General features: G+C 65.8%; 60 protein-coding genes and 1 pseudogene. 12 read left to right on the top strand and 49 right to left on the bottom strand.

Going from position 1 to position 54164, the window contains the following annotated elements; all coding sequences use genetic code 11:
• The first annotated feature begins 183 nt into the window (after nt 1–183).
• Nucleotides 184–1671 (top strand): DUF2235 domain-containing protein, encoded by a 1488-nt coding sequence (locus ACOZHM_RS18120; RefSeq protein ID WP_421570699.1) that lies wholly within the window; start codon nt 184–186, stop codon nt 1669–1671.
• Between the two features lie 371 nt (nt 1672–2042).
• Here the strand turns inward: ACOZHM_RS18120 and ACOZHM_RS18115 are convergent, their stop codons facing one another.
• From ACOZHM_RS18115 to ACOZHM_RS18085, 7 genes are all read right to left on the bottom strand, one after another.
• Entirely contained in the window at nt 2043–2834 is a 792-nt protein-coding gene (locus ACOZHM_RS18115; RefSeq protein WP_421570733.1) for a ferritin-like domain-containing protein, read from the bottom strand.
• A gap of 73 nt (nt 2835–2907) precedes the next feature.
• Nucleotides 2908–4374 (bottom strand): amidophosphoribosyltransferase, encoded by a 1467-nt coding sequence (gene purF, locus ACOZHM_RS18110; RefSeq protein ID WP_421570698.1) that lies wholly within the window; start codon nt 4372–4374, stop codon nt 2908–2910.
• Nucleotides 4375–4403: 29 nt separating this feature from the next.
• Nucleotides 4404–5201 (bottom strand): CvpA family protein, encoded by a 798-nt coding sequence (locus ACOZHM_RS18105; protein ID WP_421570697.1) that lies wholly within the window; start codon nt 5199–5201, stop codon nt 4404–4406.
• Nucleotides 5202–5213: 12 nt separating this feature from the next.
• Nucleotides 5214–6242: an SPOR domain-containing protein gene (locus ACOZHM_RS18100; RefSeq protein WP_421570696.1), complete on the bottom strand. Its 1029-nt coding sequence runs from the start codon at nt 6240–6242 to the stop codon at nt 5214–5216.
• A gap of 101 nt (nt 6243–6343) precedes the next feature.
• Nucleotides 6344–7618 (bottom strand): bifunctional tetrahydrofolate synthase/dihydrofolate synthase, encoded by a 1275-nt coding sequence (folC, locus tag ACOZHM_RS18095; RefSeq protein WP_421570695.1) that lies wholly within the window; start codon nt 7616–7618, stop codon nt 6344–6346.
• Nucleotides 7619–7683: 65 nt separating this feature from the next.
• The gene (locus ACOZHM_RS18090) at nt 7684–8328 is read right to left on the bottom strand and encodes a histidine phosphatase family protein (RefSeq protein ID WP_421570694.1); all 645 of its coding nucleotides are present in this window, start codon (nt 8326–8328) and stop codon (nt 7684–7686) included.
• Between the two features lie 194 nt (nt 8329–8522).
• Nucleotides 8523–10688: a S46 family peptidase gene (locus ACOZHM_RS18085; protein ID WP_421570693.1), complete on the bottom strand. Its 2166-nt coding sequence runs from the start codon at nt 10686–10688 to the stop codon at nt 8523–8525.
• Nucleotides 10689–10881: 193 nt separating this feature from the next.
• Between ACOZHM_RS18085 and tdh the strand changes: the two genes are divergently transcribed.
• Nucleotides 10882–11904 carry an L-threonine 3-dehydrogenase gene (gene tdh, locus ACOZHM_RS18080; RefSeq protein WP_313348133.1) on the top strand — a complete coding sequence of 341 codons (1023 nt, stop codon included), beginning with the start codon at nt 10882–10884 and terminating at the stop codon, nt 11902–11904.
• Nucleotides 11905–11990: 86 nt separating this feature from the next.
• Here tdh and ACOZHM_RS18075 read toward each other — a convergent pair whose 3' ends face one another.
• Entirely contained in the window at nt 11991–12692 is a 702-nt protein-coding gene (locus ACOZHM_RS18075; protein WP_421570692.1) for a TorF family putative porin, read from the bottom strand.
• 192 nt (nt 12693–12884) lie between these two features.
• Here ACOZHM_RS18075 and kbl point away from each other — a divergent pair, with 192 nt between their 5' ends.
• Nucleotides 12885–14096, top strand: a complete 1212-nt coding sequence (gene kbl / locus ACOZHM_RS18070; protein ID WP_421570691.1) for a glycine C-acetyltransferase — start codon at nt 12885–12887, stop codon at nt 14094–14096.
• Nucleotides 14097–14184: 88 nt separating this feature from the next.
• Here the strand turns inward: kbl and ACOZHM_RS18065 are convergent, their stop codons facing one another.
• The 4 genes from ACOZHM_RS18065 to ACOZHM_RS18050 form a co-directional block, all read right to left on the bottom strand.
• On the bottom strand, nt 14185–14526 hold the full coding sequence (locus ACOZHM_RS18065) for a hypothetical protein (protein ID WP_421570690.1): 342 nt from the start codon (nt 14524–14526) through the stop codon (nt 14185–14187).
• 56 nt (nt 14527–14582) lie between these two features.
• Nucleotides 14583–15422, bottom strand: coding sequence for a pseudouridine synthase (locus ACOZHM_RS18060; RefSeq protein WP_421570689.1), 840 nt, complete (start codon nt 15420–15422; stop codon nt 14583–14585).
• A 19-nt stretch (nt 15423–15441) separates the two neighbouring features.
• Nucleotides 15442–15951, bottom strand: coding sequence for a hypothetical protein (locus ACOZHM_RS18055; protein ID WP_421570688.1), 510 nt, complete (start codon nt 15949–15951; stop codon nt 15442–15444).
• A gap of 170 nt (nt 15952–16121) precedes the next feature.
• Nucleotides 16122–17207 (bottom strand): OmpA family protein, encoded by a 1086-nt coding sequence (locus ACOZHM_RS18050; RefSeq protein ID WP_421570687.1) that lies wholly within the window; start codon nt 17205–17207, stop codon nt 16122–16124.
• A 370-nt stretch (nt 17208–17577) separates the two neighbouring features.
• Here ACOZHM_RS18050 and ACOZHM_RS18045 point away from each other — a divergent pair, with 370 nt between their 5' ends.
• The 5 genes from ACOZHM_RS18045 (at nt 17578) to ACOZHM_RS18025 (ending at nt 23050) form a co-directional block, all read left to right on the top strand.
• Nucleotides 17578–18600: a zinc-binding alcohol dehydrogenase family protein gene (locus ACOZHM_RS18045; protein ID WP_421570686.1), complete on the top strand. Its 1023-nt coding sequence runs from the start codon at nt 17578–17580 to the stop codon at nt 18598–18600.
• 130 nt (nt 18601–18730) lie between these two features.
• Complete coding sequence (locus ACOZHM_RS18040; protein ID WP_421570685.1) at nt 18731–19342, top strand: YczE/YyaS/YitT family protein; 612 nt, start codon at nt 18731–18733, stop codon at nt 19340–19342.
• Between the two features lie 61 nt (nt 19343–19403).
• Nucleotides 19404–21440 carry an FAD-dependent oxidoreductase gene (locus tag ACOZHM_RS18035; RefSeq protein ID WP_421570684.1) on the top strand — a complete coding sequence of 679 codons (2037 nt, stop codon included), beginning with the start codon at nt 19404–19406 and terminating at the stop codon, nt 21438–21440.
• A 453-nt stretch (nt 21441–21893) separates the two neighbouring features.
• Nucleotides 21894–22352, top strand: coding sequence for a cell wall hydrolase (locus tag ACOZHM_RS18030; protein ID WP_421570683.1), 459 nt, complete (start codon nt 21894–21896; stop codon nt 22350–22352).
• Nucleotides 22353–22438: 86 nt separating this feature from the next.
• A complete protein-coding gene (locus tag ACOZHM_RS18025; RefSeq protein WP_421570682.1) occupies nt 22439–23050 on the top strand; it encodes a glutathione S-transferase N-terminal domain-containing protein in 612 nt (203 codons plus the stop codon).
• Between the two features lie 114 nt (nt 23051–23164).
• On the opposite strand, the gene ACOZHM_RS18020 is transcribed toward ACOZHM_RS18025, so the two are convergent.
• The 4 genes from ACOZHM_RS18020 to ACOZHM_RS18005 form a co-directional block, all read right to left on the bottom strand.
• Nucleotides 23165–24226, bottom strand: a complete 1062-nt coding sequence (locus tag ACOZHM_RS18020; RefSeq protein WP_421570680.1) for a suppressor of fused domain protein — start codon at nt 24224–24226, stop codon at nt 23165–23167.
• A 67-nt stretch (nt 24227–24293) separates the two neighbouring features.
• Nucleotides 24294–24788 carry a hypothetical protein gene (locus ACOZHM_RS18015; protein ID WP_421570679.1) on the bottom strand — a complete coding sequence of 165 codons (495 nt, stop codon included), beginning with the start codon at nt 24786–24788 and terminating at the stop codon, nt 24294–24296.
• Between the two features lie 262 nt (nt 24789–25050).
• A complete protein-coding gene (gene prpE / locus ACOZHM_RS18010; RefSeq protein WP_421570678.1) occupies nt 25051–26928 on the bottom strand; it encodes a propionate--CoA ligase in 1878 nt (625 codons plus the stop codon).
• 89 nt (nt 26929–27017) lie between these two features.
• Nucleotides 27018–28082, bottom strand: a complete 1065-nt coding sequence (locus ACOZHM_RS18005; RefSeq protein WP_421570676.1) for an aldo/keto reductase — start codon at nt 28080–28082, stop codon at nt 27018–27020.
• Nucleotides 28083–28223: 141 nt separating this feature from the next.
• Between ACOZHM_RS18005 and ACOZHM_RS18000 the strand changes: the two genes are divergently transcribed.
• Entirely contained in the window at nt 28224–29105 is an 882-nt protein-coding gene (locus ACOZHM_RS18000) for an AraC family transcriptional regulator N-terminal domain-containing protein (RefSeq protein WP_421570675.1), read from the top strand.
• Nucleotides 29106–29163: 58 nt separating this feature from the next.
• Here the strand turns inward: ACOZHM_RS18000 and ACOZHM_RS17995 are convergent, their stop codons facing one another.
• Together ACOZHM_RS17995 and ACOZHM_RS17990 are read right to left on the bottom strand one after the other, a co-directional pair.
• Complete coding sequence (locus ACOZHM_RS17995) at nt 29164–30150, bottom strand: malate dehydrogenase (RefSeq protein WP_038690241.1); 987 nt, start codon at nt 30148–30150, stop codon at nt 29164–29166.
• A 114-nt stretch (nt 30151–30264) separates the two neighbouring features.
• Nucleotides 30265–30756: a peptidylprolyl isomerase gene (locus ACOZHM_RS17990; RefSeq protein ID WP_421570674.1), complete on the bottom strand. Its 492-nt coding sequence runs from the start codon at nt 30754–30756 to the stop codon at nt 30265–30267.
• A 259-nt stretch (nt 30757–31015) separates the two neighbouring features.
• On the opposite strand from ACOZHM_RS17990, the gene typA reads away from it, so the two are divergent.
• From typA to ACOZHM_RS17975, 3 genes are all read left to right on the top strand, one after another.
• On the top strand, nt 31016–32863 hold the full coding sequence (gene typA, locus ACOZHM_RS17985) for a translational GTPase TypA (protein WP_421570672.1): 1848 nt from the start codon (nt 31016–31018) through the stop codon (nt 32861–32863).
• Between the two features lie 12 nt (nt 32864–32875).
• Nucleotides 32876–33361, top strand: a complete 486-nt coding sequence (locus ACOZHM_RS17980; RefSeq protein ID WP_421570671.1) for a DUF2127 domain-containing protein — start codon at nt 32876–32878, stop codon at nt 33359–33361.
• Nucleotides 33362–33438: 77 nt separating this feature from the next.
• Entirely contained in the window at nt 33439–35025 is a 1587-nt protein-coding gene (locus tag ACOZHM_RS17975; protein WP_421570732.1) for an amidase, read from the top strand.
• 27 nt (nt 35026–35052) lie between these two features.
• Here the strand turns inward: ACOZHM_RS17975 and ACOZHM_RS17970 are convergent, their stop codons facing one another.
• The 31 genes and pseudogenes from ACOZHM_RS17970 to tuf form a co-directional block, all read right to left on the bottom strand.
• The gene (locus ACOZHM_RS17970; RefSeq protein WP_421570670.1) at nt 35053–36210 is read right to left on the bottom strand and encodes a mechanosensitive ion channel family protein; all 1158 of its coding nucleotides are present in this window, start codon (nt 36208–36210) and stop codon (nt 35053–35055) included.
• A 118-nt stretch (nt 36211–36328) separates the two neighbouring features.
• The gene (locus tag ACOZHM_RS17965; protein ID WP_421570669.1) at nt 36329–37702 is read right to left on the bottom strand and encodes a class II 3-deoxy-7-phosphoheptulonate synthase; all 1374 of its coding nucleotides are present in this window, start codon (nt 37700–37702) and stop codon (nt 36329–36331) included.
• A 33-nt stretch (nt 37703–37735) separates the two neighbouring features.
• The gene (locus ACOZHM_RS17960) at nt 37736–38248 is read right to left on the bottom strand and encodes a disulfide bond formation protein B (RefSeq protein ID WP_421570668.1); all 513 of its coding nucleotides are present in this window, start codon (nt 38246–38248) and stop codon (nt 37736–37738) included.
• Between the two features lie 1020 nt (nt 38249–39268).
• Complete coding sequence (gene rplQ / locus ACOZHM_RS17955) at nt 39269–39655, bottom strand: 50S ribosomal protein L17 (protein WP_123728453.1); 387 nt, start codon at nt 39653–39655, stop codon at nt 39269–39271.
• Nucleotides 39656–39853: 198 nt separating this feature from the next.
• Complete coding sequence (locus ACOZHM_RS17950) at nt 39854–40852, bottom strand: DNA-directed RNA polymerase subunit alpha (protein ID WP_421570667.1); 999 nt, start codon at nt 40850–40852, stop codon at nt 39854–39856.
• A gap of 55 nt (nt 40853–40907) precedes the next feature.
• On the bottom strand, nt 40908–41537 hold the full coding sequence (rpsD, locus tag ACOZHM_RS17945; RefSeq protein ID WP_421570666.1) for a 30S ribosomal protein S4: 630 nt from the start codon (nt 41535–41537) through the stop codon (nt 40908–40910).
• Between the two features lie 14 nt (nt 41538–41551).
• Nucleotides 41552–41941 carry a 30S ribosomal protein S11 gene (rpsK, locus tag ACOZHM_RS17940; protein WP_017355427.1) on the bottom strand — a complete coding sequence of 130 codons (390 nt, stop codon included), beginning with the start codon at nt 41939–41941 and terminating at the stop codon, nt 41552–41554.
• A 12-nt stretch (nt 41942–41953) separates the two neighbouring features.
• Nucleotides 41954–42310 (bottom strand): 30S ribosomal protein S13, encoded by a 357-nt coding sequence (rpsM, locus tag ACOZHM_RS17935; protein ID WP_017355426.1) that lies wholly within the window; start codon nt 42308–42310, stop codon nt 41954–41956.
• 362 nt (nt 42311–42672) lie between these two features.
• Nucleotides 42673–44028 (bottom strand): preprotein translocase subunit SecY, encoded by a 1356-nt coding sequence (gene secY, locus ACOZHM_RS17930; protein ID WP_421570665.1) that lies wholly within the window; start codon nt 44026–44028, stop codon nt 42673–42675.
• 3 nt (nt 44029–44031) lie between these two features.
• Nucleotides 44032–44475, bottom strand: coding sequence for a 50S ribosomal protein L15 (gene rplO / locus ACOZHM_RS17925; protein WP_313348113.1), 444 nt, complete (start codon nt 44473–44475; stop codon nt 44032–44034).
• Between the two features lie 4 nt (nt 44476–44479).
• Nucleotides 44480–44671, bottom strand: coding sequence for a 50S ribosomal protein L30 (gene rpmD / locus ACOZHM_RS17920; protein ID WP_421570664.1), 192 nt, complete (start codon nt 44669–44671; stop codon nt 44480–44482).
• Entirely contained in the window at nt 44664–45206 is a 543-nt protein-coding gene (rpsE, locus tag ACOZHM_RS17915; RefSeq protein ID WP_038690276.1) for a 30S ribosomal protein S5, read from the bottom strand. The genes rpmD and rpsE overlap by 8 nt, the downstream gene beginning before the upstream one ends.
• Before the next feature lie 158 nt (nt 45207–45364).
• The gene (gene rplR, locus ACOZHM_RS17910; RefSeq protein ID WP_019186158.1) at nt 45365–45718 is read right to left on the bottom strand and encodes a 50S ribosomal protein L18; all 354 of its coding nucleotides are present in this window, start codon (nt 45716–45718) and stop codon (nt 45365–45367) included.
• A gap of 56 nt (nt 45719–45774) precedes the next feature.
• Nucleotides 45775–46302 carry a 50S ribosomal protein L6 gene (rplF, locus tag ACOZHM_RS17905; protein ID WP_421570663.1) on the bottom strand — a complete coding sequence of 176 codons (528 nt, stop codon included), beginning with the start codon at nt 46300–46302 and terminating at the stop codon, nt 45775–45777.
• 18 nt (nt 46303–46320) lie between these two features.
• Nucleotides 46321–46719 (bottom strand): 30S ribosomal protein S8, encoded by a 399-nt coding sequence (gene rpsH / locus ACOZHM_RS17900; RefSeq protein WP_019186156.1) that lies wholly within the window; start codon nt 46717–46719, stop codon nt 46321–46323.
• A 219-nt stretch (nt 46720–46938) separates the two neighbouring features.
• Nucleotides 46939–47244, bottom strand: coding sequence for a 30S ribosomal protein S14 (gene rpsN / locus ACOZHM_RS17895; RefSeq protein ID WP_421570662.1), 306 nt, complete (start codon nt 47242–47244; stop codon nt 46939–46941).
• Nucleotides 47245–47262: 18 nt separating this feature from the next.
• Entirely contained in the window at nt 47263–47805 is a 543-nt protein-coding gene (rplE, locus tag ACOZHM_RS17890) for a 50S ribosomal protein L5 (protein WP_421570661.1), read from the bottom strand.
• A gap of 11 nt (nt 47806–47816) precedes the next feature.
• A complete protein-coding gene (gene rplX / locus ACOZHM_RS17885; RefSeq protein WP_017355416.1) occupies nt 47817–48134 on the bottom strand; it encodes a 50S ribosomal protein L24 in 318 nt (105 codons plus the stop codon).
• A gap of 16 nt (nt 48135–48150) precedes the next feature.
• The gene (rplN, locus tag ACOZHM_RS17880) at nt 48151–48519 is read right to left on the bottom strand and encodes a 50S ribosomal protein L14 (protein WP_038690286.1); all 369 of its coding nucleotides are present in this window, start codon (nt 48517–48519) and stop codon (nt 48151–48153) included.
• Nucleotides 48520–48532: 13 nt separating this feature from the next.
• Entirely contained in the window at nt 48533–48802 is a 270-nt protein-coding gene (rpsQ, locus tag ACOZHM_RS17875) for a 30S ribosomal protein S17 (RefSeq protein ID WP_421570660.1), read from the bottom strand.
• Between the two features lie 11 nt (nt 48803–48813).
• The gene (rpmC, locus tag ACOZHM_RS17870; RefSeq protein ID WP_214900310.1) at nt 48814–48999 is read right to left on the bottom strand and encodes a 50S ribosomal protein L29; all 186 of its coding nucleotides are present in this window, start codon (nt 48997–48999) and stop codon (nt 48814–48816) included.
• Entirely contained in the window at nt 48999–49412 is a 414-nt protein-coding gene (gene rplP / locus ACOZHM_RS17865) for a 50S ribosomal protein L16 (protein WP_017355412.1), read from the bottom strand. The genes rpmC and rplP overlap by 1 nt, the downstream gene beginning before the upstream one ends.
• A 5-nt stretch (nt 49413–49417) precedes the next feature.
• Nucleotides 49418–50152, bottom strand: coding sequence for a 30S ribosomal protein S3 (gene rpsC / locus ACOZHM_RS17860; protein ID WP_339446096.1), 735 nt, complete (start codon nt 50150–50152; stop codon nt 49418–49420).
• 17 nt (nt 50153–50169) lie between these two features.
• Nucleotides 50170–50505 (bottom strand): 50S ribosomal protein L22, encoded by a 336-nt coding sequence (gene rplV / locus ACOZHM_RS17855; protein WP_017355410.1) that lies wholly within the window; start codon nt 50503–50505, stop codon nt 50170–50172.
• 12 nt (nt 50506–50517) lie between these two features.
• Nucleotides 50518–50787: a 30S ribosomal protein S19 gene (rpsS, locus tag ACOZHM_RS17850; RefSeq protein ID WP_017355409.1), complete on the bottom strand. Its 270-nt coding sequence runs from the start codon at nt 50785–50787 to the stop codon at nt 50518–50520.
• Nucleotides 50788–50793: 6 nt separating this feature from the next.
• On the bottom strand, nt 50794–51621 hold the full coding sequence (gene rplB / locus ACOZHM_RS17845; RefSeq protein WP_421570659.1) for a 50S ribosomal protein L2: 828 nt from the start codon (nt 51619–51621) through the stop codon (nt 50794–50796).
• A gap of 10 nt (nt 51622–51631) precedes the next feature.
• A complete protein-coding gene (gene rplW / locus ACOZHM_RS17840) occupies nt 51632–51931 on the bottom strand; it encodes a 50S ribosomal protein L23 (RefSeq protein ID WP_313348127.1) in 300 nt (99 codons plus the stop codon).
• Nucleotides 51928–52533 (bottom strand): 50S ribosomal protein L4, encoded by a 606-nt coding sequence (gene rplD / locus ACOZHM_RS17835; protein WP_421570658.1) that lies wholly within the window; start codon nt 52531–52533, stop codon nt 51928–51930. Before rplD ends, rplW begins: the two co-directional genes overlap by 4 nt.
• Before the next feature lie 12 nt (nt 52534–52545).
• Entirely contained in the window at nt 52546–53196 is a 651-nt protein-coding gene (gene rplC / locus ACOZHM_RS17830) for a 50S ribosomal protein L3 (protein WP_332809131.1), read from the bottom strand.
• 11 nt (nt 53197–53207) lie between these two features.
• Entirely contained in the window at nt 53208–53519 is a 312-nt protein-coding gene (gene rpsJ, locus ACOZHM_RS17825; protein ID WP_010341589.1) for a 30S ribosomal protein S10, read from the bottom strand.
• A gap of 334 nt (nt 53520–53853) precedes the next feature.
• A pseudogene (gene tuf, locus ACOZHM_RS17820) lies at nt 53854–54164 on the bottom strand (elongation factor Tu); the annotation flags it as partial.

Genomic DNA, 54164 nt, shown 5'->3' with positions numbered 1-54164 from the left:
CGTGTTCGCGCTGCCGCCCCTCTCGGCAGGCCGAACCATCTGGCGCTAATTGATCGCGTGAATTCAATAGAGCCGGTCGATCAATTTGCGGAACTGTGACAGGCAGCCACAGCGGTTCAGCAACGTCGCGTCCGCGTTGATTTCGCGCTACCGTTGTTGCGCATCGACAGGGGAACCGAGGCCATGGCAGGGCAGCTCACTCCGACCACCACCGTGCCGGTCACGCTGCAGATCGGCCTGTTTTTCGATGGCACCCGCAACAACGCCGACAACCTGCTGCGTGCCTCGCGCCCGCCCGGCAGCACCACCCCCGCGCCGCGGCCGCCCGCGCCGGCCGTGCTGGCCGACGACGCCTCGCCCTACCAGAGCCGCCTCACCAGCAGCTACAGCAACGGCCTGACCAACATCGCGCGGCTGCACGCGCTCTACCCCGACCAGCGCCTTCAGCCAGCGTCCATGCCGGGCCTGCTGTCGCTGGCGATCTACATCGAAGGCGCCGGCACCCGTACCGGCGAGGACGACGACCTCATGGGCCTGGCGTTCGGCATCGGCCGCACCGGCGTGAAGGCCAAGGTCCGGCGCGCACTGGACGAACGCCTGCCGGAAGCCCTGCGTGCCTTGTCGCGACGGTTCCCGCAGCAGGTGCTGGCGCAGGTGCGGCTGGACCTGTTCGGCTTCTCACGCGGCGCCGCGTCCGCGCGCGATGCCGTCAACCGGCTCAACCGTCCCGATGGGCACGCCTGGCTGCAGGAACAGCTGCGCCGCACCGGCTGGCAACTGGCCACGCCACTGCCGCTGCGCCCGGTACGCATGATCGGCCTGTTCGACACCGTCGTGGCGATCAACCCACGCCAGCACGACGAACTGCCGCAGGTCGGCCTGGCAGCCGACTGCGCGGACAACGTCCTGCAACTGGTCGCGCGCGACGAACACCGCCACTTCTTCCCGCTCACCACCGTGGCGCCGCCCCATGAAGAGATCGCCCTGCCCGGCGTGCACGCCAACATCGGCGGCGGCTACGACCAGCGCATCGAGGGCCCCAAACTACTGACCCGTCCGCAGGGCCAGCGCATCCGCGAGCACGACGTGCCCGATACTGCCGCACCGCCGTTGGCACTGCTGCGCAGCACCCAGGTCTACGCGCGCGCACAGGCCGACTGCCGGCGCTGGCAGGCCGAGCTCGGACTGGGCGACGACACCATCTGGGTGGATGTGTGGCACCGCTGGCAGCAACTGCGCATCGCCGGCAGCGACAGCGTCCTGCCGCAGTGGGTGCTGTTCGCGCATGCGGCCGTAGTGCTCAAACGCGAGATCGACTGGCGCTACCAGCTGGTCGCGCTGCGACTGATGCACCAGCGCGCGGCGGCAGCGGGTGTGGTGTGGGCGCAGCAACCGGACGATGATCCGACGTTGGCGTTGCCGCCGGAACTCGCACCGATCGCCGCGCGCCTGCTGGCCGGGAAGCCGCTCGAGGCAGCGCAGGAATTGCTGTTGCGCCAGCGCTACCTGATGCAATCGGCGCATTGGAATTTCGATGCGTTGGGCGACACCGCGTTGTTGTATGCGGCCGATGATGCGACGCGTGAATTGCCGTATCGGCCGGGGCCGGGGTTGTTTTACATCAACCGGCCAACGGAAGACGGGAGGCGCGTGGTGTTGAGGAATGTTTAATGGCGTTTTGAATTTCGTGGACGCAGATTGTTTTCATGCGCCATCGCGTGGTTCACCGTTATCGGCAGTGGTGCTCCTCCGCATCCTGCGGCCGCACCACTTGTGCATCCATGCACGTCGTCGTTGGGATTCGACCCTACCGGGACGGGCCGCTTTTACCTTGGCCACCAACCACCTGTCGAAGGTGGGTCGGGGCGGGTTTGCGGGACCGCAGAAAACATGGATGTTTTCTACGAGCCTCCAAGGACGGATTCACGGCGTGTCCCGCAAACCCGCACCGTCCCGCCAACCCAGAAGATCGTGGGCCACCGGCTGTTCGCCCAAACGCATGAAGCCGGGCAAAGCCCGGCGCCAAGTCAACGTCGACGACCCTATGGCGACCGGCCGGGCGTGCGCCCCGCCTGCTCGATCAGATCCGCCAACTCATCCTGCTCGAATCCCGCCAGCAAGCGCGCCTCGAGATTGAACGGGCCGTACAAGAAACCGTTGGCGTATTCCTTCAACAACGCGATGAAACGCGCGCGCGGCTCGACGCCCGCACGCTCGCAATACCACCGGTACCAGCGCGTACCGGCAGCCACATGCGCGACCTCCTCGCGCAGAATGATCTCCAGCACATCGGCCGTCGCATGGTCGTTGACCGAGCGCAGCTTGAGGATCATCCCCGGCGTCACATCCAGTCCGCGCGCTTCCAGCACGCGCGGCACCAGCGCCATGCGCGACAGACCATCATGCGCCGTCTTCTCGCACATCTCCCACAACCCGTTGTGCGCCGCGAAATCGCCATAGGCATGGCCATGCGCCTGCAACCGTCCATTCAGCAGCTCGAAGTGCCGCGACTCGTCGTCCGCAACGCTGACCCAGTCCGCATGGAACGACCCCGGCAGCCCGCGGAAGCGGTATACCGCATCCCAGGCCAAGTCGATCGCATTGAGTTCGATATGCGCAATCGCGTGAATGAACGCCGCGCGTCCTTCCGCATTGCCCAGCCCACGCCGCGCCACATCGCGCGGGTGCACCAGCTGCAGTTGCGGCGGCCGGCCGGGCATGCGGATCGGCTCGGGCGGCGGCGCATCCGCGCGCGCCTTCAACTGCCCCGCACGGAACTGCGCCGCGTAGTGCTGCGTCAACGCCACCTTGCGCAGCGGGTCCGCTTCGGCCATGCACAGCTGCGCCGCGCGCAGCAGATCACCGGCCGCATCCTCCAGCGGCAGCTGCGCGCTCACCCGCCGTGCCTCAGGCGCGACGCTTGTGCTTGGCGTCATCCGAACGCAACTGCTGGATGCGCTCGAAATAGCCCGGCTCGATACCGGTCGGGTAGACACCGTTGAAGCACGACGAATCGAACGACTTCAGCTCCGGGTTGCCCTCGCGCACCGCCGCTTCCATGTCTTCGATGTCCTGGTAGATCAACCAGTCGCACCCCAGGTGCGCCTCGATCTCTTCCACGCTGCGGTTGTGCGCCACCAGTTCCTCGGCGGCCGGCATATCGATGCCGTAGATGTTCGGGTAACGCACCGGCGGCGCCGCGCTGGCCAGGTACACCTTGCGGGCGCCGGCGTCGCGCGCCATCTGCACGATCTGCTGGCTGGTCGTGCCGCGCACGATCGAATCGTCCACCAGCAGCACCACGCGGTTGCGGAACTCCAGGTGGATCGGATTGAGCTTGCGGCGCACCGACTTCACCCGCTCACCCTGCCCCGGCATGATGAACGTGCGGCCGATGTAGCGGTTCTTGATGAAGCCTTCGCGGTACTTCACCCCGAGCGTATTGGAGATCTCCAGCGCCGCGTCGCGCGACGTGTCCGGAATCGGAATGATCGTATCGATGTCATGGTCCGGACGCAGGCGCAGGATCTTCTCGCCCAGCTTGATGCCCATGCGCATGCGCGCCTTGTGCACCGACACATTGTCGATCATCGAGTCCGGGCGCGCGAAGTACACGTACTCGAAAATGCACGGGCTGTGCTCGGCCGGCTCCGCGCAGACTTCCGAGAACAGCTCGCCGCGCGCGGTGATGACCAGCGCCTCGCCCGGGCGCACATCGCGCACGCGCTGGAAGCCCAGCACGTCCAGCGCGGCGGACTCCGAGGCCACAATGTACTCATCGCCTTCGGCGTGGGCGCGCTTGCCCAGCACCAGCGGGCGGATGCCGTGCGGATCGCGGAAGGCGACCAGGCCCAGGCCCAGCACCACGCTGATGACCGCATAGCCGCCCTTGCAGCGGCGGTGCACGCCGGCCACCGCACGGATCGCCGCTTCCGGGGTCAGCTGGCGCTGCGCGTCCAGTTCGAAGGCGAACACGTTCAACAGCACTTCGCTGTCCGAATCGGTATTGACGTTGCGGCGGTCCTGTTCGAACACCTGCTGGCGCAGCGCCTCGGTATTGATCAGGTTGCCGTTGTGGGCGAGCGCGATGCCGTAAGGCGAATTGACGTAGAACGGCTGCGCCTCGTCCATGCCTTCCGAGCCAGCGGTCGGGTAGCGCACGTGGGCGATGCCGACGCGGCCTTCCAGCGTGGACATGGTCTTGGCGTCGAACACATCGCGCACCAGCCCGTTGGCCTTCTGCACGCGCAGACGGGTGCCGTCGGCGGTGGCGATGCCTGCCGCGTCCTGGCCGCGATGCTGGAGGACGGTCAGGCCGTCATACAACTGCCCGGCGACGTTCTGATTGCCGACGATTCCGACGATGCCACACATGGTGCGAATCTCCGCTGGGCTGGGCCCATCTACTGTGAAGGTGGCCGTGCCTGGCCGGGGGAACCGTTCCGTGCCGGAGCGGTGTCGTCCGGGCGCACGAGCGCCGGGTCGATGTTCTGGGGGGAGGCTGGCCGGGCGCCTGGAGCCCACACGTCGGCGGGGTCCACCGCCTGCTGCGGGGTCTCATCCAGCGGTCGCGGCCATCCGCGCCCACCCAGCAACTGGCCAAGGACGCCATTATCGCCTGTCCGGCCCGGCTTGCCCAACTCCGCCCCGGGCAGTTGCGCCATGTTCACCTCCGGCAGCGCCGTCGGCATGCCCGGCAGGCCCTGCATCTGCTTCAGGTCCGGCAGCTCGGGCAGCTCGGGCATGCGGGGCATCTTGGCCTGCATCCAGCCCACGCCGGGGTCCAGCAGCGCGCGCAGGTGCGAGTCGCGCCAGGTCGCCTCACGGGTCAGCGGGGTGTAGGACGCCAGCAGTAGCAGCGCGCAGCCGATCAGGGCGCCACGCGCCAGGCCCAGGCCGCCGCCCATCACCCGGTCGGCGCTGTTCATGCTGGTCGAGCGCACCGCCTGGCGGATCACCAGGCCGATCGCCCAGACCGACACCATCACCAGCAGGAACACGGTGAGGTAGCCGGCGAAGTAATGCCCCGTGCCGGGTGCGGCCGGTGCCGACCACCAGGCGGCGGCGCTGCGCCCGAACATCAGCGCGGCCCAGCCCCCCAGCAGCCACGAGAAGGTGCTGATGACGATGCTGACGAAGCCGCGCATCACCCCGAGCAGGGTCGAGATGCCGATCACCGCCAGCAGCACGAAATCAATCATGCGAAGGCCGCATCAGGGATGCGGCCGGACCATGCCGGCCACGCCGACCTTGGACGCAACCTGTGCCTTGAGGTTCTCCGCCTCGGCTCGATTGGCGACCGGGCCGACGCGCACGCGGTTGAGCGTGCCCTTGTCGGTGCGTACCTGCTCCACGAAGGCGCTGAAGCCGGCGGCGCGGACCTTGTCGCGCAGGGCATTGGCCTCGGCGGCCTGGCCGAAGGCGCCCAGCTGGACGGCGAAGCCCACGCTGCTGGCGGCCGGCGTGGCCGGCACGTCCACCGGCTTGGCGGCGGCCTGTTCGGGTTTGGCCGGGGCCGGCTTGGGCTCCGGCTTGGGGGCTTCGGGCTTCGGTGCCGGCTTGGCCGCCGCGACCGGTTCGGGCGGCAGCGCTTCGGTCTTGACCGTGGCGGCCGCCGGCGCGGCGGCAGCACTGGAGGCTGCGGGTGCCGGCGTGGGGGTCGGGGCGGGCGTCGGGGCGGCAGCCACGGCGGCGCTGTCGGCGCGCGCGTCCAGGGTCACCACTTCGGCCTTCACGTCGTTGCGTACCTTCACCGCCTCCAGGCGGGCGGCTTCGGCCTGCGCGCGGTCGGCATAGGGCCCCACACGCACACGCCAGGCCTGGCGGCCATTGATGGTGGCCGGCTCGCTGAAGCCCGGCAGCTGGGCCTTCTTCAGGAACGCAATCACTGCATTGGCATCGGCCTGGCTGGCATAGGCGCCAAAGCTCACGGCGTAGTTGCCGGCGGCGACGGCCGGCGAGGTATCCGCAGCGGCAGGTTCGGCCGGCGCGGCCGCGTCCTGCTGCGGCGGCTGGGTGCTGGACACGCCGCTCTGCAGGCCGGTGGCGGCACCGGTCGGGGCGACCAGCGGCAGCTCACGGGTCTGGAACTGGCCATCGGCCGGAGCATCCGGCGCGCTGATCGGCACATTGGCCACGCCACTGTCGGGCGCAGGGCCCTTGACCAGCATGGGCAGGAAAATCACGGCCAACGCCACCAGGACGATGGCACCAATCAGTCGCTGTTTCAGAGGAGTATCCACGGAAGGCAGGCAGGGCGGCGCGGCGGAATGCCACGGCGATTATACGGGCGCGCAGGTGCGGCGCGTCGAAGGCGGCTGAACGATGCGCTGCAGGGCCCGCATCAGCGGGCGTGATCCAGCCACTGCAACGCCTGTGCGGCGGTATGGAAAGAGCCGAACACCAGCACGCGGTCGCCGGCGTGCGCGTCGGCCAGTGCCTGCTGCAGCGCCGTGTCGACATCGGCATGGGTGAGCGCGGCGGCGGCGGCCGTGCCGGCCAGGCGCGCGCGCAGTGCGCTGGCGCTCTGTGCACGCGCCCCTTCCAGCCCGGCCAGGTGCCACGCAGCGACGCGTTCGGCCAGGGCCTCCACCACGCCAACCGCGTCCTTGTCCTGCAGCGCGGCGAACACGGCCAGGGTCCGGCCGGCCACCGGCGCGGCCTTGAGCGCGGCGGCAAGCTCGCGCGCGGCCTGCGGGTTGTGGCCCACGTCGACCAGCACCTCCACGCCGTCGCGATCGAACGCCTGCAGGCGGCCACGGATGCGGGCCTGGGCCACGCCGTCGGCGATGGCCGCGCGCGGCAGCGGCTTGTCCAGCGCGCGCAGCGCGGCGATGGCCGAGGCGGCATTGCGCAGCTGGATGGGGCCGCGCAACGCCGGCATCGGCAACTCGATGCGGAAGCCCACGTCGCGCCAGCGCCAGCGCTGCGCATCGATGGCGTCGGCGAAGAAATCACTGCCGCCCCGGATCGCGTTGGCGCCCACCAGGTAGGCGCGTGCCAGCACGCTGGACGGCGGGTCGGTCTCGCCCAGGATCACCGGCTTCCAGCCGCGGATGATGCCGGCCTTCTCGGTGCCGATGGCCTCGCGGTCGTCGCCCAGCCAGTCGCTGTGGTCGATGTCCACGGTGGTGATCACCGCCACGTCGGCGTCGACGATGTTGACCGCATCCAGCCGCCCGCCCAGCCCCACTTCCAGCACAGCCAGGTCCAGCCCGGCCTGCGCGAACAGGTACAGCGCGGCCAGCGTGCCGTACTCGAAATAGGTCAGCGTGGTGCTGCCGCGGGCGTCTTCGATGGCATGGAACGCTGCGACCAGGGCCGCATCCGATGCGTCCTCACCGTCGATGCGCACCCGCTCGTTGTAGCGCAGCAGGTGCGGCGAGGTGTACGCGCCCACCTTCCAGCCCGCCGCGCGCGCGATCGACTCGATGAACGCCACCGTGGAGCCCTTGCCGTTGGTGCCGCCGACCACGATGGTCTGCGGTGCAGGCTGGCCCAGGCCCATCGCGGTGGCCACCGCACGTACGCGCTCGAGCCCCATGTCGATGGTGGCCGGGTGCTGCTGCTCGATGAAGGTGAGCCAATCGGCGAGAGTGTGCGGGCGGGTATTCGTCATGGCAGAAAACTTGGTGCGCGTGAAAAAAAGTAGAGCCGACTGTTAGTCGGCTGCCCCAAAAAAACCTACAACGCCCGATGCTTGGCCTCACCAAAGAACGGCGTGTGGTGCGCACAATCGTTCAACCGCACCACTTCCAGGCTGTCCAGGTCGGCGCCTTCGAGCAGATTCAGCGTGGTCGGTGCCTGGCGGAAGGTCCACAGGCGCGACAGCGGCAGGCCCAGGATGCGGCACAGGATCACCCGGTTGACCGCGTCGTGGGCGACCACCAGCAGCGTGTCGTGTTCGCCCAGGCCTTCGGTGGCGCGGGCCAGGCCGCGCCAGCTGCGGTCCAGCACCAGCCGCAGCGATTCGCCGCCGGGCATCAGCACGGTATCGGGCTCGTCGCGCCAGGCCTGCCGGCGCGACGGGTCCTTGTCATGGATTTCAGTGGCCAGCAGGCCTTCCCACTCGCCGTGGGCGATCTCCTGCAGGTCCGGTTCGGTCAGCAGCATGTCGGCGCGACCGGCGCCCAGCGCCAGCTGCGCGGTGCGCTGCGCGCGCGACAGCGGCGAGGCCACCGCACGGGTGATGTCCACCGACTTCAGGCGTTCGCCCAGCGCCTGGGCCTGGGCTTCGCCGATCGGCGACAACGGGATATCGATCTGGCCCTGGTAACGGCCTTCGGCATTCCACGGGGTTTCGCCGTGACGGGCAAGCAGGATGCGCATGCGAACTAGAGGTCCTTGGGGAGGAGGAAGACAGTCGCAATCGTTCACATGACGTGAACGATCGGGGGGAATGGCCATCATACCTTGCCGGCGCACCGGCCCCGCGCCCGCGCGCCCAACGAAAAACCCCGCGGGTTGCCGCGGGGTCAGGTATCGGTAGCGCCGGCCTCTGGCCGGCACTCGGAACCCTCACCTCACTTCGTGAGGTTCAGCTCCTTCAGCAGCTGCGGCGCCGGGGCCACCTCCTGCATGATCCACTGCATATAGCGGCTGTCCACCGCGATCATGCGGGTCATGACCGGGTCGAACACCCAGTTGGAGCTGACCGATTCCCAGTTGCCGTCGAAGGCCAGGCCGACCAGCTTGCCGTGCGCGTCCAGCACCGGCGAGCCGGAGTTGCCGCCGGTGATGTCCAGGTTGGACAGGAAGTTGACCGGCACCGAACCGATCCGCTTGTCCTCCAGCCCGCCGTAACGCTTGGCCTTGACCGCATCGAGCAGCGGCTTGGGCGAATCGAACGGGTCGGCGCCGGTTTCCTTGGCCACGATGCCCTCCAGCGTGGTGAACGGGGTGTAGGCCACGCCGTCCTTGGGCGCATAGCCCATCACATTGCCGAAGGTGATCCGCAGCGACAGGTTGGCGTCCGGGTAGACGAACTCGCCCTTGCTCTTCTTGTAGTCGGCCAGCGCCTGCAGGTAGGTCGGGCGCGCCAGCAGCGATTCGCCTTCGCGGGTCTTCTTCTGCTCTTCCTGCTTGAGCAGGGCCGGCATGGTCGCCACGGCGTACTGGATCACCGGGTCGGTGCTGGCCTCGAACGCGGCGCGGTCGGCCTTGAACCAGGTCAGGCGCTCGTCCAGGCTGCCCAGTTTGGTGGCGGACAACTTGCCGACCAGGCCATTGACGGCGGCGGCATCGCTGCCGGCCAGCCACTGGTTCAGCACCTCGTTGTTGCGCTGCGCGGCCGGCAGGGCCACGTACTGGTTCAGCCAGTACTGCTGCAGCTGCTGGTCCATCTTCGCCACATAGCGGCGGTCCATCTGGCGCAGGTTGCCTTCGAGGGTGGGCAGGTCACGCTGCTGGTAGCCGGCCTCACGCTCGGCATCGGGCTTGGCGCGTTCGATCGACAGGCGGTACAGCGACAGCGCCGCGGCAACGGCGGAGGTGTTGTTGAACTGGCTCACGAACAGGTCGCGCTCGCGGGTGACCTTGCTGGTATCCAGGTGCTTGATCAGCTGCGCGTGCGCGGCCAGCGCCGGCTTGCCGGCAGCGCCCTGCTTCTTCAGCCAGGCCAGCACGGCCGCTTCCTCGGCCTGCTTCTGGCCGGCCGCGTCGATGCGCTTGAAGCCTTCCAGCTGGCCGGCGTAGTTCTTGGCCACGTTGTTCATGCTGGCGGCGGTGGCGGCGTACTTCACCTTCACGTCGGCATCGGCCTTGCCGGCCTTGTCGATCATCTCCAGCACCGCGTTGTAGTGGCGGGCGATGGTCGGGTAGGTCCAGTCGGCGGTCTCGTTGAACTCACCGGCCAGCGCGTAGCGGTTGGTGCGGCCCGGGTAGCCGGCCACCATCACGAAGTCGTCGGCGCCCAGCGGCTGGTCGGCGAATTTCAGGAAGTGCCTGGGCTGGTACGGCACGTTGTCGGCCGAGAACGCGGCGGGCTTGCCGTCCTTGCCCACGTAGGCACGGTAGAACGAGAAGTCACCGGTGTGGCGCGGCCACATCCAGTTGTCCACGTCGCCGCCGAACTTGCCCACGCTGGACGGGGGCGCGTAGACCAGGCGCACGTCCTTGATTTCCATGTTGCGGAACAGGCGGTAGGTGTTGCCGCCGGAGAAGCTGTACAGGCGGCAGCGGAAGCCGGCGTCGGCCTCGCAGGCGGCGGTCTGCGCCTTGTCGAAGGCTTCCAGCGCGCGGGTGCGGGCCAGCGGGTCCTTGCCGGCGGCGGCGATGGCGGCCTTGGCCTGGTCGGTGACGTCGGTGATCTGGTCCAGCACGAACACGCGGGCGTTGGGGCCGGCGCTCAGCTCGTCCTTCAGGGTTGGCGCATTGAAGCCGTCCTTGATCAGGTTCTTCTCGGCGGTGGAGTTCAGCTGGATCGCACCGTAGGCGCAGTGGTGGTTGGTGACCACCAGACCCTGCGGGGAGACGAAGCTGGCCGTGCAGCCGCCCAGCGCGACCACGGCGCCCATCGGGTCACCGGTCAGGTCCGAGATCTGTTCCGGGGACAGCTTCAGGCCCGCCTGCTTGAGCGGCCCGGCGATTTCAGGCAGCTGTTGCGGCACCCACATGCCCTCAGCGGCATGGGCGGCCTGGACCAGCCCAAGGCTGGCAACGACGGAGAAGGCGAGCAGGTTCGAGCGCATCAAGCGACCCCAAAACGAAAGAACCGCCGATTGTATCCGTGGTGGGGCTATCCATGCGCCACCCGCCACGCAGCGATGAGGTAGAGCCACGCCATGCGTGGCTGCCCTCGCACCGCAACATGCCCCCGCCGCCACCGGGCCTATAATTCCGCCTTTCCCCCAGATGAGTTCCACCCCGATGGCGCAGCAAACAATGAAGGCCCTGGTCAAGCGCGAAGCCGCCAAGGGCATCTGGCTCGAAGACGTGCCGGTGCCGGTGCCGGGCCCGAACGAGGTCCTGATCAAGCTGGAGAAGACCGCCATCTGCGGTACCGACCTGCACATCTACCTGTGGGACGAGTGGAGCCAGCGCACGATCAAGCCGGGCCTGACCATCGGCCATGAGTTCGTCGGCCGCATCGCCGAAATCGGCCCGGGCGTCACCGGCTACGAGATCGGCCAGCGCGTGTCGGCCGAAGGCCACATTGTCTGCGGCCATTGCCGCAACTGCCGCGGTGGCCGTCCGCACCTGTGCCCGAACACGGTGGGCATCGGCGTCAACGTCAACGGCGCCTTCGCCGAATACATGGTGATGCCGGCCAGCAACCTGTGGCCGATCCCCGACCAGATCCCCTCGGAACTGGCCGCGTTCTTCGACCCCTACGGCAATGCCGCGCATTGCGCGCTGGAATTCAACGTCATCGGCGAGGACGTGCTGATCACCGGCGCCGGTCCGATCGGGATCATTGCCGCCGGCATCTGCAAGCACATCGGCGCACGCAACGTGGTGGTGACCGACGTCAACGACTTCCGCCTGAAGCTGGCCGCCGACATGGGCGCCACCCGCGTGGTGAACGTGTCCAACACCTCGCTCAAGGACGTGATGAAGGACCTGCACATGGAGGGCTTCGACGTGGGCCTGGAAATGAGCGGCAACCCGCGCGCGTTCAACGACATGCTCGACTGCATGTACCACGGCGGCAAGATCGCCATGCTCGGCATCATGCCCAAGGGCGCCGGCTGCGACTGGGACAAGATCATCTTCAAGGGCCTGACCGTGCAGGGCATCTACGGCCGCAAGATGTACGAGACCTGGTACAAGATGACCCAGCTGGTGCTGTCCGGCTTCCCGCTCGGCAAGGTGCTCACCCACCAGCTGCCGATCGACGATTTCCAGAAGGGCTTCGACCTGATGGAACAGGGCAAGGCCGGCAAGGTGGTACTGAGCTGGAATTGAGGCCGTCACGATCAACGGTGCGGTACGAAAAAGGCACCCATCGGGTGCCTTTTTCTTTGATCGGTGTATCGACCAGCGGGCGCTGCCTACTTCCCGACGGCGACGGTGAACACCACGCGGTTGTCGGCCAGCTTGCCGGAGTTGTCGCGGCCATTGCCGTCGGTGCCGTAGTAGCCCAGGCCCAGGGTGAACAGGCCCCAGGTGCGGTTCACGCCGATGTTCCAGTCGGTGTAATCCTTGGCGACGGTGTCCTTGAACGTGCTGCGGCCCACGTTGGCGGTCAGGTTGAACTCCTTCGGCAGCGCCCATTCGGTGCCGGCCGCGAAGTACCAGCCGTCGGTGTCGGTATTCCAGACGTCGTTGGTGTAGGCCACGGTCACGTTGTAATGCTCGGCGAAGCTGGTCTTGGTGATCAGCTCGGTGTACGCCAGTTCGCTCGAACCGGGGTAGCTGTAGTGATTGAGCATCACGTCGAAGTTGAGGCTGTCGGTGATGTCCACGCCATAGCCGACGAAGTAGTCGACCTCGGCATCGGGACCGCCATCACCGAAGTCCACGCCCGACCCCCAGACACCGGCGTACAGCCCGACCGGCGAGGTGTAGGTGAAACCGGCCTGCACGGTCGGGTCCTCATCGGTCTGCGAGACGCCGCGGAACACGTAATCGGACACGCCGGTGACGTTCCAGCTGAACGGAGACTCGGCCTCGTCCTGGGCACTGGCGGCAAACGGGGCAAGCAAGGCGGCGCAGAGCACAACGGCGGCGGTACAGCGCGTGGCGTGGTTCATGCGGGGTCTCTCCGGGACGTGGGGGCGGATGCAGCGGGGTTTACAGATTTTTAACCTGATTGATATTGCGATGCAACAATCTCATGCGCAACCGTTTCCGTGTCCAGGGCTTGACCGCCGGTTGCCGGCACGGCCCCCTCGCCCGCCCCGACAGGTAAAATCCCGGTTTTCCCGTGCCAAAGACCGCCTGCCATGACCGACGCCCAGACCTCCCCGCTCACCCAGCACTACGTTGAGGAACTGGAGGCGATCCGCGCCCAGGGCCTGTTCAAGTCCGAGCGCGTGATCACCAGCCCGCAGTCGGCCGAGATCACCCTGGACGACGGCCGCACGGTGCTGAACTTCTGCGCCAACAACTACCTGGGCCTGGCCGACCACCCGGACCTGATCCAGGCCGCAAAGGACGCGCTGGACAGCCACGGCTTCGGCATGGCCTCGGTGCGCTTCATCTGCGGCACCCAGGACCTGCACAAGCAGCTGGAGCGGCAGATCGCCGCGTTCTTCGGCAAGCAGGACACCATCCTGTACGCGGCCTGCTTCGACGCCAACGGCGGCCTGTTCGAGCCGCTGCTGGGTGAACACGACGCGGTCATCTCCGACGCGCTCAACCATGCCTCGATCATCGACGGCGTGCGCCTGTGCAAGGCCAAGCGCTTCCGCTACGCCAACTGCGACATGGCCGACCTGGAGGCCCAGCTGCAGGCCGCCGATGCCGCCGGCTGCCGGACCAAGCTGATCACCACCGACGGCGTGTTCTCGATGGACGGCTTCATTGCGCCGCTGGACGAGATCACCGCGCTGGCGAAGAAGTACAACGCGCTGGTCCACATCGACGAATGCCACGCCACCGGCTTCCTGGGCGCCACCGGCCGCGGCTCGGCCGAGGTCAAGGGCGTTCTGGAGAAGATCGACATCATCACTGGCACCCTGGGCAAGGCGATGGGCGGCGCACTGGGCGGCTTCACCTGCGCCAGCGCCGAGGTGATCGAGTTGCTGCGCCAGCGCTCGCGCCCCTACCTGTTCTCCAACTCGCTGCCGCCGCACGTGGTCGCCGCCGGGATCAAGGCGTTCGACATGCTCGCCGCCGCCGACGACCTGCGCGACACGCTGGCCGAGAACACCGCGTACTTCCGCGAGAAGATGACCGCCGCCGGTTTCGATGTGCGGCCGGGCGTGCACCCGATCAGCCCGGTGATGCTGTACGACGCGCCGCTGGCGCAGAAGTTCGCCGAGCGCCTGCTGGAAGAAGGCATCTACGCGATCGGCTTCTTCTTCCCGGTGGTCCCGCAGGGCAAGGCACGCATCCGCACCCAGATCAGCGCGGCGCATACGCGCCAGCACCTGGACCGCGCGATCGATGCGTTCACCCGCATCGGGCTGGAGTTGGGTGTGATCAAAGCCTGACGAACGGCCGACGTAGAGCGGGGCTCTGCCCCGCTGCGTCGGTCGCCGGGCTGAGCCCGGCGCTACGAAATGACGCGCGCAACGCGCGTCATTTCTTTTTCTTCTTGTCCTTCGGGTCCTGCTTGGTGGCTACCACCACCGGCTTGGCCGCCGGCGCCGCATTCGGGTTGCCCTTAGCCACGCGGATGCCGTTGGACTTCATCCACGCTTCGAACTCGTCGGCGCTCATGCGCTTGTCGCCTTCGCTCATGTTGAAGCGGTAAGCCCCCAGGGCGTCGCGTTCGGACGGCTGGATCTCCACAATCTTGTCGGTCACCGGCGGAGCGGCCTTGGCCACCTCTTTGTGGCCCCCGCAGGCGCTCAGGAGTGCGACCGGCAACAGCAGGCAGGCGCCGCGCAGCAGGGAACGGGTGAGGGGGTGGGCATTCATGGCATTACTCCCGGTAGTGAACGAAATCTCGGTTGCAGGCCATCCCTTGCCCAATCTCACGCATCGGCCACGGCGCCGTCGGCCGTGGCGGCAAGCAGTTCCAGTTCGTGCGGCTCCAGTTCGCGCCAGGCGCCCTTGGCCAGCGTGCCCAGCGGCAGGCGACCAATGCCCACGCGCACCAGGCGCAGCACGTTGATATCGAAGGCGGCCAGCAGCCGGCGGATATGCCGGTTGCGCCCTTCCTCCAGCACCACTTCCAGCCAGGCGGTCTTGTCGCCGCTGCGCAGCAGGCGCGCCTGGCGGGCGCGCAGGAACTCGCCTTCGTCGTCCACGCCCGTGCACAGCGCGGCCAGCTGCGCGGCATCGGGGATGGCATCGATCTGGACGTGGTAGGTCTTGTCCGGCCCGGTGGCCGGATCGGTCAGCTGCGCGGCCCACTGCGGGTCGTTGCTGAACAGCAGCAGCCCTTCGCTGGCCTTGTCCAAGCGGCCCACCGGCGCCAGCCATGGCAGCCCTGCCCCATCGAAGCAGCGGTACACGGTGTCGCGCCCGCGCTCATCCTGCGCGGTGGTGACCAGGCCGCGCGGTTTGTTGAGCACGATGTGCAGGCGGCGCGGCGCATCCAACGGCTGGCCATCGACACGCACTACGTGGCGGCCGTCGATGATCGGGAATTCGGGATTGTTGATGGTGCGGCCATCGACCGTCACCCGGCCCTCGCCAATCCAACGCGCCGCTTCGGTGCGCGAGCACAGCCCGGCCTTGGACAGCACGCGCGCCAGCCCGTGGCGTGGCGCATCGCTGGCCTGGGCCGCTGGTCTGGCGGGAGCGGACGCACGCCGCGGATCGCGGCGTGGTCGAGCGGTTGGCGCGGCTGGGGGTCGACGGTTACGCATCGGGTGCCGCGCGCGTTGCTTACTTCTTGCCGCCCGGCTTGGTCTCAGCCGGTGCTTCGACGGCGGGTGCCGGTGCGGCGGCAGCCGCACGCGGCTTGACCACGCGCACGCCGCGCGACTTCATCCAGGCGTCGAACTCGTCGGCGGTCATGCGCTTGCCGTTCTGGCTCATGTCGAAGCGCCACGGCGTGTTGTCAAATTCAGTCTGCGGCTTGTAGGCCGCCGGGTCGTTCGGCTTGATCGCAGGTGCGCCCGGCATCGCCTTGGCGATGTTCTGGCAGCCGTCAATGCGAAGGCGCTGCAGCACGCTGTCCAGCGACTGCCGCTGGTCGAAGTTGGAGGTCAGCACGCCCGCAGGCATGCCCAGCTGCACGTTGCGGATGTACAGCTCGGACGCCACCGGCGCGATCGCGGTGGCCGGCAGCGGCAGCGGCTTGACGCTGGCGGCCGATGCCGAGCAATCCACGGCTGCGTAGGCGGTGGGAACCAGGGCCAGGCCAAGTGCGGCGGCCAGTGCAATACGCAGCATGGGATGCATCCAGGAAAGGGGTCGACGCGCCGAGTTTAACAGCGCCACAACGGCTTTCAAGGTCTCACATTCAATGAATACGGCAACTTGTTGGATTTCTTATTGATTCCACAAAAAAAACAGGGCCCGGCAATGCCGGGCCCTGTCCTGAGGCTGTACTACCAGAAGGATTAGTTCTGGACGTTCAGCTCGGTACGACGGTTCTTCTCGCTCTTGCAGGCCGGGAAGGTCTGCGGGGTCTGCTCCAACGGACGGCTCTCGCCATAACCGATCGGACCGGTCAGACGGCCGGCACTCACGCCGTTCTCGGTCAGATAGTTGAACACGGTGGTCGCACGACGCTCGGACAGCTTCTGGTTGTAGTCGTCCTTGCCGCACAGATCGGTGTGGCCAGCGACTTCGACACGCAGATCCGGGTAACGGGTCAGGATCTGGGTGGCTTCAGCCAGGATCGCACGCGCGTCCGGACGCAGGGTCGACTTGTCGAAGTCGAAGTTGACGCCCTTCAGGTCGATGGAGACCGGCACCGGGCAACCGTCCGGACCGATGGTCTGACCCGGCTGCGAATCCGGGCACTTGTCGTCGCAGTTGTTGACGCCGTCACCGTCGTCATCCAGGTCTGCGCAGCTCGGGGCAACCGGAGCCGGAGCCGGCACGGCAGCAACCGGCGGCGGGCCCAGCGGGATCACGACGCCGACCGAGGCCAGCACGTCGCCGAACCAGCTTTCGTCCGGAGCAGCAACGCTCTTGTCGTCGAAGTCACCGCGGTAGGCCACTTCGGCGCGAACAGCAACGCGCTTGTCGAAGGTGGTCTGCAGGCCGACGCCGACCTTGGCGGCGAAGTTGCCGTCCTTGCGCTCACCCGGGCTGTCCGGCGACGGGAAGTTGTCGAACTCTTCTTCCGACTTCTGGTAGCCCAGGCCCATCAACAGGTACGGGTTCCAGCCACGGCCTTCGGAGATGAAGTGGCGACGCAGGTCGACCGAGACGCCGTACTGGCTCCAGTTCAGATCCTGGTTGGCATCGAAGTTCGGGTTCTGGTAGTTCAGCTCACCGTCCAGCGACCAGTTGGGGCTGATGAACTTGCCAAGGCCCAGGGTAACGAACGGAGCGTCGTTGGTCGTACGGTCGCTATCCTGGAAGTTGAAGCCAGCCGAACCGGTCAGGTACCAACGGTCATCAAACTCCTGCGCCGAGGCCGCCTGGGCGAATGCCAGGCCGCCCAGCAGCGCGGCAGTGAGGATCTTCTTGTTCATGTAATACAGCTCCTATTTCGGGGGTATGAAACCGGTAGAGGCATGGGCCAGCACTACTGCGTCGTTTTCAGACTGCCGATTCAGCACGCCACCGCCGCGAACATTATGCTCAGGGGAGTGAAGGTGATGTTAACGGTCACGTAACATGTGAAGACGGCGACCAGACCTCCACCGGTCCAGCTGGAGGCACCCTATACAGGTTGATGAAGTTCCGCAAGACCCAACAATGACAAGGGTTTTGCCACTTTCTCAGAGATTTCAAGGACTCGCCACAGTATTTGATGCAGATTCGCGGCATGCATTGATTCAGCGCAGAAACAGGTTCGGTGTCGACCGTATGATGAGGGGAAATTCCCCCCACGGAGTTGCCATGAAAGCCGTAGGCCTGACCCACGCTCTGCCGATTGACGACCCGGATTCCCTGCAGGACATCGAGATCGTCGACCCGGGCAATCCGCAGGCTGCGGACCTGCTGGTGCGCATACAAGCTGTTTCCGTCAACCCGGTCGATACCAAGCAGCGCGTCTCACAAAAGGGCGAAAACGTTCCCGCGCGCGTGCTTGGCTATGACGCTTCCGGCATCGTTGAAGCTGTCGGTCCCGACGTCATCGCGTTCGCTCCGGGCGACGAGGTGTATTACGCCGGCGATGTGACCCGCCCCGGCAGCAATGCCCAATGGCAGTGGGTGGACGAACGTCTGGTCGGCCGCAAGCCAACCACGCTGGATTTCGCCGAGGCCGCCGCGCTGCCACTGACCGCACTGACGGCCTGGGAACTGTTGTTCCAGCGCATGCCACTGCACTTCGATGGGCGTCGCCACGTGGGGCAGACGCTGCTGGTGATCGGCGGTGCCGGCGGCGTCGGCTCCATCGCAACCCAGCTGGCGCGGCATGCGGGCTTCACGGTGATCGCCACCGCATCGCGCGACGCGTCGGCCGAGTGGTGCCGGCGCATGGGGGCCGACCACGTGATCGATCATCACCAGCCCCTGCCCGCGCAGCTGCTGGCGCTGGGCGTCGGCCAGGTGGACGTGGTGCTCAACCTGGCCGATACCGATCGCTACTGGGACGTGATCGGCGAACTGCTGGCGCCGCAGGGCCATGTCGGGTTGATCGTGGAACCGCGTGGCGCGTTGCGCATCGGCGATCCCTACAAGGCCAAATGCATCGGCATCCATTGGGAGTTCATGTTCGCGCGGGCCCGGTTCCGCACGCCCGACATGATCGAACAGCACCGCATTCTCAGCCGCGTGGCCAGCCTGGTGGATGCGGGCGAGCTGCGCTCCACCGCGCACACCTCGCTGGGCACGATCACGGCGGCGAACCTGCGCGAGGCGCATCGCCTGCTGGAAGGCGGCGGCGTGATCGGCAAGCTGGTGCTGTCGGGCTGGTAATGAACGCCGGGCAGGTAATGAAAGCCGGGCAGAGCCCGGCTCTACTGTGTGCGCGCAATCGCATGCATCTGTATCTGTCGGCGTCGGACGCCGACGCCTACAGTCAGGGCTCCTCCCCGGTAACGCCACCATGCCCACCTCGCTGCCCCTGCGCCTGCTGCAACTGTTGATCGGCCTGTTCCTGTACGGCATGGGCGCGGCGGTGATGATCCGTGCCGCGGTCGGCGTGGCGCCGTGGGATGTGCTCTCGCAGGGCATCGCACTGCAGACGCCGCTGTCGTTCGGGGTGGCCACCAATGTGATCGGCGCGCTGGTGCTGCTGCTGTGGTGGCCAATCCGGCAGAAGCCGGGACTGGGCACGGTGCTGAACGTGCTGCTGATCGGTCCCAGCGCCCAGTTCGGCCTGTGGCTGTTGCCGGAGGTGCACGGCCTGGCCTGGCAGGTACCGATGTTCGTGCTTGGCCTGCTGCTGGTGGCCGTGGCCACCGGCCTGTATATCGGCGCCCGCTTCGGCCCGGGCCCGCGCGACGGCCTGATGACCGGGCTGCACGCCCGCACCGGCTGGCCGATCTGGGTCGTGCGCAGCCTGATCGAAGGCACCGTGCTGGTGATTGGCTGGCAGCTGGGCGGCAACGTCGGCCTGGGCACCCTCGCCTTCGCCCTGCTCATCGGCCCCCTCTGCGGCTACACCCTTCCCCTGTTCGGCATCCGCAAGCCGGAACCCGCGCCCGCCATGCGGTAACCCTTGCGTGCAAAGGCGATTCGCGGCACCCTTCGCCCCAACCGTACGCAAGCGTATCTTTATGTCGCCAGCCGCCGAAACTCCCGCTTATCCCCATCTGTTCGCCCCACTCGACCTGGGCTTCACCACCCTGCGCAACCGGATCCTGATGGGGTCCATGCACACCGGCCTGGAAGACCGCGCACGCGACTTTCCCCGGCTGGCGGCGTATTTCGCCGAACGCGCGGCCGGTGGGGTGGGCCTGATCGTCACCGGCGGCTATGCGCCGAACGTGGTGGGCTGGCTGAAGCCGTTCGGCGGCAAGCTGTCCTGGCCGTGGGAGGTGGGCCCGCACCGCCAGCTGACCGGCGCGGTGCATGCGCACGACGGCAAGATCTGCCTGCAGCTGCTGCACGCCGGGCGCTACGCCTACCACCCCCTGTCGGTGGCACCGTCGAAGAAGAAGGCGCCGATCAATCCGTTCACGCCGCGTGCCCTGTCGGCGCGTGGGGTGGAGCGCCACATCGCCGACTACGCCCGCAGCGCGCGCCTGGCCCGTGAGGCCGGCTACGACGGCGTGGAAGTGATGGGCTCGGAAGGCTATCTCATCAATGAATTCATCGCCCCGCGCACCAACCTGCGCAGCGACCGCTGGGGCGGCGACGCGACCCAGCGCATGCAGTTCGCGGTGGAAATCGTGCGCCGCATCCGCGAGGCCTGCGGGCCGGACTTCATCATCATCTACCGGCTGTCGCTGGTCGACCTGGTCGACGACGGCAGCAACTGGGACGAGATCGTGCAGCAGGCCAAGGCGATCGAAGCGGCCGGCGCCACGCTGATCAACTCGGGCATCGGCTGGCACGAGGCACGCATCCCGACCATCGCCACCTCGGTGCCGCGTGCGGCCTTCGCCGGCGTCACCGCCAAACTGAAGCCGCATGTGCGGGTGCCCGTGATCGCCACCAACCGCATCAACATGCCCGATGTGGCCGAGCAGATCCTGGCCGGTGGCGGCGCCGACATGGTGTCGCTGGCGCGGCCGTTGCTGGCCGACCCGGAATGGGCCAACAAGGCCCGCGCCGGCCGCCCGCAGGCGATCAATACCTGTATTGCGTGCAACCAGGCCTGCCTGGACCACGTATTCGAGAACAAGACCGCCAGCTGCCTGGTCAACCCGCGCGCGGTGCACGAAACCGAGCTGGTCTACCGCCCCACCGCCGCGCCGCGCACGGTCGCGGTGGTCGGTGCCGGTCCGGCCGGGCTGGCCTGCGCCACGGTGGCGGCCCAGCGCGGCCACCGGGTCACGCTGTTCGACGCCGGCAGTGAGATCGGTGGCCAGTTCAACGTGGCCAAGCGCATCCCCGGCAAGGAAGAGTTCCACGAGACCCTGCGTTATTTCCGCCACCTGCTGGAAGAGACCGGGGTCGAGGTGAAGCTCGACACCGTCGCCGACGTGGGCACGCTGGCAGGCTTCGACGACGTCGTGGTCGCCACCGGCATCACCCCGCGCCAGGTCGCCTTCCCGGGGGCTGACCACCCCAAGGTGGTCACCTACCTGGACGTGCTGCTGGGCAAGGTGCAGGTGGGGTCCGAGGCGGCCATCATCGGTGCCGGCGGCATCGGCTTCGATGTCGGCGAATTCCTGGTGCATCACGCGGGACCGTCGTCGGCACTGGACGCTTCGCGCTGGATGGCCGAATGGGGCGTGGACCCCACGTTCGAGGCGCGCGGTGCGCTGGCCCGGCCGCAACCGGAAGCACCCGCGCGCAAGGTCTGGCTGCTGCAGCGCAGCCCCGGCAAGCCGGGCGCGCGGCTGGGCAAGACCACCGGCTGGATCCACCGCGCCACGCTCAAGGCCAAGGGCGTGAAGATGCTCGGCGGCGTGGAATACCTGGGGGTCGACGATGACGGCCTGCGCATCCGCGTGGACGGCCAGGAACAGACCCTGCCGGTCAGCCACGTGGTGGTGTGCGCCGGGCAGGAACCGCGCCGCGACCTGCATGCCGCGCTGCTGGCCGCCGGTGTCCAGGCGCACCTGATCGGCGGCGCCGACGTGGCTGCGGAACTGGATGCGAAACGTGCGATCCAGCAGGGCAGCCAGTTGGCCGCTTCGCTCTGACGTTGGCCGAGGGCACGACCAACGGTCGTGCCCTACCGGCGCTGATTGCACCACCCACGGTCGTGCCCTGGCGATGCTGAATTGCACGACCGATGCGCGTGTATTTCCGACACGGAAATACCCTGCCGAACGGCCTATGTCCTCCAGCCGGCGCCGCCTCCGTTGGGTAGGTGAGGACCGTTGCCCGCGACCTGAATGGGCAAAATCCACCCCCTTCCGAACCTGAATGTCAAGCCATTCGATTCAGGATGCGTTGCGAAATGCCCCCCTATCGTGCGCCAACTTTCCCGCTCACCACCCAGTTCGAGTGAGCGCGCGGCCCCCGACTTCCCAGGGTGCCGCCAACGGGCGGCCCCGATGGTCGCCTCCCCATGACGCCAAGTCGTACGCCTTGCCCCATCCCGCAGAGTCGGGTGGACAGCCAGGTGCGGCCCATACGGAGCAAGGAGATTTATGAAACTGGCCTGGATTCTCTGGCTGTCGCAGTTGTTGCCCCAGCCGGCCGCCGATTCGTTGTGCCTGAGCACGACCGTCTACCTCGAAGCGCGTGACCAGACCCTGCGCGGCCAGCAGGCCGTTGCGGAAGTGGCCCTGCGCCGCCTGGACAGCGGGCTGTGGGGCGACTCGATGTGCAAGGTGGTGACCGCACGCAAGCAGTTCGCCCCCACGATCGTGGCGCCGGGCACCCAGCTGGCCAACACCGATGCCTGGGAAGAGGCGATGACCGTGGCCTTCGACGCCGAGCGCAATTGGGCGCTGCCGGTGGGTGAGCGCAAGGAAATCGTGCCCGGTGCGAGCCACTTCGCGGCGTTGGCCATCGCCAACCCGAGCTGGCGCAACGCCTACCAGGTGGCGACGATTGGCGATCACACCTTCTATAAGGTGCAGAGCCTCAAGCCCCGCCAGTCGTAACGATCTGTTGCCGGCGCGCCGTTGCCGCGCGCCCCGGGCCTCTGGGATAGTGGTGGTTTCCACCACCGACCCCGAACGGAGTCCCCATGAAGCTGTACAGCAAGCCCGGTGCCTGTTCCACCGCCGACCATATCGCGCTGCAATGGACCGGCCAGCCTTTCGAGGTGGAACTCCTGGACAAGGACACCATGAAGGCACCCGCGTTCCTGGCGATCAATCCCGCCGGCGCGGTGCCCGCCCTGGTTGACGGCAGCTTCGTGCTGACCCAGAACGCGGCCATCATGGGTTACATCGCCGACTCCTTCCCGCTGGCCGGGCTGGGCGGTGACGGCAGCCCGCAGCAGCGCGCCGAAGCGGCCCGCTGGCTGTCCTTCGTCAATTCCGACGTGCACCCGGCGTTCTCGCCGCTGTTCGGCCCGGCCAAGTTCATCGCCGACGAGAGCCAGTTCGACGCGATTCGCGCCGCCGCACGCAAGCGCCTGCGCGGCCTGTTCGAAACCGCCGACCGCCAGCTGGCCGACAAGCCGTGGCTGGCCGGTTTCCGCAGCTTCGCCGATCCCTACTTCTACATCACCCTGCGCTGGGCCAACGCCGCCAAGGTCGACCTGTCCGGCCTGGACAACCTGGCCGCGTACAAGACCCGCATGGACGCCGACACCGGCGTGCAGGCGGCACTCAAGGCCGAAGGCCTGAATTAAGGACGTGCCGTAGAGCCAGGCTCTGCCTGGCTGCCGTAGAGCCAGGCCATGCCTGGCTGATCAATGATCGACACCGAAAAAGCCCGGCCACGCCGGGCTTTTTCATGCCCGCCATCACCCGATCTCGCGCACCACGTTGTCCTGCGCATCGCGCAAGGTGGTTGGCACGACTTCCACCACCAGCCCCATGCCCGGTACTGGATAGCGGCCACGTTCGGCACGCACCTGCTGCTGCAGCGTGGCCAGCCCCCGCGCGGACAACGTGCAGCGCATGCCGTCCGCGACCGCACGCACGGCATCCTCCGCACCCGGCACAAATTCCCATTCGCGCTCGCGGCTGACGATGGTCAGCGGATGGCCATGCTGCAGACGCAGCGGCAACAACTCCAGCACGTTGGGCACCTGCCCGGCGCCCAGCACGAGTACCACGCCCTCGCCTTCTTCGCGCCAGCCCAGCGTCTCCACGAACAGCACGGCGGTGCTCGACCCTTCGCGTTCGCTGCCCTGCTGCAGAAGCAGCGCCAGCGCCGGATCATCCAACAGTGATGCACGGTGCAGGTCGGTGATCCACAACGGCATGCGCGGCGCCAGTGCCTGCAGCACGCCGTCGGTCGACCAGCGCTTGATCGCTGCCATCTCCGCATCGCTCACGCCGATCACCTGCAGAAAAGCCAGCTGGCCATTGGCGGTGGCCCGTGCCGGCAGCTGCGGATCGGGCATGAAGGCCAGGTGGCGCAGGCAGGTATCGGTGTCCAGCGCGATGGGGCCGTTGGCATTCATGTGGTGGCCCGCCTCGAAGACGTTGCCGCTGGCGAACACGTAGCGCGCCAGGTTCTGCAGCAGGTTCATCGGCCACACCGGCGGCGTATCCTCGCCGTCTTCCACGGCCAGCCGGAAGGTCAGCTCGAAGCCGAAGCCGCTGCTGTCGGCGTCATCGCTCTGCTTGTCGTACAGCTCGGAGAAGCCATAGGTCACGTAGTGCCAGTGCGGCCGTGGCAACTCGGCGCGGTAGACACTGATGCCATCCAGCGGATCGCGCCCACCCAGCGTATAGGGCAGCGCCGTGCCGAAGTGGCGCGGCTCCTGCCCCGGGTACAGCGGTGCCAGCGCGGCATTGATGGCATCCCAGCCGGGGGTGCCGTCGCCGCCGGAGGTGTCGGTGTTCTGCTCGTCCATGCGTTTGCCCTCGGTGCCCGGAAAGGACGCCAATGTACGCCAATGCCGCTGCCCGCTGCCGCGCCGCTCAGGCCGGCTGCGGTGTGTTGAGCAGCAGTGCGCGGGTTTCTTCCAGCCAGCGGTTGGCCAGCGCCGGGCTCTTGGCTTTGGACACTGCCGCTGCCATTTCCGGCCACAGCTTTTCCAGGCCGGACGCGTCGGTGCAGCGCTCGATCTTGAGCTGCATGAAATAGCCCTTCAGGCCGAGGTGTTTGCGCACCGATTCGCTCATCCAGTCATACAGCTGTTTGTACAACTGCGGGTCCTGTTCGCGCCCGGCGGTCAGCGCGCGCGGCGCGGCCGGTGCCAGCGAGCCGCCGGTGATCTCGATCAGCCCCATCTGTGCCAGCTGCTCCAGCGCGTCATCGGGCGCGCGCAGGCCCGGTAACATGCCGGTCAATTCGTCGTCATCGCGCTGACCATCGACCATCAGCAGAATGGAGCGCAATCCTGGCGGCAGCCGGCGCGCACGGTCTTCGATTTCCTGACGGCCAGCGGCCGTCTTGGCATGGATATACGCCATGTGTTTCCCCCTGTTGCCTGGTCCCCCTGCACGCACGGACCGGCGGTCACCGGCACACGTACGCCCCCTTGCGATCGTCCAGGCACCGGCCTGCCCGTGCACGCCATCCCCGGCGTGGCACGTATCCGGCCCGTCACGATCACCCCCGCAGCTTACCCGAGGTCTTCAAGCGCGGGTAATGCACCGCAACACGGGACGTGGTGACCGGGCAACCGGAGCCAGCCCCCTGCCATTGGCGGGGATGTCCGGCCGGCGCTAAGCGCTACCTCCCCAGCGCCCTGCGGATCTCGTCGAGCGCGCCCGGATCGTCCAGGGTGGACAGGTCGCCCGGGTCGCGGTGTTCGGCCAGGGCCTGCAGCGAGCGGCGCAGCAGCTTGCCCGAGCGGGTCTTTGGCAGCGCGTTGACCAGGTGGATGTGGGCCGGCCGGGCGACGGCGCCCAGGCTCTGGGTGACCCGCTGCATCATCTCGGCCACCACCGCACTGCCGTCGTCGTCGATGGCCTGCTTGAGGGTGACGAACACCAGCGGCACCTGGCCCTTGAGTTCGTCCTTGACTCCGATCACCGCCGCCTCGGCCACCAGCGGGTGGCCGGAAATGCACTCCTCGATCTCGCGCGTGCCCAGCCGATGGCCGGCCACGTTGATCACGTCGTCGGTGCGGCCGAGGATGAAGGTGTAGCCGTCTTCATCGCGGATCGCCCAATCCAGCGAGCTGTACAGCAGCTCCTTGAAGTGGCTGAAGTAGCTCTGGATGAAGCGCGCATCGTCCTTCCACACCGTGCTCATGCAGCCCGGCGGCAACGGCGGCACCATCACCAGCACGCCCTTCTGCCCCGGTTCGACTTCCGCACCGGTATTCTCGTCGATCACCTTCATGCGGTAGCCGAGATTGGCGAAACCCGGTGAGCCGAAACGCACCGGCTTCATGTCCACACCCGGCAGCAGCGTCAGCGCGGGCCAACCGGTTTCGGTCTGCCAGTAGTTGTCGATGATCGGCTTGCCGAGCGCATCGTTGATCCAGTGCGCGGTGGGCTCGTCCAGCGGCTCGCCGGCCAGGAACACATACTTGAGCGCCTCCAGGTCATGCCGACGGATGAAGTCGACATCGTGCTTCTTGAGCACGCGGATGGCGGTAGGCGACGAGAACAGCGTGCGCACGCCGTACTGTTCGCACAGCGCCCACCAGATGCCCGGATCGGGGTTGGTGGGCAGCCCTTCGTACAGCAGCGAGGTGCAGCCCCCGATCAGCGGACCGTAGACGTTGTAGGAATGCCCCACCGCCCAGCCGACGTCCGAGGTGGAGAACATCACCTGGCCAGGCTTGCAGTCGAACACCGTCTCCATCGACTGCGCCATCGCCACCGCATAGCCGCCCACGTCGCGCTGCACGCCCTTCGGCTTGCCGGTGGTGCCCGAGGTGTACAGCAGGTAGCTGGGTTCGCTCGACTCCAGCCACACCACCGGCACGTCCTGGTCGCCCACTTCCTCGCGCAGCGTGGCGTAATCGAGGTCACGCCCCGGCACCTTCGGTTCGGCCGGGTCCAGCCCGCGCGACACGATCAACACGTGCGGCGGCGGCGACTGCGCTTCGGCACATGCCGCGTCCACCATCGCCTTGTACGGAATCACTTTGCCGCCGCGCTTGCCGGCGTCGGCGATGATCAGCAGCTTCGGCTCGGCGTCATCGATGCGCAACGCCAGGTTGTGCGCGGCGAACCCACCGAACACCACCGAATGGATGGCGCCGATGCGGGCGCAGGCCAGCATGGCGAAGACCGCCTCGGCCATGTTCGGCATGTAGATCACCACGCGGTCGCCGCGCCGCACCTCCAGCCGCTGCAGCACGGCGGCGAAGGCATTCACTTCGCGGTAAAGCTCGCGGTAGCTGATCTCGCGGGTGCTGTTGGTTTCGGTGGAGATGGCCACCAGCGCCAGCTGATCGGGGCGGTCGACCAGGTGGCGATCCACGGCGTTGTAGCAGAGGTTGGTTTCCCCACCCACGAACCAGCGCCGGAACGGCGGGTTGCTGTAGTCGAGAATCTGCTCCGGCCGCTTGTGCCAGTAGATCCGCTCCGCCTCCTCGGCCCAGAACGCCTCGGGTTCGTCGATGGATCGCCGGTAAACCTCTTCGTAACGCATGACAGCCCTCCCAGACAAAGTCATGGGATCGAGCATAGTCCGATGGCGGTGGGCCGGCCGTCCGACCTTGGTCGTAGGACGGCCCGGTGCTACCGGCTCCGGATCCGGCTTCCCCCACTGATCAGCTGCTGTGCCATCGGCCGTGCGATGAAACGCGCGGGAAAGATCGGTGCCGGCGCGCTCGCCGCGTCCAGGCGTTGCAGCTGCGCATCGCTGAACACGATGTCCAACGCACCGAGATTGTCCTGGAACTGCGCCAGGGTGCGCGCGCCCATCACCGGCGAGACCACGGCCGGATGCCGCAGCGTCCAGGCCAGGGCAACCTGCGAACGGCTGGCGCCCAGCTCCTCGGCGATCGCACCGACCACGTCGGCGATGTCCAGGGCACGCCCGGTCAGGTGTCCAGTGGACGCGATCACGCCCTTGCGCGTGGGCGATACGTCGGCGGCATTGTCGTCGGTCAGATCCGCGCGGCTGTACTTGCCGGTGAGCACCCCGCCGCCCAGTGGCGACCAGGGCAGCACGCCGAGACCGAGCGCTTCGGCCATCGGCATCAACTCGTGCTCCACGGTGCGCTCGAGCAGGCTGTATTCGATCTGCAGCGCGACGAACGGCGACCAACCGCGCAGGTCGGCCAGGGTCTGCATCTGCGCCACGCGCCATGCCGGCGTGTTGCAGATGCCCAGGTAAAGCACCTTGCCCGCGCGGACCAGATCGTCGAGCGCGCGCATCACCTCGTCGGGCGACGTGGTGAAATCCCACGCGTGCAGGTACAGCAGGTCGATGCGATCGGTATCGAGCTGGCGCAGACTGGTTTCCACCGAACGCACCAGGTTGAGACGGTGGTTGCCACCGGCATTGGGATTGCCGGCCTCGCGCGCCATGGTGAACTTGGTGGCCAGCACGATGCGTTCGCGCATGTTCTTGATCAGCCGGCCCAGGATGCGTTCGGCGCTGCCGTCGGTGTAGTTCACGGCGGTGTCGATGAAGTTGCCGCCGCGCTCGACATATGCATCGAAGATGCGCGCGGCCTCGGCGTCGTCGGCGCCCCAACCCCAGTCGGCACCGAAGGTCATGGTGCCCAGCGAGAGCGGCGACACGCGCAGGCCGGAGCGTCCGAGCAGGCGGTAGTGGTTGAGGGCGGTGGTGGTCATCGGCAGGGCCTCGGGTCAGGGGAACTGCCGGGAATCTTCCGGCGGCGGCCCCGGGAGGCGATAGCCCGTGCGTCCGGCAGGCTTGCACGATCGTCCGACCCACACGCGCGCTGCGCCTGACCGCCTGTACCATCCCGCGGCATGGACCGACTCGACGCCTTCGTTGCCCTGCTGGACCGCCACGCGCCGAGCGACGGCACGCACGCCGTCGCACTGCCGGGCGTGAAGCTGATCCGCGCCGCATCGCCGACACTGCCCATGCCGGTGATCTACGAACCCACCGTGTGCCTGGTCGGCCAAGGCGTCAAACAGGCGCATCTGGGCACCGCCTCATACCGCTACGACCCGCAGCATTACCTGATCGCCTCGGTGGACCTGCCGGTGATGGGGTCGGTGATCCAGGCCAGTCCCGAACGGCCCTATCTGTGCCTGCAGCTGGACCTGGACCTGGCCACGTTGTCCGAACTCGCCCTCGCCCACCCGGCCGCGCCGGCGCGTGTGCCGGCACCCGCCAGCGGGCTGTCGCTCAACCACACCAGCCCGGAACTGCTGGACGCGGCGGTGCGCCTGCTGGCGCTGCTGGACGCGCCCGCGGACATCGACGCGCTGGCACCGCTGACCGTGCGCGAACTGCTGTACCGGCTGCTGCAAGGACCCGGCGGCGGCATCCTGCGCCACATCGCGCAGGCCGACAGCCGGCTCAACCAGATCGCCCGTGCCATTGCGTGGATCAAGACGAATTTCCATGAGCCGTGCCGCATCGAACAGGTCGCCGAGGTGGCTGGCATGAGCCGCTCCAGCTTCCACGAACACTTCAAGGCGATCACCACGCTGAGCCCGCTGGAATTCCGCACCCGCCTGCGCCTGCAGGAGGCACGCCGGTTGATGGTGGGCGATGCACTGGACGCGGCCAGCGCCGGCTTCCGCGTCGGCTACGAGAGCCCCTCGCAGTTCAGCCGCGACTACGCGCGCGTGTTCGGCGCCCCGCCGGCGACGGATGCCGGGCGGTTGCGCGCCGGGTAGCGGAATAAAAAAACGCCGGGCAAGCCCGGCGTTTTTCATAAGCAACCGCTGCGCGCGATCAACCCAGCAGGTGGGCCACGCCGCTGCGCTCTTCTTCCAGCTCGGCCAGGGTCTTGTCGATGTACTTCTGGCTGAAGTCGTCGACCGGCAGGTCCTTGACCAGGGTGTACTCACCGTTTTCGGTGGTCACCGCGAAGCCGAAGATCACGCCTTCCGGGATGCCGTAGGAGCCGTCAGACGGCACGCCCATGGTCACCCACTTGCCGTTGCTGCCCAGCACCCAGTCGCGCACGTGGTCGATGGCGGCATTGGCGGCCGAGGCAGCCGAGGACGAGCCACGGGCTTCGATGATCGCCGCGCCGCGCTTGCCCACGGTCGGAATGAAGGTACCGGCATTCCATTCCTGGTCGTTGATCGCATCGGCGACGGACGCGCCGTCGGCGGTGGCGAAACGGTAGTCCGGGTACATGGTCGGGCTGTGGTTGCCCCACACGACCAGCTTCTCGATGCCACCGACCGACTTGCCGAGCTTGGACGACAGCTGGCTCAGGGCGCGGTTGTGGTCCAGGCGAAGCATGGCGGTGAAGTTGCGCGGGTTCAGGTCCGGCGCCGACTTCATGGCGATGTAGGCATTGGTGTTGGCCGGGTTGCCGACGACCAGCACCTTCACGTTGCGGCTGGCGACCTTGTTCAGCGCCGCGCCCTGCGCGGTGAAGATCTTGGCGTTTTCCAGCAGCAGGTCCTTGCGCTCCATGCCCGGGCCGCGCGGACGCGCGCCGACTAGCAGGGCGATGTCGGCATCCTTGAATGCCACTTCGGCGTCATCGGTACCGACCATGCCGGCCAGCAGCGGGAACGCGCAGTCTTCCAGTTCCATCATCACGCCGCGCAGCGCGGCCTGGGCCTTGTCGACCGGCAGCTCGAGCAGCTGCAGGATGACCGGCTGGTCCTTGCCCAGCATTTCGCCGGAGGCGATGCGGAACAGCAGGGCGTAGCCGATCTGGCCGGCGGCGCCGGTCACGGCAACACGAACAGGTGCTTTCATGGGGATTTCCTCTGCTAAGAAGCTGTGTGGGAGTGGCCACCGGGCGGGGAAAGACCTGGCGGGGCGGCCGTAAACGCGAAACGGCCTCCCGTCATGGGAGGCCGCTGGAAAGGATCAGGCCGAAAGGATCTTGTTCCACTCGGCGACCTGGTCGGCCTGCGCGGCCAGCACGGCGTCGGTGTCGCCTTCCAGGGTGATCGAATGGATCACGTCGCCCTGCTTGACCGAGTCGACGATGGCCTGGCCGTCCAGCACCTGGCCGAACACGGTGTGCTTGCCGTCCAGCCAGTCGGTCTTGATGTGGGTGATGAAGAACTGGCTGCCGTTGGTGTTCGGGCCGGCATTGGCCATGGACAGCGAGCCGATCTGATGCTTCACGCCGTTCTTCTCGTCCTCGAACTTGTAGCCCGGGCCGCCGGTGCCCTGGCCCTTGGGGCAGCCGCCCTGGATCATGAAGTCCGGGATCACGCGGTGGAAGATCAGGCCGTCATAGAAGCCCTTCTTGACCAGGTTCACGAAGTTGGCGACGGTCTTGGGCGCCTTGTCGGCGAACAGCTCGACCTTGATCGGGCCCTGGGTGGTGTCGAAGGTGGCAATGAGGGACATGGGGATCCTTGGTATTCGGGTTGTTGTCAGCCCGTAAGGATACACCGCGCCCCCTGAAACGACGTGCGCCAGTCTCATGAACGCGTCGCCACGCGCCCGGTCGCCACCGCCGCCCCGGGAACCGCCTTTCCTGCCCCCGAAGCCACGCGGGGCGGGGCTCTACCTGAATAGGCGAAAGGTAGTTTTCGCGTTTGGTCATGGAAGCCGTATAATGTTGGACTTCTTTTTCCAAATCCGGCGCCGACTGGCCCCCTTTCGCATGTCTATCGAAAATCTTCGCAACATCGCCATCGTCGCCCACGTCGACCACGGTAAGACCACCCTTGTCGACCAGCTGCTCAAGCAGTCCGGCACGCTTTCCGAGCGCACCGTGCTCGCTGAACGCGTCATGGACAGCAATGATCAGGAAAAGGAGCGTGGCATCACGATCCTGGCCAAGAACACGGCCATCACCTGGGAAGACAAGCGCACCGGCGTCAAGAACCGCATCAACATCGTCGACACCCCCGGACACGCCGACTTCGGCGGCGAAGTGGAGCGCGTGCTGTCGATGGTGGACACCGTGCTGATCCTGGTTGACGCCATGGACGGCCCGATGCCGCAGACCCGTTTCGTCACCCAGAAGGCCTTCGCGATGGGCTTCAAGCCGATCGTCGTGGTGAACAAGGTCGACCGCCCGGGCTCGCGTCCGGATTGGGTGATCGACCAGGTCTTCGACCTGTTCGACAAGCTCGGCGCCACCAATGAGCAGCTGGACTTCCCGATCGTCTACGCCTCGGCCCTGAACGGCTATGCCGGCCTGGAAGACAGCGTGCGCGACGGCGACATGACCCCGCTGTACGAAGCGATCATGCAGCACGCGCCGAAGCCGGAAGTGGACCCGGAAGGTCCGTTCCAGATGCGCATCAGCCAGCTGGACTACAACAACTTCGTGGGCGTGATCGGCATCGGCCGCATCCAGCGCGGCACCCTGAAGAAGAACATGCAGGTCGCGGTGATCGACCGTGAAGGCAAGAAGCGCAACGGCAAGGTCGCGCAGGTGCTGGGCTTCCTGGGCCTGGAGCGCATCGAGCAGGACACCGCCGAAGCCGGCGACATCGTCGCCATCTCGGGCATCCAGGAACTGACCATCTCCGACACCCTGTGCCACCCGGACACCCCGGAAGCACTGCCGGCGCTGACCGTCGATGAACCGACGATCTCGATGACCTTCCAGGTCAACAATTCGCCGTTCGCCGGCAACAAGGACCTGTCCGGTGGCAAGTTCCTGACCAGCCGCCAGATCAAAGACCGCCTGGACCGCGAGCAGGTCCACAACGTGGCCCTGAAGGTGGAGCAGCTGGAAGACGCCGACAAGTTCCTGGTCTCCGGCCGTGGCGAACTGCACCTGTCGGTGCTGATCGAGAACATGCGTCGTGAAGGCTACGAGCTGGCCGTGTCGCGCCCGGAAGTCATCATCAAGCAGATCGACGGCCAGGCCATGGAGCCGATCGAGCAGCTGGTGGTGGACATCGAAGAACAGCACCAGGGCGGTGTCATGGAAAAGCTGGGCACCCGCAAGGGCCAGCTGAAGAACATGGAGCCGGACGGCAAGGGCCGTGTGCGCCTGGAGTACCAGATCCCGGCCCGTGGCCTGATCGGCTTCCAGAACGAATTCAAGACCCTGACCCAGGGTTCGGGCCTGCTGTTCCACGTGTTCGACCATTACGGCCCGAAGGAACAGGGCGCCATCGCCAAGCGCCAGAACGGCGTGATGATCGCCAATGCGCCGGGCGCCACCCCCGCCTACTCGCTGGGGCCGCTGCAGGAACGCGGCAAGCTGTTCGCTGCTGAAGGCGACAACGTGTACGAAGGTCAGCTGATCGGTATCCACTCCAAGGACAACGACCTGACCGTCAACGCGATCAAGACCAAGCCGCTGACCAACATGCGCGCTTCGGGCAAGGACGATGCGATCCAGCTGACCCCGGCGATCAAGTACTCGCTGGAGCAGGCCCTGGACTTCATCGAAGACGACGAGCTGGTCGAGATCACCCCGAAGGAAATCCGCCTTCGCAAGAAGGGGCTGACCGAAAGCGACCGCAAGAAGGCTTCGCGCGGCGGCTGATCGGACACCTTCGTGACCGACAAGCCCTACAACCCGGATCCTCACAAGCATCCGGGGCTCCACCTGATCGCCTTGCTGGAAGCCAGCAAGGCGGTCCTGGCGCTGTTGGCTGCCACCGGGCTGGAAATGCTCGGGCCGCAGCCACTGCGCGATGCGGTCAATGCCCTGATCCGGCGTTTCAGTCTGGACCCGGATCACGGCACGCTGCCCTCGCTGCTCAACATGATCAGCCCCGATGCCGTCCACCTCGCCGCTGCGGCGATGGTCGCTTACGGCATCCTGCATCTTTTCGAGGCCTGGGGCCTCTGGCGCGCCAAGGCCTGGGCTTCCTGGCTGGGCTGCGTCACCGCCGGCATCTACCTGCCGTTCGACATCTACGCCATCATCCGCCACCCCGGCTGGGCCTCGTGGTCGGTGCTGGTGATCAATCTCATCGTGGTTGGCGTGCTCGCCCGTGACATCCGCAAGCGCACCCGCCCCGTCGATCCAACCGCCTGAGTTGCCAAGGGTGCATGGCGCTGGTTAGCCTGAGCACCGGTTTCGGGAACACATTCATGCGCGTGCCACTGACATCGATGGTGATCGCCATCGCGCTCGCGGGCTGCGCGCAATCGCCTGTGCCGCTGTTGAGCCAGGCACATGCCGCCGCGCCGGCCGACCCGCGCGACACCCCCTTCGTCTATGCCGAAACGGATATCAGCGCCCTGCAGGCGCAGATGGCCGCGGGCGAGCTGGACAGCGTCACCCTGACCCGCGCCTATCTGGAACGGATCGCCCACCTGGACCGCGCCGGGCCGCGCCTGAACGCGGTGATCGAACTCAATCCGGACGCCCTGAAGGACGCCGCCGCGCTGGACGCCGAGCGCCGCCGAGGCCAGCTGCGCGGGCCGTTGCACGGCATCCCGCTGCTGCTCAAGGACAACATCGGCGCGCGCCCGATGAGCACCAGTGGCGGCTCGCTGGCACTGGCCAGGTTCCGCCCGGACGACGCCTTCCTGGTCACCCGCCTGCGCGCAGCCGGGGCCGTGATCCTGGGCAAGACCAACCTCAGCGAATGGGCGAACTTCCGCTCCAGCCAATCGGTATCCGGCTGGAGCGCGCGCGGCGGGCAGACCCGCAACCCGTACCGGCTCAGCCACTCGCCCTGCGGCTCCAGCAGCGGCAGCGCGGTGGCCGTGGCCGCCAACCTGGCCGCCGCCGCCGTAGGTACCGAGACCGACGGCAGCATCGTCTGCCCGGCGGCCATGAACGGCGTGGTCGGGCTCAAGCCGACGGTCGGGCTGGTCAGCCGCGAGGGCATCATCCCGATCTCCTTCAGCCAGGACACCGCCGGCCCGATGGCGCGCAGCGTGGCCGATGCGGCGGCGCTGCTGACCGCCATGGCCGGCCGCGATGCCGCCGACCCGGCCACGGCCACCATGCCCGGCCGCGCCGTCTACGACTACACCGCGCGGCTCAACCCGAACGGCCTGCGCGGGGCCCGCATCGGCGTGCTGCACGGGCCGCTCGACCAGCAGCCCGGCGTGGCGCCTGCCCTCGACCATGCCATCGGCGTGCTGCGCGACGCCGGCGCGGTGGTGGTGCCGGTGACGCTGCCCACCCAGGACCAGTGGGAGGACGCCGAGCAGACCGTGCTGCTGCATGAATTCAAGGCCGGTCTGCAGCGCTACCTGACCACCCACAAGGCGCCGGTGCGCGACGTGGAATCGATCATTGCCTTCAACCGCGACCATGCGGACAAGGAACTGGTGCTGTTCGGCCAGGATCGCATGGAGGCGGCCGCGCAAGCCGGCAGCCTGGGCAGCCCCGACTACATCGCTGCACGCACGCTGGCGCGGCGCCTGGCCGGCCCAGAGGGCATCGACGCGGTGCTCAAGGCCGAACGCCTGGACGCGCTGGTGGCGCCCACCACGGGTACCGCTTGGCCGCTCCGCGCCGGCCAGGGAGATGCCTTTCCGGGTGGCAGCTATGGCGCGGCCGCCGTGGCCGGCTATCCCAGCCTGAGCGTGCCGATGGCGCACGTGAACGGCCTGCCGCTGGGCCTGCTGTTCATGGGCACCGCCTGGAGCGAGCCGAAGCTGATCGAGCTGGCCTACGACTACGAGCAGCGCACCCGGGCGCGACGCCCGCCCCGGTTCGGCACAGAAGCGTTGCTGCCCTGAGGCGACGTACCGACCAACGGTCGGCACCTACCGCCGAGACCCGTCCACCACGTCATCCACCGCCACCACAGCAGGTGGCCCATCCTCGGCACCCGGCGAGCGCGCGTCGTCGGACGGTTGCGAGCGCGGTGCGCGCGCGGGCGGATCGGGGCGCTCCAGGATCTCGGCACGGGTACGTGGCAGCGCCTGGGGATGTTCGCGGGCGAGGAAGTCGAGCATGCGTTCGCGCACGATGCAGCGCAGGTCGAAGGCATCGCCCGAATTGCGGGCGCTGACCAGCAGGCGCACCTGCAGGGTGTGATCGGTGGTTTCGGTCACCTGGGTCACGCAGACGCGCCCATCCCACAGCGCTTCGCCCTTGCAGATGCGCTCCAGCTCGGCGCGGATCGCCGCGATCGGCGCGCGGTAGTCCAGCCACAGGAAGGCGGTGCCGAGCAGGTCGGCGCTGCGCCGGGTCCAGTTCTGGAACGGGTTTTCGATGAACCAGGTCAGCGGCACCACCATGCGCCGCTCGTCCCAGATGCGCACCACGACGTAGCTGCTGCCGATCTCCTCCACCCGCCCCCACTCGCCTTCGACAATGACCACATCGTCGAGCCGGATCGGCTGGGTCAGCGCGATCTGCAGGCCGGCGATCAGGTTGCCGAACACCGGCTTGGCCGCGATGCCGGCCACCAGCCCGATGATGCCGGCCGACGCCAGCAACGCGGTGCCGATCTGCCGCACCATGGGAAAGGTCAGCAGCACCATCGCGGCGCCGACCAGGATGATCGCGCCCATCAATACGCGGCTGAGCACGCGGGTCTGGGTCTGGATACGGCGCGCGGCCAGGTTGTCGGCCACTTCCATCGGGTTGTCGCGCAGGATCGCCTGCTCGCCGGCGGCCACCGCGCGTACCAGCAGCCAGATGAAGCAGGCGGTGACACCGATGTGCAGCAGCCGCAGCGACTGGTCCAGCCAGCGCCCGTCGAGCGGGGTCGCTTCAAGCGCAGGGATGAGCACCAGCATCGGCAGCGCGAAGGCCAATGGCCGGCTGATCACCCGCGTAATGCGCGCGCGACGGTAGTCACGGCCCTTGAGCCGGCGGGTCAACGCCATCAGCAACCACCAGCCGGTGATGCCGATGGCCAGCGCAATCCCGATCGGCCACAGATACGCGGCCGCTTCCTGCCACTCCACGTGCATGCACGCTCCCGTACGAATAAACGGAAGCGTTACCGTGCCAGAACGGGGATGATCGTGACGTAGAGCCACGCCATGCGTGGTTGCTCTTCACCAGACACCGCGAAGCCCGCGCGGGCGGTCAGCCGCCCTGCTTGCGCACAATCGCCATGGCAATCTCCAGCGACTGCTCGTAGTTCAGGCGCGGATCCACCGAGGACCGGTACGCACGCTCGAGATCGCGCTCGGTCAACTCGCGCGCGCCGCCGGTGCATTCGGTCACGTCCTCACCGGTCAGCTCCAGGTGCACGCCACCCAGTCGGGTACCGGCAGCGGCATGCAGGTCGAACGACAGTTCCACCTCGCTGCGCACGTTGTCGAAGCGGCGGGTCTTGTACCCATTGCTGGTGCTTTCGGTATTGCCATGCATGGCATCGCACACCCACAGCACGCGGCGGCCATCGCGCTTGACCGCTTCCAGCAGCGGCGGCAGCTTGTCGGCAATCTGCGCCGCCCCCATGCGATGGATGAAGCTCAGGCGACCCGGTTCGTCATCAGGGTTCAGCACGTCGATCAGGCGCAGCAGCTGGTCCGGCTGCACCGACGGCCCCACCTTGATGGCAATCGGATTACGCACGCCACGCAGGTACTCGACGTGGGCGCCATCGAGCGCGGCGGTGCGCATGCCGATCCACGGGTAATGGGTACTGAGGTTCAACCAGCCCTGCTGGCGCGGCACCTGGCGGGTAAGCGCCTGTTCGTACGGCAGCAGCAGTGCTTCGTGCGAGGTGTAGAAGTCGATGCGGTTGAGGTTGTACACCTGCGCACCCGACAGCGTCTCCATGAAGCGCACGGCGTCGCCAATGGACGACACCATCTTCTGGTAGTCGGTGGCCAGCGGCGAATGCCGCACCCACTCCAGGTTCCAGTATTCGGGGTGATGCAGATCGGCGAAGCCGCCATCGATCAGGGCGCGCACGAAGTTCATGGTCATGGCCGAGTGCGCGTGGGCCTGCAGCATCCGGCGCGGATCGGGCAGGCGCGCGGCCTCGGTGAACTCCGGCGCATTGATCACGTCGCCGCGATAGCTCGGCAGGGTCACGCCATCGCGGGTCTCGGTATCGGCCGAGCGTGGCTTGGCATACTGCCCGGCAAAGCGCCCCACGCGGATGACCGGCTTGCGCATGCCGTGCACCAGCACCAGGCTCATCTGCAGCAGCACCTTGAGCCGGTTGGAGATGGTGGTGGACTCGCAGTCGCTGAAGTTCTCGGCGCAGTCACCGCCCTGCAGCAGGAAGCGCTTGCCTTCCTGCGCGTCGGCCAGCTGCTGCTTGAGCGACAGGATCTCCCACGAGGTCACCAGCGGCGGCAGCCGCTTGAGCTCATGCAACGACGCATCCAGCGCCACCGGATCCGGATAGGTCGGCATCTGCAGCGCGGGCCGGCCGCGCCAACTCTCCGGCGACCAGTCGGTCGGCACGGCAGCGAAGGTAGGGGCACGGTCGGAAGCAGTCATCGGAATATCCAGTCAATCAGCAGGGGTGAAAAATCAGTGGCGACGGGCAGGTCGACGGAACGACACCACCAGCGCCCAAATGCCAAGCAGCGCGAACCAGACCACGCTCCACATCGGAATGCTCATACCGAGGAAGGTCCAGTCGATGTTGCCGCAGTTGCCGGTACCGGTCAGGACGGTGCGGAACACCTCGAACGGCCCCATGGTCTCGCTCAGGAATGACAGCGGCGGCCCACAACTCGACCCCAGGTCCTGCGGCAGCAGCTGCACATACACATGGCGCGCGGCAATGCCGGCACCCACCGCCGCCGCAATGAACGCGAGCACGCCGTAGGTCATCCGCCCCGGCCGGTCGCGCGGCCCATGCAGCGCACCAATCAGGAACAGCAGCCCCAGCGCGGCGAACGCAATCCGCTGGAAGATGCACAACGGGCAAGGCTCCAGCCCCATCTTCAACTGCAGCCAGATCGCATAGCCGATCAACGCCGCACAGATCAGGAACCCCAGCAGAAACTGGGCGCGGTAATTCCAGCGCAATGGATTCATCGCCAGCACACTCATGTTGGTCAGGCGCCAAGATTAACAGGCCCTCACGCCATACAGGCTGCGACCATCTGCCGTATGTCGGCGTAGTTGGCCATACGGAGTGTTTCGGCTCTTGGGCGAACATCCGCGCAGCCGTTTTATTCACTGCCCGGCCGCGCCGGTGCGGTTCTTCGGGGTCGCCGTGATTGCATTCACCTAGGGCGCTGTTGGTTTTAAGCGGACAGCCGCGCAGCCGTGCTGTTCACTGCCCGGCCGCGCCGGGTGCGGGTTTGCGGGGGACGCCGCAAGTACGTCCCTGTAGGCTCAGTCGCGGCATCCATGCCGCTCATGCCCCCTCAAACCCGCCCCCGCCGCGTCCCCGACAATGGGTCGGTGCTCATAGGGCCCACCGGCTCGTCGTGAGAGGTCGCAACCTGTGGGAAGCCGGGCATGCCCGGCTCATCTTCGCCAGCCGTAGAGCCGGGCTTTGCCCGGCTGCCGTTGACGTCGTCGCCGAAGAGAGGCCGGGCATTGCCCGGCGTACCGGCAGGTCGCGGCCTCCCATGCCCGGCCATGAGGCCATCCAAGCACCGACCAAGTTTCGGGGTCGCGGCCGGGGTGGGTTTGCGGGGGCATGAGCGGCATGGGTCGGGCGTATACGCCCGACGGGTTGGGCAGGAGCCCAACCCCGGTCTTGCCGTGTGCGCAGGACAGCGCACACGCGCAAGCCGCGACTGAGCCTACACGGACGTACTTGCGGCGTCCCCCGCAAACCCACACCGGCCGCGGCCGGACCGATAGCACACAAGCGTGCAGCTGTTGGCGCACAACCAACAGCAGCCGGGCAGAGCCCGGCGCTACGGAGCAACAGGCAACAGGCAACAGGCGGCAAGCGGCAAGCGGCAAGCGGCAAGCAACAGCAACAGCAACAGCAACAGCGACAGCGACAGGCAAAAAACGGCAGGCGGCGAGCAGAACGCAGGCAACAAAAAACCCGGCGCTGGGCCGGGTTTTTTGGGAATCTTTGGTGTTGCTCGTCGATTATTCTTCGACGGCTTCAGCCACGGCGGCCGGACGGTCGACGAGTTCGACGTAGGCCATCGGAGCGTTGTCGCCAGCGCGGAAACCGCACTTCAGCAGACGCAGGTAACCGCCCGGACGGGTCGCGTAGCGCGGGCCCAGGGTGGTGAACAGGTTGCCGACGGCTTCGTTGTCACGCAGACGGGCGAAAGCCAGACGGCGGTTGGCGACGGAGTCGACCTTGGCCAGCGTGATCAGCGGCTCGGCGACGCGGCGCAGTTCCTTGGCCTTCGGCAGCGTGGTCTTGATCAGCTCGTGCTTGAACAGCGAGGCAGCCATGTTCTTGAACATTGCTTCGCGGTGCGCGCTGGTACGGTTGAACTTACGGCCAGACTTCATGTGACGCATGGGATGTAATCCTTAAAAGAATGTTGGATCGGTTGGGTATCGCTGTCGCCTTCCTGGCGTTGCTGCTTGGACTGCGGTTGGTCCGGTGCCGGCCCTCCTGGCCGACCGTCACCGCAGGCTATGGGCCTGTCGGTGCGAGGTACTGCGGGTAAAGCCCCCGCACCCGAAGGTGCGGGGTGAAACTCTTGCTGCGCTGGATCAGCCGAGCATGCCGTGCTGGGCGACACCGGCCGGCGGCCAGTTCTCCAGCTTCATGCCGAGCGAAAGGCCGCGCTGTGCGAGGACTTCCTTGATCTCGGTCAGCGACTTCTTGCCGAGGTTCGGGGTCTTGAGCAGTTCCACTTCGGTCTTCTGGATCAGATCGCCGATGTAGTAGATGCTTTCGGCCTTCAGGCAGTTGGCCGAACGAACGGTCAACTCCAGATCGTCGATCGGGCGCAGCAGCACCGGATCCACGCCGTTGTTGGCCGGCTTGGCTGCACCGCGGTCGCGGTGGGTGAAGTCACCGAAGACCGACAGCTGATCGCTGAGGATGTCGGCGGCGGTGCGCACGGCTTCCTCGGCATCGATCGTGCCGTTGGTTTCGATGTCCAGCACCAGCTTGTCCAGATCGGTACGCTGTTCGACGCGGGCCGCTTCCACCGAATAGGCGACGCGACGGACCGGCGAGAACGACGCGTCCAGGACCAGACGACCGATGGCACGGGTCTCTTCGTCCGGACGACGACGCGCGGCGGCCGGCTGGTAGCCGAAGCCACGCTCGATCTTCAGACGCATGTTGACTGCCGTTTCCTTGGTCAGGTGGCAGATGACATGATCGTTGTTGAGGATATCGACGTTGTGGTCGACCTTGATGTCCGCAGCGGTCACGACACCCGGACCCTGCTTGGACAGCGACAGCGTAGCGCTGTCACCGGTATGCATACGGATCGCCACGTCTTTCAGGTTGAGCAGGACTTCGAGAACGTCCTCCTGCAGGCCTTCAAGGGTGGTGTACTCGTGCAGCACGCCGTCGATCTCGACTTCCGTGATGGCGAAGCCCGGGATGGACGACAGCAACACGCGACGCAGGGCATTGCCCAGCGTATGCCCGTAACCACGCTCCAACGGTTCGATGACGACCTTGGCGCGGGTGTCGGTAATGCGTTCGATCTGCGGACCGCGAGGACGCAGAACCTGATTGGCGGTAACCGTCATGTTGCGGGTTCTCCTAGTGAATCCCCGGCCGTCGCCGGGGATTCTCCGATGTGAATTACTTCGAATACAACTCGACGATCAGCGCTTCGTTGATATCCGCAGGCAGGTCCGCACGATCCGGAACAGCCTTGAAGATGCCGGCGAACTTGGCCGCATCCACTTCGATCCACGACGGGCGCAGGTCATGCGTGCTGGACACGGTCAGGGCTTCCTGAACGCGCATCTGCTTGGCAGCCTTTTCGGACAGTGCAACAGCGTCGCCAGCCTTGACCTGGTACGAAGCCAGGTTGACCGACTTGCCGTTCACAGTGACGCCGCGGTGCGAGACCAGCTGACGAGCAGCCGGACGGGTCACAGCGAAGCCCATGCGATAGACGACGTTGTCCAGACGGGTTTCCAGCAGCTGCAGCAGGTTCTCGCCGGTGTTGCCCTTCTTGGTCGAGGCCTTCTTGTAGTAGTTGCGGAACTGACGCTCCAGCAGACCGTAGATACGCTTGACCTTCTGCTTTTCACGCAGCTGGGTAGCGTAGTCGGACAGCTTGCCCTTACGGGCAGTGGCGCCGTGCTGGCCGGGCTTCTGCTCCAGCTTGCACTTGGAGTCCAGCGCACGGGCCGGGCTCTTGAGGGAAAGGTCGGCGCCTTCGCGGCGGGCGAGCTTACAGGTAGGACCGATATAACGAGCCATTTCTTATCGCTCCTTTAGACGCGACGCTTCTTCGGCGGACGGCACCCGTTGTGCGGGATTGGCGTCACGTCGATGATGTTGGTGATCTTGTAGCCCACGTTGTTCAGCGAGCGCACGGCCGACTCACGACCCGGACCCGGGCCCTTGATGCGGACTTCCAGGGACTTGACGCCGTAATCCAGCGCGGCACGGCCGGCTTTCTCGGCAGCCACCTGGGCAGCGAACGGGGTGGACTTACGCGAACCGCGGAAGCCAGCGCCACCGGACGTCGCCCACGACAGAGCATTGCCCTGGCGGTCGGTGATGGTCACGATGGTGTTGTTGAAAGAAGCGTGGACGTGGGCGACGCCGTCAGTGACGACGCGCTTGATCTTCTTCTTGGTCTTAGCGACGGGCTTAGCCATTTCTTAGGTCCCTTACTTCCTGATCGCCTTGCGCGGGCCCTTGCGGGTGCGGGCGTTGGTACGGGTGCGCTGACCGCGCAGCGGGAGGCCGCGACGGTGACGCAGACCGCGATAGCAGCCCAGGTCCATCAGGCGCTTGATCGCGATACCGATTTCACGGCGCAGATCGCCTTCCACGATGTACTTGGCCACTTCCGAGCGAAGACGCTCGATTTCCGGCTCCGACAGATCGCGGATCTTGGTGGTCGAGGTCACGCCTGCAGCGTCGCAGACCTTCTTCGAACGGGTACGGCCGATGCCGTAAATGCTTTGCAACCCGACCCAGACGTGCTTCTGGGCTGGCAGGTTGACGCCTGCAATACGCGCCATGACGCGGTTCTCCAGCTGAGTGATGGCCGACAGCGCACCCAAGGCGCGCCGATCCGGCAGGATGGATCAAAAAAGTGAACTAGCGATACTAACAAGGTTCCGGTTTACATGGAAGCCCGTGAAACCTGAAAGGTTTCATGAACTCGGCCCAGGGAGTGTGCCCAGGCTCCGGCGCCGGATCAGGTTGACCCCGGAAGTGATCCTTTCGGACCCGCTTCCGGCGCCGCCCGCGCTACTCCCGCGCGGGACGACCCGATCTCACCCCCACCCGGAACCGCTGCGGGGGCCGCCCTTCGTTTGTGTGGCCAGGTCCGCGAAGCGGAGGACCATCACGTCAGGAAGACGATAGTGTAACAGGCCAATCAGCCGCGGGCAAAACCGCCGCGGTTGCCGCCCTTCAGGTTGGCCTTCTTCAACAGGCTCTCGTACTGGTGCGACATCAGGTGCGCCTGGATCTGCGCAATGAAGTCCATCACCACCACCACCACGATCAGCAGCGAGGTGCCGCCGAAGTAGAACGAGGCGTTCAGCTGCGTGCGCATGATTTCCGGCAGCAGGCAGACGATCACCAGGTAGGCCGAGCCGGCCGCGGTCAGGCGGGTCAGCACGCCGTCGATGTAGTCGGCGGTGGCCTTGCCCGGACGGATGCCCGGAATCAGCGCGCCCGACTTCTTCAGGTTGTCGGCGGTTTCCTGCGAATTGAACACCAGCGCGGTATAGAAGAACGCGAAACCGGTGATCAGCGCAGCGAACACGATCATGTGCAGCGGCTCGCCCGGACCCAGGGCGTTGGCCACCTTCTGCAGCCAGGTCGCCGAGCTGGCCTGGCCGGACCACATGGCCAGGGTGGTCGGGAATGCCAGGATGCTGGAGGCGAAGATGGCCGGGATCACACCCGCCATGTTCAGCTTCAGCGGCAGGAACGAGGTCTGGTTCATGTACGCGTTGCGGCCACCCTGGCGACGTGCGTAGTTCACCGTGATACGGCGCTGGCCGCGTTCGACGAACACCACGAAGAAGGTGAAGGCCAGCACCACCAGCACGATCAGCAGCAGCTGGATGAACTGCAGGTTGCCGTCCTGGTAAGCCTCGAAGGTGTGGATGACCGCACCCGGGAGACCGGCCACGATGCCGGCGAAGATGATCAGCGACACACCGTTGCCGATGCCACGCTCGGTGACCTGCTCGCCGACCCACATCAGGAAGATGGTGCCTGCGGTCAGCGCGACCACGGCGGTGAGCACGAAGCCCATGCCCGGCGCGTAGACGACCGGCGCGCCACTCGGCGACAGCTGGTTCTGCAGCGCCAGCGCGATGCTGCCGCCCTGCACCACCGCCAGCAACACGGCGCCGATGCGGGAATATTGGGTGATCTTGCGACGGCCGGATTCACCTTCCTTCTGCAGCGCCTTGAGCGCCGGGAAGATGTGGACCGCCAGCTGCATCACGATGGACGCCGAGATGTACGGCATCACGTTCAGCGCGAAAATGCTGAAACGGTGCAGGGCGCCGCCCGAGAACATGTTGAACATGTCCACGATACCGCCGCCCTGCGCCTGCATGAGCGCAAGCATGGCATCAGGATTGACGCCCGGCACCGGCACATAACAGCCAATGCGGTAGACGATCAAGGCCCCGACGACGAACAGCAGACGCTGGCGAAGTTCCGTGAACTTGCCGAGCCCGCCGCCCAGGTTACCAATGCCAGCTTGCGCCATGTCTTACTCCTGTACGCTGCCGCCGGCAGCTTCGATCGCGGCCTTGGCACCGGCCGTTGCTGCGACGCCCTTCAGGGTGAAGGCCTTGGTCAGGCCGCCCTTCATGACGATCTTGGCCTGCTTGGCCGAGGTCGGGACCAGGTTCGCAGCACGCAGCGCGGCGAAATCGATCTCACCAGCTTCCAGCTTGTCCAGCTGGTAGGACAGCACTTCGGCGGTGTCCTTGGCGATCTTGGAACGGAAACCGACCTTCGGCAGACGACGCTGCATGGGGGTCTGGCCGCCTTCGAAGCCTGCCTTGATCTTGCCGCCACCCTTACGGGCGAACGAACCCTTGTGGCCGCGGCCGCAGGTCTTGCCCAGGCCCGAGCCGATACCACGGCCCACGCGGGTGCGCTCTTTGCGCGCGCCCGGTGCCGGGCTCAGTTCATTGAGATGCATGGTCATTGGATTATTCCTCAACCTTGACGAGGTAGTGGACCTTGTTGATCAGACCGCGAACCTGCGGGCTGTCCTTCAGTTCACGAACGCTATTGAGCTTGCCGAGGCCAAGCGCCTTCACCGACAGGCGGTGACGCGACTGGGTGCCACGCAGGCCGCCAACCAGGGTGACCTTGATGGTCTTGGTGGTGTCATTAGCCATGGTTGAGATCCTCTACCTTCTTGCCGCGCTTGGCCGCGATGCGGGCCGGCGACTGCATTTCGGACAGACCCTTCAGCGTGGCGCGAACCAGGTTGATCGGGTTGCGCGAACCGACGGCCTTGGCCAGCACGTTCTTGACGCCAACGGCTTCCAGGACGGCGCGCATGGCACCGCCGGCGATCACGCCGGTACCTTCCGAGGCCGGCATCATGAACACGCGTGCAGCGCCGTGGCCCGACTTGACCGGGTGCCACAGGGTGCCGTTGTTCAGATCGACGTCGGCCAGGTTCTTGCGAGCCTGCTCCATCGACTTCTGGATGGCGACCGGCACTTCACGCGCCTTGCCATAGCCGAAACCGACCTTGCCTGCGCCGTCACCGACCACGGTCAGTGCGGTGAAGGTGAACTGGCGACCGCCCTTGACGGTCTTGCTGACGCGGTTGACCGCGACCAGCTTCTCGATCATGCCGTCGTCGACTTTCTCTTCGCGGTTACGGTCGCGATCGCGACCCCGCTGCTGACGTTCTTCTGCCATGTTGATTCCTTGATTGATTGAGTATGTACGGCTCAGGGCCGCTTATAGCTGTGAAGTGGTGCGGTGGATCGAGCGCCCCTGCAGAAGAAGGACGTCGCCCGGCACAGCCCGTGCCGGCAGGCAGGCGGAAGCGGGGACCAGCCCCGCTTCCTTATCCCTTAGAACTGCAGGCCGCCTTCGCGGGCTGCATCGGCCAGTGCCTTGATGCGGCCGTGGTAGCGGTAGCCCGAGCGGTCGAAAGCGACCTTCTCGATGCCCGCAGCCTTGGCGCGCTCGGCAACCAGCTTGCCGACCTTGGCGGCGGCGTCGCTGTTCTTGCCATTCTTCAGGCCTTCCTTGACGTCGGCCTGGGTGGTGTTGGCAGCAGCCAGCACCTTGGAGCCGTCGGCGGTGAAGACCTGGGCGTACAGGTGCTGACCGGTGCGCAGCACCGACAGGCGCGGCACGCCGAGGACACGGATGTGTGCGCGGGTGGACTTGGCGCGACGCAGGCGAGCAATGTTCTTGTTCATGATCTTTTTCCTTGAAAGCTGAAGACAGGATTTCTCCCCGAAAAGGGGACTCGCCCTTACGCCTTCTTGGCTTCCTTACGAATGATGACTTCGCCGGCGTACTTCACACCCTTGCCCTTGTAGGGCTCCGGCTTGCGGTAAGCGCGGATCTTGGCGGCAACTTCGCCCACCAGCTGCTTGTCGGTGCCCTGGACCAGAATTTCGGTCTGGGTCGGGGTCGACAGCGTGATGCCTTCCGGAGCGACGTACACCACCGGGTGCGAGAAACCGAGCGACAGGCTCAGGTCCTTGCCCTGCATGGCGGCACGGTAACCGACGCCGACCAGCTCAAGCTTGCGCTCGAAGCCATCGGTGACGCCCTTGACCATGTTGGCCAGGATCGCGCGGACGGTGCCGGTGAGGGCCAGCAGGTCGTCATTGCTGGCGGCCAGGGTGGCAACGCCGTCATTGACGGAGATTTCAACGCCAGCAACCTTCGGCAGGCTCAGGGTGCCCTTCGGGCCCTTCACGCTGACGGATTCCGGCTGGATGTTCAGTTCAACGCCCTTGGGCAGGTTGACCGGCTTCTTGGCTACGCGGGACATAGTAGTTTCCTTCTCGCCTTAGGCCACGAAGCACAGGACTTCGCCGCCGACGCCCAACTGGCGCGCCTGCGCATCAGTCATGATGCCCTTGGAGGTGGAGATGATGGAGATGCCCAGGCCGTTCAGGACCTTCGGCAGCTCAGACTTGCCACGGTACTGGCGCAGACCCGAACGCGAGAAGCGCTTCAGGGTCTCGATGACCGGCTTGCCTTCGAAATACTTCAGGACGATTTCAAGTTCGGCCTTGTTGTTTTCGATCTTGGTCACGCGCAGGTCGGTGATGTAGCCTTCGGCCTTCAACACTTCTGCGATTGCAACCTTGATCTTGGAGGACGGCGCCTTCACCGTCTGCTTGCCAACCGCGGCCGCATTCTTGATGCGTACCAGCAGGTCGGCGATGGGATCAGTCATGCTCATAGTCGATACCTTTGAGTGCACCGATATCCGCTTTCGCGAAAATCTTGCTTCGTTTTTAAAAGTGGGCCTGGGGCCCGTCGTTCGTTTACCGCCCTACCCCACCCCCTTGAGCGGGAGTGAGACGCGGGAGTATACGACAAAAAGAGCCCGACCAGGGTCGGACTCTTCAAGTCGGGGTGAACCTGAACAGGCTCACCCCATACAGCAGGGACGAATCCCTTACCAGCTGGCCTTGCGCAGGCCCGGCACGTCACCGCGCATGGTGGCTTCACGCAGCTTGTTGCGGCCGAGGCCGAACTTGCTGTAGACGCCACGCGGACGGCCCGACAGTTCGCAGCGGTTGCGGTGGCGGCTCGGCGACGAATCGCGCGGCAGCTTCTGCAACTTGACCACGGCGTCAGCCTTTTCGTCGTACGAAGCGGTCGTGCTGGAGATGATCTTCTTCAGCTCTTCGCGCTTGGTCGCGTACTTGACGGCCAGCTTGGCACGCTTCAGATCGCGGTTGACCATGGAGGTCTTTGCCATTTCGAATTCCTCGACGTATCAGTTACGGAACGGGAACTTGAACGCTGCAAGCAGCGCCTTCGCTTCCGCATCGGACTTGGCGGTGGTGGTGATGGCGATATCCATGCCGCGGATCGCGTCGACAGCGTCGAAGTCGATTTCCGGGAAGATGATCTGTTCCTTCACACCCATGTTGAAGTTGCCACGACCGTCGAAGGAACGACCCGAGACACCACGGAAGTCGCGCACGCGCGGCAGCGAGATGTTGATCAGGCGGTCCAGGAACTCATACATCTTGGCGCGACGCAGCGTGGTCTTGCAGCCGATCGGCCAGCCATCACGGATCTTGAACGAAGCCACCGACACGCGGGACTTGGTCACGATCGGCTTCTGGCCGGAGATCTTGGACATGTCGGCGACGGCATTTTCCAGGATCTTCTTGTTGGTCGCGGCTTCGCCGACACCCATGTTCAGGGTGACCTTGACGAGGCGCGGGACCTGCATCGGATTGGTGTAGCCGAACTGCTTCATCAGCGCCGGCACCACTTCTTCCTGGTAGAACTTTTCGAGACGGGAACTCATCTTCTCATTCCTCAGGCGTCAAGCGCCTCACCGCTGGAGCGGAACACACGCAGTTTGCGTCCATCCTCCAGCACCTTGAAGCCAACGCGCTCGCCCTTGCCCGAAGCCGGGTTGAGCACATTCACGTTGGAGATATGGATCGACGCTTCACGCTCGACCACGCCGCCGGCAACGCCTGCCTGCGGGTTCGGCTTGGTGTGGCGCTTGACGATGTTCACGTTGGCGACGATCACACGATCGCCGTCGACGCGGACGACTTCGCCCTGCTTGCCCTTGTCCTTGCCGGTGTTGACGACGACCTGGTCGCCCTTCTTGATACGGTTAGCCATGATTATCTCCTGTCGCTCACAGCACTTCGGGAGCGAGCGAGACGATCTTCATGAACTTCTCGGTACGAAGTTCACGCGTCACCGGTCCGAAGATGCGGGTGCCGATCGGCTCTTGCTTGTTGTTGAGCAGGACCGCAGCGTTGGCGTCGAAACGGATCAGCGAGCCGTCGGCGCGACGCACACCCTTGCGGGTACGCACCACGACGGCGTCGAACACTTCACCCTTCTTGACCTTGCCGCGCGGGATCGCATCCTTCACGGTGACCTTGATGATGTCACCGATGTGTGCGTAGCGACGCTTGGAGCCGCCCAGCACCTTGATGCACATCACTTCCTTGGCACCGGAATTGTCCGCGACCTCGAGGTAGCTCTGCATCTGGATCATGAGTCAGATCTCCTTATTGAGCTGCGCGCGTGATGATTTCCACCACACGCCAGTTCTTGGTCTTGGACATCGGAGCAATCTCGGTCACGCGCACGACATCACCTTCATTGCAGGTGTTGTCGGCGTCGTGAGCGTGCAGCTTGGTCGAACGCTTCAAGTACTTGCCATACAGCTTGTGCTTGACCAGGCGCTCCACCAGCACGGTGACCGTCTTGTCCATCTTGTTGCTGACGACACGGCCTTCGACCGTGCGCAGCGCGTTGTTTTCAGTAGTCTCGCTCATCGCGGCCATCCTTACTTATTGCTGCCGAGCAGGGTCTTGACGCGAGCAATCTCGCGGCGGACCCGGCGGGTTTCGTGAGTCTTCGGCAGCTGTCCGGTGACCTGCTGCATACGGAGCGAGAACTGCTCCTTACGCAGATCGGTCAGGTGGGACTTGAGATCGTCAGCCGACTTTTCGCGAAGTTGTTTGATATCCATCACATCACCGTCCGGGTAACGAAGGTGGTGGTCACGGAGAGCTTGGCAGCTGCCAGGCGGAACGCCTCGCGTGCAACGCTCTCATCAACACCTTCAATTTCATAGATCATGCGGCCGGGCTGGATCTGGGCGACCCAGTACTCCACGTTGCCCTTACCAGAACCCATTCGCACTTCGATGGGCTTCTTGGTGATCGGCTTGTCGGGGAACACTCGGATCCACATCTTGCCACCGCGCTTGACGTAGCGGCTGATCGAGCGGCGCGCCGCTTCGATCTGACGCGCGGTCAGCTGACCGTGGGCGGTTGCCTTCAGGCCGTACTCGCCGAAGCTGACAGCGTTGGCGCTCCAGCTCAGGCCATCGTTACGGCCCTTGTGTACCTTGCGGTACTTGGTTCGCTTGGGTTGCAACATTGTCGTTACCTCGCTTCACGGGCCGGGCGCTGACGGTCACCGCGGTCACCGCGATCGTTACGATCGTTGCGCGACGGGGTGTCGTCCTGCTTTTCCTGGCCAACCTGGGAGAAATCGAAAACCTCGCCCTTGTAGATCCAGACCTTGATGCCAATGATGCCGTAGGTCGTCTTGGCTTCAGCGAAGCCATAGTCGATGTCGGCACGCAGCGTGTGCAGCGGCACGCGGCCTTCGCGGTACCACTCCGAACGGGCAATTTCTGCACCATTCAAGCGGCCACCGACGTTGACCTTGATGCCCAGGGCACCGAGGCGCATCGCGTTGCCGACCGAGCGCTTCATTGCACGGCGGAACATGATGCGACGCTCCAGCTGCTGCGCGATCGACTCGGCAACCAGCTGTGCGTCCAGCTCGGGCTTGCGCACTTCGGTGACGTTGATGTGCGCCGGGACGCCCATCATTTCGCTCACTTCCTTACGCAGCTTTTCGATGTCCTCACCACGCTTGCCGATCACCACGCCCGGACGGGCGGTGTGGATCGTCACGCGCGCGGTCTTCGCCGGACGTTCGATGAGAATCTTGCTGATGCCGGCCTGCGCGAGCTTCTTGCGCAGCATTTCCCGCACCTTCAGGTCGGCCGCCAGGTAACCAGCGAACTCGCCCTTGTTGGCGTACCACTTGGAGTTCCAGTCCTTGGAGATGCCGAGGCGGATACCAATCGGATGAACTTTATGACCCATGGTGTTTTCCTTTCCGCTTACTTGCCGGCGCCCACAACCACAGTGATGTGGCTGGTGCGCTTGAGGATGCGGGTGCCGCGGCCTTTCGCCCGCGCCATGAAACGCTTCAGGGTCGGACCTTCATCTACCATGATGGTCTGAACCTTCAGCTCGTCGACGTCGGCGCCCTGGTTGTTTTCGGCATTTGCAATAGCCGACTCCACCACCTTCTTGATCAGGTGGGCAGCCTTCTTGTCCGAGAACTTCAGCAGGTTGACCGCACGCTCGGCCGGCAGGCCGCGCACCTGGTCAGCGACCAGGCGGGCTTTCTGCGCAGAGATGCGCGCGGAGCGCAGGATTGCTTTCGCTTCCATTGTCATCTCTCCTTACTTGCCCGACTTCTTGTCACCACCGTGACCCTTGAAGGTCCGGGTGATGGCAAATTCGCCGAGCTTGTGGCCGACCATGTTCTCGTTGACGAGCACCGGAACGTGGTTCTTACCGTTATGAACGGCGATGGTGATGCCTACCATTTCCGGCAGGATCATCGAACGGCGCGACCAGGTCTTGATCGGCTTCTTGCTACCCGCAGCGGCCTCCACCTTCTTGACGAGGTGGTGATCGACGAACGGGCCCTTCTTGAGTGAACGTGCCATGGTCGATTAGCCCCTACGATCGCGGACGATGAATTGCTGGGTGCGCTTGTTATGGCGCGTCTTGTAACCCTTGGTCGGGACACCCCACGGGGTGACCGGATGCGGATTACCCTGGCCGGCCTTCGCCTCACCACCACCGTGCGGATGGTCAACCGGGTTCATGGCAGCACCACGAACGGTCGGGCGGACACCGCGCCAGCGCTTGGCGCCAGCCTTGCCCAGCTTTTCCAGGTTGTGTTCGTCGTTGCCGACTTCACCGATGGTCGCGCGGCACTCGACCGGCACCTTGCGCATTTCACCCGAGCGCAGGCGCAGGGTGGCGAAGAGGCCTTCACGAGCGACGAGCTGCACGGCAGCGCCGGCGGCACGCGCGATCTGCGCACCCTTGCCCGGCTTCAGTTCGATGCCGTGGACAGTGGTACCGACCGGGATGTTGCGCAGCGGCAGGGTGTTACCGGTCTTGATCGGCGCATCCGAACCCGCGATCACCTGGTCACCGGCCTTCAGGCCCTTCGGTGCGATGATGTAGCGGCGCTCGCCGTCGACGTAGCACAGCAGGGCGATATGGGCGGTGCGGTTCGGATCGTATTCGATGCGTTCCACGCGCGCCGGAATGCCTTCCTTGTTGCGCTTGAAGTCGATGAGACGGTAGTGCTGCTTGTGGCCACCACCGATATGACGGGTGGTGATGCGGCCGTGGTGGTTACGACCACCGGAATTGCTCTTCGGCTCCAGCAACGCAGCGTGCGGTGCGCCCTTGTGCAGATCGGGCGTAACCACGCGCACGGCCGAACGGCGGCCGGGGGAAGTGGGCTTGAATTTCATCAATGGCATGGGATGTACCTCAGGCCTTGGCCGTTACATCGATGGACTGGCCATCGGCGAGACGCACGTATGCCTTGCGCCAATCGCCGCGGCGGCCGGTGCGGTTACGGAAGGACTTGTTCTTGCCCTTCACGTTCAGCACGTTGACCGCTTCGACCTTGACGTCGAACAGCTGCTCAACCGCGGCCTTTACATCGGCCTTGGTGGCTTCGTTCGAGACTTCGAAGACATACTGGTTGGAATGTTCCTGCAGGCGCGCGGTCTTTTCGGAGACTCGCGGAGCACGCAGCACGCTGAAGATTTTTTCGTTGCTGTTCATGCCAGCCACTCCTCGACCTTCTTGACCGCGTCAGCGGTGATGACGACCGTGTCGGCACCGACCAGCGACACCGGATCCAGACCCTGCACGTCACGCACTTCCACGTAGGGAATGTTGCGGGCCGACAGATACAGGTGCTCGGTGGCTTCCTCGGTGACGATCAGCGGGCGCTTGCCCACTTCCAGGCCGGCCAGCTTGGCGATCAGACCCTTCGTGCTGGTCGCTTCGACATCGAAGGACTCCACGATGGTCAGACGGCCCTGACGGTTCAGCTCGGACAGGATCGCGCACATGGCGGCACGGTACTGCTTACGATTGACCTTCTGCTCGAAGCTGCGCGGCTTGGCCGCGAAGGTGACACCGCCGCCGACGAAGATCGGAGCCGTCAGTGCGCCATGACGCGCGCCGCCGCCCTTCTGCTTCTTCGACTTCTTGGTGGTACCAGCCACTTCAGAGCGAGTCTTCTGTGCCTTGGTGCCGGCGCGACCGGCGTTGCGGTAAGCAACGACGACCTGGTGAACCAGATCTTCGCTGAAATCGCGACCGAACACGGCATCGGAGACCGAGACCTTGTTGTTGCTACCCGTGATAACGAGTTCCATCGTCATCTCTCCTTATGCCTTGCTAGCCGGACGAACGATCACGTCACCACCCGCTGCGCCAGGCACGGCACCACGGATCGCGATCAGACCACGTTCGACATCGACCTTCACCACTTCCAGGTTCTGCGTGCTCTGCTGCACCGAACCCATGTGGCCGGACATCTTCTTACCCGGGAAAACGCGACCCGGGGTCTGGCGCTGGCCCAAGGAACCCGGCGCGCGATGCGACAGCGAGTTACCGTGGGTTGCATCGCCCATACGGAAGTTGTAGCGCTTGATGGTGCCCTGGAAGCCCTTACCCTTGGTGACACCCTGGACGTCGACCTTCTGGCCAACTTCAAAGATGTCCGCCTTGACTTCGCCGCCAACGGCGAAATCGCCGAGCTGCGCGTCTTCAACGCGGAATTCCCACAGGCCACGACCGGCTTCGACCTTCGCCTTGGCGAAGTGACCGGCTTCCGGCTTGTTGACCAGGGCAGCGCGACGCGCGCCGACAGTCACCTGCACGGCGCTGTAGCCGTCAGCTTCGACGGTCTTGATCTGCGCGATGCGGTTCGGGGTAGCTTCAATCAGGGTCACCGGGATGGCCTGGCCATCTTCGGTGAACACGCGGCTCATGCCAGCCTTGCGGCCCACGAAGCCCAACGAATATTTCTTCGTCATGGTCGTAGTCCTCAGGTCAGCTTGATCTGAACGTCGACGCCGGCAGCCAGTTCGAGCTTCATCAGCGCGTCCACGGTCTTGTCGTTCGGATCGACGATATCGAGCACGCGCTTGTGCGTGCGGGTCTCGTACTGGTCACGCGCGTCCTTGTCGACGTGCGGCGAGACGAGAATGGTGTAACGCTCGATCTTGGTCGGCAGGGGGATCGGGCCACGCACTTGCGCGCCGGTCCGCTTTGCCGTTTCAACGATCTCGCTGGCCGAACGGTCGATCAAACGATGATCGAACGCCTTCAGCCGAATCCGGATCTTTTGGTCCGCCATGGCGGTGGGTTCCTTCGTTAAAAGAGCGACGGACAAGGCCTCTGGGTTGCCTTGTCCCATGAATATCCTGAATGCAGACGCCGCACATTCCTGCGCGGCGACAAGATCTTTCCATAGACCTCAAAAATCGAGGCAGACCGGTTTCCCGATCTGCCCAGACAAAAAGTATAGCGCGCATACAACGCGGCGGTCAACAGGGGACCTGTTGACACTGCCTGAATGGCGCGACCCTTCCTGGTCTGGGGAACACGAGGTGCGTCCTGCGCCTCTTTTCCCGTTTTTTCAACACCCCGATGCCCTACCCAGGCAACATCGGGGCGCAGAGTCTAACAGATTACTCGATGACCTTGGCAACCACGCCGGCGCCGACGGTACGGCCGCCTTCACGAATCGCGAAGCGCAGGCCGTCGTCCATGGCGACCGGGTTGATCAGCGTGACAACCATCTTCACGTTGTCGCCCGGCATGACCATTTCCACGCCTTCCGGCAGCTCGACCGCACCGGTGATGTCGGTGGTACGGAAGTAGAACTGCGGACGGTAGCCCTTGAAGAACGGGGTGTGGCGGCCGCCTTCGTCCTTGGACAGGACGTAGACTTCGGAGTCGAACTTGGTGTGCGGCTTGATCGAACCCGGCTTGGCCAGGA

Origin of the sequence: Stenotrophomonas sp. PD6 (assembly GCF_049199305.1) — a bacterium.
In the GTDB taxonomy this organism is placed as follows: domain Bacteria; phylum Pseudomonadota; class Gammaproteobacteria; order Xanthomonadales; family Xanthomonadaceae; genus Stenotrophomonas.
This window is presented reverse-complemented; position numbering and strand designations above follow the sequence as displayed.

Bases quoted from the DNA above. Each gene is read 5' to 3' on its own strand.
- rplN (WP_038690286.1), bottom strand. From the start codon at position 48,519: ATGATCCAGATGCAGAGCTACCTCGAGGTCGCGGACAATTCCGGTGCC.
- rplX (WP_017355416.1), bottom strand. From the start codon at position 48,134: ATGGCTAACCGTATCAAGAAGGGCGACCAGGTCGTCGTCAACACCGGC.
- rplD (WP_421570658.1), bottom strand. From the start codon at position 52,533: ATGGAACTCGTTATCACGGGTAGCAACAACAAGGTCTCGGTCTCCGAT.
- rpmD (WP_421570664.1), bottom strand. From the start codon at position 44,671: ATGGCTAATGACACCACCAAGACCATCAAGGTCACCCTGGTTGGCGGC.
- ACOZHM_RS18105 (WP_421570697.1), bottom strand. From the start codon at position 5,201: ATGATTGATTTCGTGCTGCTGGCGGTGATCGGCATCTCGACCCTGCTC.
- prpE (WP_421570678.1), bottom strand. From the start codon at position 26,928: ATGCGTTACGAAGAGGTTTACCGGCGATCCATCGACGAACCCGAGGCG.
- rplC (WP_332809131.1), bottom strand. From the start codon at position 53,196: ATGACGAAGAAATATTCGTTGGGCTTCGTGGGCCGCAAGGCTGGCATG.
- ACOZHM_RS18090 (WP_421570694.1), bottom strand. From the start codon at position 8,328: ATGCGCATCCTGCTTGCCCGTCACGGCGAAACCCCGTGGAATGCCGAA.
- ACOZHM_RS17950 (WP_421570667.1), bottom strand. From the start codon at position 40,852: ATGACGGTTACCGCCAATCAGGTTCTGCGTCCTCGCGGTCCGCAGATC.
- rpsH (WP_019186156.1), bottom strand. From the start codon at position 46,719: ATGAGCATGACTGATCCCATCGCCGACCTGCTGGTACGCATCAAGAAT.
- rpsC (WP_339446096.1), bottom strand. From the start codon at position 50,152: ATGGGTCATAAAGTTCATCCGATTGGTATCCGCCTCGGCATCTCCAAG.
- folC (WP_421570695.1), bottom strand. From the start codon at position 7,618: ATGACGAATACCCGCCCGCACACTCTCGCCGATTGGCTCACCTTCATC.
- kbl (WP_421570691.1), top strand. From the start codon at position 12,885: ATGACCGACGCCCAGACCTCCCCGCTCACCCAGCACTACGTTGAGGAA.
- rplB (WP_421570659.1), bottom strand. From the start codon at position 51,621: ATGCCATTGATGAAATTCAAGCCCACTTCCCCCGGCCGCCGTTCGGCC.
- purF (WP_421570698.1), bottom strand. From the start codon at position 4,374: ATGTGTGGCATCGTCGGAATCGTCGGCAATCAGAACGTCGCCGGGCAG.
- ACOZHM_RS18030 (WP_421570683.1), top strand. From the start codon at position 21,894: ATGAAACTGGCCTGGATTCTCTGGCTGTCGCAGTTGTTGCCCCAGCCG.
- rpsN (WP_421570662.1), bottom strand. From the start codon at position 47,244: ATGGCAAAGACCTCCATGGTCAACCGCGATCTGAAGCGTGCCAAGCTG.
- ACOZHM_RS18075 (WP_421570692.1), bottom strand. From the start codon at position 12,692: ATGAACCACGCCACGCGCTGTACCGCCGCCGTTGTGCTCTGCGCCGCC.
- ACOZHM_RS18020 (WP_421570680.1), bottom strand. From the start codon at position 24,226: ATGGACGAGCAGAACACCGACACCTCCGGCGGCGACGGCACCCCCGGC.
- ACOZHM_RS17975 (WP_421570732.1), top strand. From the start codon at position 33,439: ATGGTGATCGCCATCGCGCTCGCGGGCTGCGCGCAATCGCCTGTGCCG.
- ACOZHM_RS18115 (WP_421570733.1), bottom strand. From the start codon at position 2,834: ATGGCCGAAGCGGACCCGCTGCGCAAGGTGGCGTTGACGCAGCACTAC.
- ACOZHM_RS18000 (WP_421570675.1), top strand. From the start codon at position 28,224: ATGGACCGACTCGACGCCTTCGTTGCCCTGCTGGACCGCCACGCGCCG.
- tdh (WP_313348133.1), top strand. From the start codon at position 10,882: ATGAAGGCCCTGGTCAAGCGCGAAGCCGCCAAGGGCATCTGGCTCGAA.
- rplQ (WP_123728453.1), bottom strand. From the start codon at position 39,655: ATGCGTCACATGAAGTCTGGCCGTAAGTTCAACCGTACCAGCGCGCAC.
- rpsM (WP_017355426.1), bottom strand. From the start codon at position 42,310: ATGGCGCGTATTGCAGGCGTCAACCTGCCAGCCCAGAAGCACGTCTGG.
- rpsS (WP_017355409.1), bottom strand. From the start codon at position 50,787: ATGGCACGTTCACTCAAGAAGGGCCCGTTCGTCGATCACCACCTCGTC.
- ACOZHM_RS18065 (WP_421570690.1), bottom strand. From the start codon at position 14,526: ATGAATGCCCACCCCCTCACCCGTTCCCTGCTGCGCGGCGCCTGCCTG.
- rpsE (WP_038690276.1), bottom strand. From the start codon at position 45,206: ATGGCAGAAGAACGTCAGCAGCGGGGTCGCGATCGCGACCGTAACCGC.
- rpsJ (WP_010341589.1), bottom strand. From the start codon at position 53,519: ATGGCGGACCAAAAGATCCGGATTCGGCTGAAGGCGTTCGATCATCGT.
- ACOZHM_RS18035 (WP_421570684.1), top strand. From the start codon at position 19,404: ATGTCGCCAGCCGCCGAAACTCCCGCTTATCCCCATCTGTTCGCCCCA.
- ACOZHM_RS17965 (WP_421570669.1), bottom strand. From the start codon at position 37,702: ATGACTGCTTCCGACCGTGCCCCTACCTTCGCTGCCGTGCCGACCGAC.
- ACOZHM_RS18055 (WP_421570688.1), bottom strand. From the start codon at position 15,951: ATGCTGCGTATTGCACTGGCCGCCGCACTTGGCCTGGCCCTGGTTCCC.
- ACOZHM_RS18005 (WP_421570676.1), bottom strand. From the start codon at position 28,082: ATGACCACCACCGCCCTCAACCACTACCGCCTGCTCGGACGCTCCGGC.
- rpsQ (WP_421570660.1), bottom strand. From the start codon at position 48,802: ATGAGCGAGACTACTGAAAACAACGCGCTGCGCACGGTCGAAGGCCGT.
- rpsD (WP_421570666.1), bottom strand. From the start codon at position 41,537: ATGGCTCGTTATATCGGTCCTACCTGTAAGCTCGCCCGCCGCGAAGGC.
- ACOZHM_RS18085 (WP_421570693.1), bottom strand. From the start codon at position 10,688: ATGCGCTCGAACCTGCTCGCCTTCTCCGTCGTTGCCAGCCTTGGGCTG.
- ACOZHM_RS18025 (WP_421570682.1), top strand. From the start codon at position 22,439: ATGAAGCTGTACAGCAAGCCCGGTGCCTGTTCCACCGCCGACCATATC.
- rpsK (WP_017355427.1), bottom strand. From the start codon at position 41,941: ATGGCTAAGCCCGTCGCTAAGACCAAGAAGAAGATCAAGCGCGTCGTC.
- ACOZHM_RS17990 (WP_421570674.1), bottom strand. From the start codon at position 30,756: ATGTCCCTCATTGCCACCTTCGACACCACCCAGGGCCCGATCAAGGTC.
- rplO (WP_313348113.1), bottom strand. From the start codon at position 44,475: ATGACCATGCATCTCAATGAACTGAGCCCGGCACCGGGCGCGCGCAAA.
- rplE (WP_421570661.1), bottom strand. From the start codon at position 47,805: ATGAGTTCCCGTCTCGAAAAGTTCTACCAGGAAGAAGTGGTGCCGGCG.
- rplW (WP_313348127.1), bottom strand. From the start codon at position 51,931: ATGAACAGCAACGAAAAAATCTTCAGCGTGCTGCGTGCTCCGCGAGTC.
- ACOZHM_RS18120 (WP_421570699.1), top strand. From the start codon at position 184: ATGGCAGGGCAGCTCACTCCGACCACCACCGTGCCGGTCACGCTGCAG.
- rpmC (WP_214900310.1), bottom strand. From the start codon at position 48,999: ATGGATATCAAACAACTTCGCGAAAAGTCGGCTGACGATCTCAAGTCC.
- rplR (WP_019186158.1), bottom strand. From the start codon at position 45,718: ATGAACAAGAACATTGCTCGCCTGCGTCGCGCCAAGTCCACCCGCGCA.
- rplP (WP_017355412.1), bottom strand. From the start codon at position 49,412: ATGTTGCAACCCAAGCGAACCAAGTACCGCAAGGTACACAAGGGCCGT.
- rplV (WP_017355410.1), bottom strand. From the start codon at position 50,505: ATGGAAGCGAAAGCAATCCTGCGCTCCGCGCGCATCTCTGCGCAGAAA.
- rplF (WP_421570663.1), bottom strand. From the start codon at position 46,302: ATGTCCCGCGTAGCCAAGAAGCCGGTCAACCTGCCCAAGGGCGTTGAA.
- ACOZHM_RS18045 (WP_421570686.1), top strand. From the start codon at position 17,578: ATGAAAGCCGTAGGCCTGACCCACGCTCTGCCGATTGACGACCCGGAT.
- ACOZHM_RS17970 (WP_421570670.1), bottom strand. From the start codon at position 36,210: ATGCACGTGGAGTGGCAGGAAGCGGCCGCGTATCTGTGGCCGATCGGG.
- ACOZHM_RS17995 (WP_038690241.1), bottom strand. From the start codon at position 30,150: ATGAAAGCACCTGTTCGTGTTGCCGTGACCGGCGCCGCCGGCCAGATC.
- ACOZHM_RS18015 (WP_421570679.1), bottom strand. From the start codon at position 24,788: ATGGCGTATATCCATGCCAAGACGGCCGCTGGCCGTCAGGAAATCGAA.
- ACOZHM_RS18040 (WP_421570685.1), top strand. From the start codon at position 18,731: ATGCCCACCTCGCTGCCCCTGCGCCTGCTGCAACTGTTGATCGGCCTG.
- ACOZHM_RS17960 (WP_421570668.1), bottom strand. From the start codon at position 38,248: ATGAATCCATTGCGCTGGAATTACCGCGCCCAGTTTCTGCTGGGGTTC.
- ACOZHM_RS18050 (WP_421570687.1), bottom strand. From the start codon at position 17,207: ATGAACAAGAAGATCCTCACTGCCGCGCTGCTGGGCGGCCTGGCATTC.
- secY (WP_421570665.1), bottom strand. From the start codon at position 44,028: ATGGCGCAAGCTGGCATTGGTAACCTGGGCGGCGGGCTCGGCAAGTTC.
- ACOZHM_RS18060 (WP_421570689.1), bottom strand. From the start codon at position 15,422: ATGCGTAACCGTCGACCCCCAGCCGCGCCAACCGCTCGACCACGCCGC.
- typA (WP_421570672.1), top strand. From the start codon at position 31,016: ATGTCTATCGAAAATCTTCGCAACATCGCCATCGTCGCCCACGTCGAC.